This window comes from Arcicella gelida (assembly GCF_034931025.1).
GTDB classification, from domain to species: domain Bacteria; phylum Bacteroidota; class Bacteroidia; order Cytophagales; family Spirosomataceae; genus Arcicella; species Arcicella gelida.
The window spans coordinates 1-57,671 of sequence record NZ_JAYGIL010000003.1; the positions used below are offsets into that span (position 1 = coordinate 1).

Genomic DNA, 57,671 nt, shown 5'->3' on the forward strand with positions numbered 1-57,671 from the left:
TTTTTTAGCAGAAACAAAATACAGAAAAACCCCGAAAATTGCCAGTATTGACACTTTCCCGGGGTTATTTTATTGGTAATATATTGATTATTAAATATTTACAAGATTAAAGGGAAGCCAAAAAAGAGGGATTCAAAAACTAATTTTGAATCCCTCTTTTAAAACTAATTTGAAAATTACTTCGCATAATTCACAGCTCTCATTTCACGAATTACCGTTACTTTGATTTGCCCTGGATACTGCATTTCTTTTTCTATTTTCTGAGAAATATCATAAGATAGCATACTTGCTTTTTCATCAGAAACATTTTCAGAATCTACCAATACTCTCAGCTCTCTACCCGCTTGAATAGCATAACATTTCTGAACTCCACTGAAGCTTACTGCTAATTCTTCTAATTCTTTCAAACGACGCATATAAGATTCCATCATCTCACGTCTAGCTCCCGGACGAGAACCCGAAATGGCATCACAAACCTGAATGATTGGCGAAATCATAGAAGTCATTTCAATTTCATCATGGTGAGCACCAATTGCATTACAAACTTCTACATTTTCCTTGTACTTTTCAGCCAATTGCATTCCCAAAATAGCGTGAGGTAATTCAGCTTCTTCATGCCAAACTTTACCAATATCGTGTAATAAACCAGCACGTTTGGCTAATTTCGCATTCAAGCCTAATTCAGCCGCCATAGTTGCACAAAGTTTTGCTACTTCACGAGAGTGTTGTAAAAGGTTTTGTCCATAAGATGAACGGAAACGCATTCTACCAACCATTTTAATTAACTCAGGATGTAATCCGTGAATACCTAAGTCAATCACAGTACGTTCGCCAATTTCGATGATTTCTTCATCAATATTTTTCTTCGTTTTTGCTACTACTTCTTCAATACGAGCTGGGTGAATACGACCATCTTGTACCAAACGGTGTAATGACAAACGAGCAATTTCACGACGAACTGGATCGAAACCAGAAATAATAATCGCTTCTGGCGTATCGTCAACGATAAATTCTACACCCGTTGCAGCTTCTAAAGCACGAATGTTTCTACCTTCACGACCAATGATTTTACCTTTTACATCGTCTGATTCAATGTTGAAAACAGATACACAGTTTTCAATTGCATTTTCAGCAGCCGTTCTTTGAATGGTTTCAATAACTACTTTTTTTGCTTCTTTTGTTGCCGTTAGTTTCGCTTCTTCAATCGTATTTTTAATGATAGACGAAGCCTTGGTTTCAGCCTCAGCACGCAAAGCATCAATCAATTGTTGACGAGCTTCTTCAGCCGTTAAGCTTGCAATTTTCTCTAATTGCGTTACTTGCGAAGCTAACATTTCTTCAGCTTGTATTCTTTTTCTATCAGCCTCTTCAGTCTTTTTTCTAAGGTTTTCTTCTTTAGAAGTCAACGATTGTTTTTGTGAATTTAAATCAGATTCCAGCTTCTTGGTTTGTTCCATAGAAATCTGAATATTACGCTCACGCTCCTTTAATTTTTGCTCATTTTGAACTAAAATCTGTTTTTTCTTATTTGAATCATCTTCAAATTCTGAACGAAGTTTTAGAAACTTTTCTTTGGCTTCTAGGATTCTATCTTTCTTGATGTTTTCTGCTTGTAATTCAGCATTTTTGACAATATCTGCAGCTTTGGAAGTTGCTTCTTCTTCAATTCTCTGGGTATTCTTTGCAAAAGCAAGTTTACCGACAAATATTCCCGCTATCAGCGAAGCAACTGCGGCAATGATGGGAGTTAGCATTATTTATATCGTTTTAGTTAATAGTTTTCGTGCATTTTGTAATGCAATCCGACCAACTATTGAGTGAAAAAAAGGAACTAAAACAGACAGATGCCTTGAATGTGAAAAGAAAAATAAACGTTGGTATTATCTTATTTAAAATTGAGAATGTTATTTCAAAAAATAAATCAAACAAGTAAACTAGAAATTTGTATGGCGTTGTTTTTGGGAACGAATCCAGTCAAAATCATGTCGTTAGAATGTATAAGGTTTAATTTATGGTATTCTGTTACTTGTAATAATTTTATAAAGGATGATTTAATTCGCTCAATTTTATACAAAAACGTTTAAACAAATAATAAAGAAATATATTAACTCATTCCGTAACAGAACTTAATAATTTGTCCAATTCAGAAACCTTCCCCATCACTGATTTTTGAAGATCACTGTGTTTGGTACCAAATTTAAGGTTACTCATTACAAAGTCTAAAGCAACAATTGCTAACAAACGTTGGTGAGATTCAACCTTTTTCGTTTCTCGATAAGAATCCATTTTTTCATTAATCAACTTAGCAGCCTTGCGAACGAATTCCTCTTCTTCTCTACCAACAGATAGATTGAAGGGTTCATGGGCAACGACTATATTACAAGGGACTTTCTCGGCCATTATATTCAAGTTTTAAATTAAAAGTTTTCAGTTATTTAGTTAATGAGACTATGAACTATTAAACGATTGATTTTTGAAACTTTGTTATTTACTAAGTTGACTAATACACTTGTCTATTTCTAAGATATATTGGTCAAGTTTTTCTTTCAATTCGGCATTATTGCCTGTACTATTTAGATTGTTTACTGCAATCTTACTGATTTTATCTGATTTTTTAAAGTTTTTTATTCTTTGGTTTAATTTTTTATTTAATTCTTGGTTTTCTTTTAATGTTTCTGCTAAGGTATTTTTCAGCGATTCGTTTTCTTTATTGGCTTGTTCAAGTTTATTCTTCAGTTCTTTATATCTCAACACGACATTCCTTAGTTTTACTTCTAAGGCCTCAAATTGATTTCGAATTTGATTGTCAGTTATCATGCCGTTTGTTTGTGATTTTTCCTGTAAACTCTTTAGATATTAAAAATCTAAATAAAAAAACAATACATTATTGAAAAGCCTAAAATTAATATTGGCTTTAATTCTATATAAATACAAAGTTCTATAATTTACTCGAAAAGTTTATGTTTTTATCTTAAAAAAGCATACTTATCTCTGACTTTCAGTGGAATAATTGTCTTGCGCTCAATCAAAACAACACTTGCAGTGTATAAACACAATAACAAGAAATGATAGGGGATAGAAATCCACAAGTTTTCGATGTGAATTTGCATCGTACAATAAATTAACACGCCCGCCGAAATGATATATCCCAATGCAGAGAAAATTTTATAAGGCACTGGATAATACTTTTGACCGAAGTAATAACACAGGGCTGTCATCGAAAAGCATGAAATTAAAAAAGCGACCGCACAGCCCATATAACCCATTTTGGGTATCAGAATAAAGTTGAAAAGAATGGTAATGGCTAAACCCGCAAAAGTGATTCTTGTACCAAAATAGGTTTTTTTGTTCAGTTTGAACCAAACAGAAATATTGTAATAAACACCTAAGAAAAGATTTGCCAAAAGTAAAATTGGTACTACTTTCATTCCTTCCCAATAAATTGGTTTTCTAAGAAAAAGAACTTTCAGAATATCAAGATTCAAACACACGCCAAGCCAAATAAATACACAAGTAATTAGAAACCATTTTGTAACATCAGCCAATGTTTCTGGCGAATTTTTATCTTCTGCTTTTGCCAAGAAAAATGGTTCGGCAGCGTAACGAAAAGCTTGTGTAGCCAAAGCCATAAAAATGGAAAGTTTATAAACGTTGCCATAAATGCCAAGTGCTTCTTGAGAAGTACGATTTGGGTAAAAACCTTCGGGAAGTAATCTTTCTAATAAAATTCTATCAAACATTAAATTAAATGTACTTGCCAAGCCCATCACCATGATTGGATAAGCGTAAATCAATAAGTTTTTAAAAACGGCTTTATCAAACTGAAATTTGAAGTCTTTGAATTCTGCTCTTAAAAAGTAAAAAAAGCAGGCATTAGCAAGTAGGTTTGCTAAGAAAATATAGCCAGCCCCAACACTTGGTAAATATAGTTTCTGAGCCAATGGTTGTAAGAAAAGTAAATAATCTCCTTCGGCAATTTTTTTGAATCCTAACAAGAAAATAACGTTTAGCAAAACGTTTACCAGAATATTGAATATTTTGGCTTTGACAAACTTTTTGGTTTGTTTTTCTAATCTTAAACGAGCAAATGGGATGGCAGTAATGGCATCAATTGCTACAATGAGTGAAATCCAAATCAAGAAAATTTCTTTGCCCGGAAACCCTAATGCAGTAATAATGGGTGTTGAAAAAATAATGAGTATTCCAGAAAAAATACAGCTACTAACAATAATGGCAGATTGAATGATATTGTAATACTTGGCTTTATCGTCAGCGGCAAAACGGAAAAAGGCTGTTTCCATGCCATAAGTATAAATAATATTGGCAATGGCTACGTAGGCATAAAGCTTTACATTAACGTTAAGCTCTTTTGGCAAAAAAGCCGCTGTATGAACAATCACCAATAGAAAATTTAGTGATCTACCCAAAATAGTACTTATGCCATAAGAAGCTGTTTCGCTCGCTAATTTTTTTAAAACACTCATGTTAATTATAATTGTTTGTCAAACAATCATTTAGCTTTTTGTTTGAATTCAATGCGAATGCAATTTACAAGTACTTATGTGTTATTACAATTTAACGATGAAATCATGGGTCAAAATTATTTTTAAAAATAAGTACAAATACTTATTGTGTTATGAGTATTTATACTAATTTTGTGACATAATAATCAATTCGTGGTTGAATTGTGCTTTTAACAGAGCTGAGTGATTAAACGCCCCAAATACGTTTAATCACTTTTTTTTGCCATAAAACGAAAAACGAGCATTTTTTGGATGCTCGCTTCTTGAAAATGCTATATGTGGCTTAATGATTAAGCTTCAAGTTGATAATGTTTTAATTCAATTAAGTTTTCAGGTAAAGCTTTGTTAGTCCAATACTTATGAATTGAAAGTGCAGCTCCCAATGAAGTGGCTTGTGCTACCGATGCCGCATAAACTTCTAAAGTAGGAAATGCCATTGCCAAAAGTTTCATAAAAATTTCGTTCTTCCCAAAACCTCCATCTACAAACAGTTTTTTCACAGGCGAATTATTCAAGACCAATTCCGTAGCAATTAATTGTTGAGCAACTATGTCGATAATTAATTGGTGATAAGCTTCTTCGTAATTGTTGAAAACTGTTAAATCTCTACTTCCAAAAAGTGATTCTTGCAATGGTGGACGTTTTGCTTCTCGCAAATGGTCGTCATCACCATGTAATTGACTTTCTCTTAATACTTGTAAAAGTCCATCATCACATTTTACTGTTTTGTAATAATCGTTTGCTAAATTAAAATGCGAAGCCAAACGTTTGGTTTGTTGCTCGTGTTCGTATCCTGCAAATAATCTTGACGCTTTTACGGGCTTACCTTCATAGTGCATGTACGATAGACAATCGTATTGCAATTCTTCAGCACTCAGTGGAATATGATTGAAAGGATTCAGACTTATACACCAAGTACCCGTTGAAAGTAAAATAAAAGGTTCTGTAAAACTTGCCAAGTAAGGAATCAAAGCTGCCGAACTGTCGTGTAAACCTATGCCTACTTGTAATTCATGTTCGCCAATACTTTTCTGCTGAACTTGGTTAGAAGGAAAAATTGGTGCTAATTTTTCGTCCACGCCTTCTTCATGTACCCATCTGTGGTAAGTATTTTGGGTAAAATCCCAAAGGTTTGTGTGACAACCAATACTTGTAATATCTGAATAATAATTTCCTGTAAATAAGAAATTTAAGTACTGTGGCAAATGAAGCGAATACTTGATTTTAGCGAATAATTCAGGCTTTTCGTATTTCAAACGATACAAAACCATTCCAGAATTCAAATTCCCTAATACTGGTGAAGCCGAAATTTGTGAAAATTTCTGTTCGCCATCATAAGTATCGTAAAACTGCTTTTTTAGATTTTCTGGATACGTTTTTAAATAATTATACAAAGGTGCAATAGCTTCGCCATCAGCATTAAGATGAACAAAACTTGCTCCATAAGTAGAGAAGTTTAATGCTTTTATAGTAAAATCAGGAAGGCTTAGTACCTCCTCAAACGTTTTGGTTACCCATGAGTTGAGGAGGTCTAAATCTTCACAATTATCTCCATCTTCGTCTTTGGTTTCGTCGAATTGGGTTGATTTTTCTAAAACAATTTTATACTGTTCATCAAAGAGAAACAGTTTTTTATTGGTTTTGCCAATGTCAAAAATCGCAATGACAGAAGTTTTATTTGCCATATAACATTAAAGCCCAGTAGAAACGGCTTTCAAGCCTCTTTCTTGAATCAAATTTTCTCTAACTTTCAAGTTGCGGTACAAGGCAATCGGATTCAATGCACCACCAGCACGAAGGCGAGCCTCTGCTACCAACGCACGAACGTCAGTACGGAAAGCATTTTGCAAAATTTCCTGACAACGTACTACATCGTTTTCTTCTTGAGCAATTTCTAAAGCTTTTTTATCCACCGACAATGCCTGAGCGTAAGCAGTCATAATAGCTTCAACTGATTGCAATAAATCTTCTAATGGGTCTTTTACGTTGTGCGAAGCATCAATCATCCAACCTAAATCTGTGGCATGATTCATTCCTCTTGCATCCATTCCTTCTACTAATTCATTGAAGATTAAGAACAATTGGTATGGTTTTAAAGCACCTGCCGTTAAATCGTCATCACCATATTTCGAATCGTTGAAGTGGAAACCACCCAATTTGCCTTCCATTAATAGTAATGAAACAATTTGTTCGATATTAGCATTTGGCAAATGGTGACCTAAATCAACCAAAGTAAAGGCTTTATCACCTAATTTTTTAACGTAAGAATATGACTGTCCCCAATCACCAACCGTAGTTGAATAAAAATTAGGTTCAGCACATTTATATTCTAAGAACAACTTCCAGTTATCAGGCAAAGCTGCGTAGATTTCCTCTAAACTTTCCAAAGTATTTTGGTAAGCTTTACGGAAATTTAATTGACCTGGAAAACAAGAACCATCAGACAACCAAACCGTTAGCGATTCAGAACCCAATTCAATTCCTTGTTTGATTACTTCAATGTTATGGTCAATCGCTTGTTTACGAATGGCTTTGTTAACATTTTGAAGCGAACCGAATTTATAAGAATATTCTTGATTTGCTTGGTCTTGAAAAGTATTCGAATTTACTGCATCGAATTTCAAACCATGTTGTGCCGCCAATACTTTAATTGCCTGAGCATTCTGAGGAATGTCCCAAGGAATGTGTAAAGAAATAGCACCACTTGCTTGGTTTAATGAATGAAGTAAACCTACATCTTCAATTTTTTCTTCCAAACTTCTTGGCTCTCCGCCGCCTGAAAAACGACCGAAACGAGTTCCGCCTGTACCTAAAGCCCAAGAAGGAATTGCGATTTGGAAATCAACTAATTTTTGGATGATATTCTCAGCATTTTCTACTTCCGAAAGTGTGTATGCTAATTTACGTTGATGTCCCGCAAGTACATCTTCGTTATGTGATTGGATTTTATATTTTTCGAGTTGCATTGGAGAGAAAAGAAAAAGTTGAATTATGAGTTATGAATTATTAATTATGAAATGTTTCAAGTTTCCTTTTTCATTCGCATAATTCATAATTAATAACTCATATCTATATAAATTTTAACGATAAAAGCCCATTGCTACACCGCCATCTACGTTCAAGGCATTTCCAGTTGATTTACTCAATAAACCACCTACAAATGCAAAGCAAGCATTAGCAATATCGTCTGGAAGAATGATTTCGTTCAATAAAGTACGTTTTGCATAGTAAGCTGGTAATTCAGCAACTGTGATTCCGTAAGCTTTCGCACGACCCTCAGCCCATCCGCCTGCCCAGATGTTTGAATCTGAAATTACTGCATCTGGATTTACGGTGTTTACTCTGATTTTATCTCCGCCTAATTCAGCCGCCATCAAACGAGTTAAATGTGCTTGAGCTGCTTTGGCAGAACCATAACCCGGATTGTTCGGACCAGCAACTACGGCATTTTTAGAAACAATATTTACGATGTCGCCACCTAAATTTTGTTTACGCATCATCGCCACACCTACTTGTGAAACCAAGAATTGTCCTTTTACTAAAATATCATATAATCTATCCCATTCTTCGATAGAATGTTCAGCGATAGATTTTGAAATACTGATACCTGCATTGTTTACTACGATGTCAACACCACCGAAAGCTAAAGCGGCGTCATCAAAAGCCAAAGCGATTGAAGCGGCATCTGTAACATTCAATAAAGTAGAAGAAACAGCGTCTTTACCGAATTTACTTACGAACTCAGCTTTTGCTCCGTCTAAACGTTCTTGATTGATGTCGTTGATTACTACGCAAGCCCCTTCTTCTGCAAATTTCTTAGCGATTGCCTTACCAATACCACCAGCCGAACCAGTGATTAAAGCGATTCTACCAGAAAGTGCTTTAGGTTTTGGCATACGTTGCAATTTCGCTTCTTCCAACAACCAATATTCAATATCAAATGCTTCCTGACGTGGTAATGAAGTATATTCAGAAACTGCTTCAGCACCTTTCATTACATTCACTGCATTTACATAATATTCAGAAGCTAAACGTGCTGTTGTTTTATCTTTCGAGAAAGTAAACATTCCTACGCCTGGATAAAGAATTACAACAGGGTTAGGGTCACGCATAGCTGGCGAATTATCTCTTTTGCAAGTATTGTAGTACTCTGTGTACATTGCACGGTAAGCTTCAAAAGCAGGTTCTAATTTTGCTTTGATTGCTGCAACGTCTGTCAAATCTTCATTTGGCTCTAATTCAAGAACTAAAGGAGAGATTTTAGTACGTAAGAAGTGGTCGGGACAAGAAGTACCAAGTGGTGCTAATTTTGCTAAATCGTTTGAATTGGTAAATTCCAACACACGAGCATCATCCGTGAAATGCCCAATCATATTACGATACGAAGAACAGAAACCACGCAAGATTGGAGCAATTGAAGCTGCTTGTTTTTTACGGTCAGCTTCTGGAAGACTTTCAATTTTTTGTCCGCCGAAAACTGGAGCTTTTTTACCATAATTTGCTTCTAAATATTCAGCACATTTTTCGATTACTTCTAAAGTATTAATATAAGAATCGAAAGAAGTATCGCCCCAAGTAAACAAACCATGAGAACCTAACATGATACCTTTTAATTTGATACCACGAGAAGCCGCTTCTTCTAAACATTCACGTAATTGAAGACCCAAGTCGAAACCCGGACGTTGCCAGCCTACCCAGCCAATTTCACCGTTGAATAATTCTTCTGTAATTTGCTTACCGTCTTTTGCTGCTGCGATGGCAATGGCTGCATCTGGGTGCAAGTGGTCGATATGAGCAAACGGTAAAAATCCGTGAAGAGGAGTATCAATAGAAGGAGCTTTAGAAGCTAAATCGAAAATACAGTGGTTGAATAATTCTACCATTTCATCTTCAAATTCGATGCCACGGTACACGTTTTCTAAAGCACGAAGTCTGTCAACATATAAAGCTGCGCAACCTGATTTTTTCAAAGTACCGATGTCACCACCAGAACCCTTAATCCACATCACATCAGTTTGATTTCCCGTTAATGGGTCTTTATCTACGATTTTAACAGAAGTGTTTCCACCGCCATAATTTGTTAAACGGAGATCCGCTCCTAAGAGGTTTGAGCGATAAATGAATAAAGCTACTTCGTCGCCTGCTAGTTCAGCAGCTTTGGCTTCGTCCCAAAGATAGCTTACGTATTTGAATGTCTTGGTTGCCATTTTTTTATAAAAAATATAATAATTAATGTTTAGCAAAACTAGAATTCTCCGTATCTTAAACCGTCCTGTACTATCATGCGGAAAAATGCACTGTAAATGAAGCAATCCATTGTTGGGTCTTACAAGATTTACCAATAGTAACTTTTCGGGCTATTTTCGGGTATTATTGAGGGTAAATCACAAAATAAATAATAAGAAAATTAACCTTTTAATGATGATTGATTGGCTTTATTTAAGTATAATTACTCTAAAAGTTGCATTTTAAGCTATTTAGCAAGGCTATTATGATAAAGGTTTGGGTGTTTTTTTTAAATTTGGAGGTATTATTGCATACAAGTGCATCTCTTGAATAAAATATTGCAATACTTTGCATTGTTTGGTATTTTATTTATTAAAAATGTAAATAAAATAGTAAAATATTATTAGAAATATTGATAACCATTTATATAAAAAGGTATGAGTAAAAGTATAAGTGCGGAGAAGTTGCGATTGAATACTCGCAAAGATAACAAGGGATGGAAAAAGTGGGGGCCTTATCTCTCAGAGCGGCAATGGGGTACAGTTAGAGAAGATTACTCAGCCAATCAGGATGCTTGGAATTCGGTGACACATGATATGGCTCGCTCAATTGCTTATCGTTGGGGCGAAGAAGGGATTGCTGGTATTTCAGACAACAAGTCTCATATTTGTTTTGCTTTGGCTTTTTGGAATCATAACGATCATATTCTAAAAGAACGCCTTTTTGGTTTAACTGGTAGTGAGTCTAATCACGGAGAAGATGTAAAGGAATTATATTATTACCTTGACTCTACCCCGACGCACTCCTACATGAAAATGCTCTATAAGTATCCAATTAATTCATATCCTTATGATCAATTGGTTTCAGAAAGTAGAAAGCGTTCTCGTTTAGAGCCTGAATATGAAATCCTTGATACAGGCGTTTTTGATAATAATGAGTACTTCGATATTTTTATAGAGTATTCTAAAGCAGACGAGCAGGATATTTTAATTAAAATAACGGCTCATAACAGAAGTAAAAAGGCAGCACCACTTACTATTTTACCAACAGTTTGGTTTAGAAATACTTGGAGTTGGGGTTACGAAAACTATAAGTACAAACCAATGATGACTGGGGTGGCGAAGAAAGCCATCGACATTGACAATAAAAATATTGGTCATTATAAGTTGTACTGTGAAAATGCTCAAGAATTACTCTTTTGTGAAAACGAAACTAATTTTGAGCGTCTTTATAAAGTAGGAAATGCTTCGCCATATTGCAAAGATGGTATCAATGACTATATCGTCAACGATAAAAAGACGGCTGTAAACCCGAATAATATTGGTACAAAAGCTGCTGCACGTTATACGAAAACGATTAAAGGAGGAGATAGCTATACCGTTAGACTTCGTTTAGTTGACCATTCTATCCTTGAACCATTTGGTGGTTTTGAAGATACGATGGATAAACGTATTCGTGAAGGAAATCAGTTTTATGAAGAAGTACAACAAGGAGTAGAAAATCCTGAATTGTTAAAAATTCAGCGACAAGCTTATGCAGGAATGCTCTGGACGAAACAATGGTATTATTACAATATCAACGAATGGATAAAAGGCGATCCTGCCATGCCTAAGCCTTCGGAATATAGAAAATATGGACGAAATGCAGGCTGGCGACACATGTATTCTGCCAATATTTTGTCGATGCCTGATAAATGGGAATATCCTTGGTTTGCAGCTTGGGATTTAGCTTTTCATACTTTGCCATTGGCTAGGGTTGACCCTGATTTTGCAAAACGTCAATTAGCTGTAGTACTTCGTGAATATTATATGCACCCGAACGGACAAATTCCTGCTTATGAATGGTCGTTTTCGGATGTGAACCCGCCAGTGCATGCTTGGGCAACTTGGAAGGTGTATGAGATTGACAAAGAAATGAATGGCAAAGGAGATATTGCCTTTCTTGAAAAAATCTTCCATAAATTATTACTAAACTTTACTTGGTGGGTAAACCTAAAAGATGAAGGAGGAAATAATATTTTTGGTGGAGGTTTCCTTGGTATGGATAATATCGGAGTATTCGACCGTTCGGCTACTTTACCTACAGGTGGACGTTTGGAACAAGCAGACGGTACTGGTTGGATGGCGATGTACAGCTTGAATATGTTACGAATTGCCGTAGAAATTGCTTTGGAACGCCCTGTTTATCAAGATATGGCGTCAAAATTCTTCGAACACTTTTTGCATATTGCAGGAGCGATGCAATCGCTTGGAGGAGATGAAATTAGTCTTTGGGATGAAGAAGATCAGTTTTACTATGATATGCTTCATTTACCGAACAATAATAGTATGTTATTGAAAATCAGGTCGATGGTTGGTTTGATTCCTCTTTTTGCGGTGGAAGTCTTGAATCCTGAAATGCTTGAAAAGTTACCAGATTTCCGTCGTAGAGTAGAATGGGTTTTAGCAAATAGACCCGACTTAGCAAGTTTGATTTCCCGTTGGTATGAATCTGGAAAAGGTGAAAGTAGATTATTAGCAATCCTGAGAGGGCACCGTATGAAAATGATTATGAAAAGAATGTTTGACGAAACAGAATTTCTTTCTGATTTTGGTATTCGTTCCCTTTCAAAATATCATTTAGAAAATCCTTATCAGTTTAGAGTAAATGGTGATGTACTCAGAGTAGATTATACGCCAGCAGAATCAACGGGTAGTATGTTTGGAGGAAATTCAAACTGGCGTGGACCAATTTGGTTCCCAATGAATTTCTTATTGATTGATTCGCTAATGAAGTTCCAAGAATATTATGGAAATGATTACGAAGTAGAATATCCTACTAATTCGGGCAATATGGTGAGTATCAAAGAAGCAGCAATAAGTATTTCTGAGCGTTTGATAAACCTATTTACTGAAAACAGTGAAGGAAGGCGCCCAATGTATGAGAAATACGAAAAAATGCAGAGTGACCCACACTTTAAAGATTTGATTCTTTTTAATGAATACTTTGACGGTGATACTGGGAAAGGGCTAGGAGCTGCCCACCAAACTGGTTGGACTGGTCTTGTTGCTGAATTGATATTAAGTGTTTCTAAAGCAGAGAAAAGTAGGTTTAAAGAAGTTAAGGTTTAAAAGTTTGTGAATTAAAATAAAAGGTATCAGTGTTGGCTGATACCTTTTTGTTTTATACCAACACCGAAAATAAATCGGGCTGTTCATTCAATTTTTGATAGACGATATTTTGTTCGACCATTCTTTCTAGTAATGGTTCATAGTCTTCTTTATGTTTCAGTTCGATTCCTAACAATACTGGACCAGATTCTCGGTTTGTTTTTTTCTGATATTCAAATAAAGTAATGTCATCTTCTTCGCCCAGTACATTATTTAAAAAATTCTTCAAGGCACCTGCTCTTTGTGGGAAACGAATGATAAAGTAATGTTTTAGTCCTTCATAAAGGAGTGAGCGTTCTTTGATTTCTTCGGTACGAGTAATGTCATTATTTCCACCAGAAACCAAACAAACTACATTTTTTCCTTTGATTTCCTCTTTCATAAAATCCAAAGCTGCAATGGTTAAAGCTCCTGCAGGTTCGGCTACAATCGCAGATTCGTTATACAATTCTAAAATAGTTGTACATACTTTACCTTCTGGAACGAGAATAATATTATCCAGTGTTTCTTTACAAATATTGAAAGTTTTTTCACCAACACGTTTAACGGCTGCACCATCTACAAATTTATCAATGGTTTCTAATTCAATTACATGACCAGCCTCAAGACTTGCTTTCATTGAAGCTGCACCAGCAGGTTCAACACCGATGATTTTTGTATGTGGGGAAAGTTGCTTGAAAACCGTAGAAACACCAGCCGAAACGCCACCACCACCAATCGCCAAAATGATATAATCTATCTTAACATCCGAATCTTTAAAGATTTCTAGCCCAACAGTCGCCTGACCAGTAATCACGTCCATATCATCAAAAGGATGAACGTAAGTAGCATTATGTTCTTCGCAATATTGCTTGGCAGCATTTGACGCATCATCGTAAGTATCGCCAACTAGCATTACTTCAATATCATCTTTCCCAAACATTTTTACTTGTTTGATTTTCTGATTTGGTGTAGTTGTAGGCATAAAAATCGTGCCTTTTACTTTCATTTTATGGCAAGCATAAGCCATGCCTTGTGCATGATTTCCCGCAGAAGCACAAACTACTCCTTTCGCCAATTCTTCCGTAGAAAGTCTAGTCATTTTATTATAAGCTCCCCTAATTTTATAAGAGCGAACAATTTGTAAATCTTCTCTCTTTAGAAAAATATTAGCATCATAACGTTCAGAAAGAACAATGTTTTCGGTAAGTGGAGTATGAACAGCTACGCCACGAAGGCGTTCAGCAGCTTCGTAGATACTTTCAAGCGTAGGGAAAATAGCATTTTGTTTATGATCTGTTTTATTAGCCATGTTGATGAATAAAGCCTTTAATTTTTATTTTACAAATATAAGATAGTTTGTAAGGAATAAATGACTTTCCTTATTTTGAAAGTGAATTTCTAAACTCCAAAGGTGATTGATTCGTCAATTTCTTGAAATACTTCGAAAAATACGATTGGTCAGAGAAATTTAGTTGATAAGCAATTTCAGAAATCCCTAAATCGGTATGCGTCAGTAAACGCTTGATTTCCAGAATCATTCTATCATTAATCAAATCAGTAGAAGTTCTTCCTGTTACGCTTTTTACCGTTTCGCTGAGATAGTTTGGCGTAATGGCTAATAAACTGGCATAGTCTTTTACCGATAAATTTTCTTGACTTTTTTCTTCAATCAATTGTTTGAAACGTTTTACTAAAATTTTGCCTTTGTTGGCTTTTTCTTCAATCTTACTGAGTGGATAAATTCTTTTGCATTGAATCAAAATCAAATCTAATAAAGCTCGAATGGCTTCTTCTGAATCTGTTAAATTCTGTTGATTTTCATAAATCGCATTTTTGAACAACTCGGTAATTACTTGTTTTTCTGTTTCATTTTCCAAATAAATCGGTGGCGTTTCTTGATTCAAATGATAGAAAAAAGGAAGTTCAAAAAGCTTGTACGGGTCAGTTTTATTAAAATGATAAAAAGAAGAAGTAAACAGAAAAATATACCCTTTTACATCTTCAGAAAGATTTAATTCATGAATTTGTCCGGGAGAAAGAAAGAAAATGGTGTTGGGTTTGATGGTATAATTCTGAAAATCAATCGTATGAATGCCTTCTCCTTGTGTAAGAAAAAGTATTTCATAAAAATCATCGTGACGATGCGGATAAGTTACTTTAAAATTTCGATTAATATCATAATGTTCAATCTGAAACTGAATTGTTTTTTCAGATTTATTATTAAACCTATCAATGCTATAAACGGGAATGTCAAGCTGTTTCATTTGATAAAATTACACAATTGCTTTTTTCTGTAAAAGTTTTAAAATCATCTATTTAAAATGAAAAATATTTGTGTGAATATAAATTAGCCATAAAAAGTACCTAAATAAAACACGAATTTACCATTCATTAATTAATGATTTTTATCAACTTTGTGCATATTTCAGCAATGTCGTGAATTTTAAGTATCGACAGCGTTCTTCAAAATCAAAAACATTCAAAAAATGGCAAATTATTTCAATACTCTTTCTTTAAGAGAAAAATTAAATCAGTTAGGTGTTTGCGAATTCATGGATAACACTGAATTCACTGACGGAGTAAGTGCATTAATCGGAAAGAAAATCGTAGTAGTAGGTTGTGGAGCACAAGGTTTGAACCAAGGTTTGAACTTAAGAGATTCAGGTTTAGATGTTTCTTATGCTTTACGTCAGGAAGCAATTGATGGAAAGAGACAATCTTGGAAAAGTGCTACTGAAAACAATTTCACAGTAGGAACTTATGAGCAATTGATTCCTTCGGCTGATTTAGTAATCAACCTTACGCCAGATAAACAACATACTTCAGTTGTAAACGCTGTAATGCCTTTGATGAAACAAGGTGCTACGCTTTCTTATTCACACGGTTTCAACATCGTTGAAGAAGGAATGCAAATTCGTAAAGATATTACTGTAATCATGGTTGCTCCAAAATGTCCAGGTTCAGAAGTACGTGCTGAATATGTTCGTGGTTTTGGTGTGCCTACTTTGATTGCCGTTCACCCTGAAAATGACCCAGAAGGAAAAGGTTGGGCTTATGCAAAAGCTTATTGTGTAGGTACTGGTGGACACCGTGCGGGTGTGTTGAAATCATCTTTCGTAGCAGAAGTAAAATCTGACTTAATGGGAGAACAAACTATCCTTTGTGGTTTATTGCAAACTGGTTCTATTCTTTGTTTCGACAAAATGGTTGAAAAAGGCATCGACGCTGGTTATGCTTCTAAATTAATCCAATACGGATGGGAAGTAATCACGGAAGCTTTGAAACAAGGCGGAATTACAGCAATGTTTGACAGACTTTCAAATCCTGCGAAAATCAAAGCATTTGAAATTTCTGAAGAATTGAAAGAAATTATGCGTCCGTTGTTCCAAAAGCACCAAGACGACATCATGAGCGGAGAATTCTCTTCAACAATGATGGCTGACTGGGCTAACAACGACAAAAACTTGTTGACTTGGAGAGCTGCTACTGGCGAAACTGCTTTTGAAAAAACTCCTGCTGGAGATGTTAAAATTGCAGAACAAGAGTACTTCGACAACGGTTTATTGATGGTTGCGATGGTTCGTGCAGGTGTTGAATTAGCATTTGAAACAATGGTAGAAGCAGGAATCAAAGAAGAATCTGCTTACTACGAATCATTACACGAAACGCCACTAATCGCTAACACGATTGCTCGTAGAAAATTATTCGAAATGAACTCTGTAATCTCAGATACAGCTGAGTACGGTTGTTATTTATTCGACCACGCTTGTAAGCCTTTATTAGCTGATTTCATGAAAACTGTTGAAACAGATATTATCGGTACAAACTTCAATGCTGGCAAAGATAACGGTGTTGATAACAGAACAATTATTGCAGTAAACGAAGCACTTCGTTCACACGATATTGAATATGTAGGTGCTGAATTACGCCAAGCAATGACAGATATGAAAGCGATTTCTACTGTTGCTTAGTTTCTGTTTTTTGTAGCATCTCATTAAAACAAAAAGTCTCTCAAGAGTAATTTGGGGGACTTTTTGTTTTAGTGAAATGTAGAAATACTTATCCATTTATAAAGTATCTATCTGAAGGCATTTTTGTGGCACAATATTTTAAAATACAAAATTCTTTGTATTTTTATTTTTCCTAGCTCGTTGTAAAATATAATTAGAATGAACTTCCATCAGATGTACATAAAAAATGTTTATATAATACTGCTTACTTCTTGCTTATCTTTCAAAGTGTTTTCACAGAAAAAACTCTTTGAAAAACATTCAGATATTGCCTTTGGTATTGGAACAGCGAACTACTACGGGGATGTTGTTCCCATTAACCGACCAATTCAATCAACTTTAAGAAATATTCGTTGGAATGTTTCTGTTGACTTAACCAGACATTTCACTCCAAGATTCTCAGGAAATGTAGCCTTGACTTGGGTGAGAATTGCTGGAGATGACAATGAATTAGAAGGAATCCCACTACAAGAAACTACATTCATGAGGAATACTCATTTTAGGAATGATATTCAAGAACTATCAATAAAAGGTATTTTTCATATTATTCCAGAAAATAGAAATTATCATAAAAGAAGTATCTTGAGTCCTTATATTTTTGCAGGGCTTGCAGTGATTCACCATAATCCTATTGCAAAAGTACCACTAGATTTTGTTGGTTCTGAAGCCATAGCTGGTGAGTGGGTTAGCCTACAGCCCCTTCGAACCGAAGGACAAGGTTTAGTAGGATATTCAGAGACACCATATAATTTGTTTGCGGTGAATATTCCTTTTGGAGCTGGGGTAAAGTATAAGATAAATCGAAAATTTGATTTAGGTTTTGAAGTTGGACTTCGATACAGTTTTACAGATTATTTGGATGACATTGGAGGGAATTACGCAAATTATAACGATTTAATAGCCGTAAGCCCACTTGCAGCTGCTATGGGGCATCGAGAATACGAATTGATTGCTGCTAATTCAGGTAAAAATAGAGAAGCAGCTATTCGCCAGTATTTGGCTACAAATGTAAATCCAGCTTATGCAAACCCTGCATTGACACCAACAAGTACTTTTCCTGAAATTTTTGGAAAAGGCTCTACCAGAAATGGAGCAAGTAGATTAGATGATATTTATCTATTAACTACTTTTAAATTAATTTACCATATAGCTCCCCAAATCAAATGTCCAGTGATTCAATAAAATAATTGCGACTAATTATCAATCAGGACTTTAATCTAATTTCTAAAAAAAGCATCAGAAAATCTATGAAATTAAATAGATTTCAATTTGTCGTTTCCCTTAAAATTCGCTAATTTAGATTAAACACTAATATTCAGTCTTTCAAAAAATACTCATTTGTCCTTGAATAACACCGTGGAAGTAAAAGAAATAGATTTAGAGCAAGAACGAAAAGAGATTCTTAAGCGATACCGAAAATTACTCAATATTGCCCGTCCATACTTGCAAGATGATGATGCTAAACTGATTAAAAAAGCTTTCATGTTATCTGCCGAAGCTCATAAAGAGATGAGGAGGAAATCTGGTGAGCCTTATATTTATCATCCAATTGCGGTAGCTCAGATTTGTGTTGAGGAAATTGGTTTAGGTGCTACTTCTATCATGTGTGCTTTACTACATGATGTGGTAGAAGATACAGAAATTGAGTTATCAGAAATCGAGGCCATTTTTGGGAAAAATGTGGCTAAAATCATTGATGGACTTACTAAAATTTCAGGTGTTTTTGATTATGGAAGTTCGCAACAAGCGGAAAACTTCCGTAAAATGTTATTGACACTTTCAGATGATATTCGTGTAATCCTGATAAAACTTGCCGATCGTTTGCATAATATGCGAACTTTAGGAAGTATGCCTCGTGATAAACAATTGAAAATCAGTTCTGAAACTTTTTACTTGTATGCACCACTGGCACATCGCTTGGGGCTTCATGCCATTAAGTCTGAATTAGAAGATTTATGTTTGAAATACACTGAGCCAGAAGCCTATAAGGATATTGCCAAAAAGTTAAAAGAAACCAAAACTTCAAGAGAGAGTTTTATCCAAAACTTTATTCGACCGATTGAGAAAGACTTAAACCTGATGGGTTACAAACACATTGTGAAAGGTCGCCCGAAATCAATTTATTCTATCTATCATAAACTCAAAAAGAATAATACTCCTTTTGAAGAAATCTATGATCTTTTTGCGGTTCGAGTAATTTTAGATGTGCCAACAGAGCTGGAAAAATCTGCTTGTTGGGCTGTTTATTCGATGGTGACCGACCATTACAAACCTAACCCAGAACGTTTGAAAGATTGGATTTCTAACCCAAAATCAAATGGCTATGAATCATTACATACCACAGTAATGAGTTCAGGGCGACGAGGACGTTGGGTAGAAGTACAAATTCGTACGACTCGGATGGATGAAATCGCCGAAAAAGGTTTTGCCGCTCACTGGAAATACAAAGGAAATGATACTCGTACTAATAAAGCTTTTGAATCTTGGTTAAGTCAAATACGTGAAGCCTTAGATACTTCTGATAAAACGCAATCGGCGGTTGACTTAGTTGATGATATTCGAAGTAGTTTATATAACGATGAGATTTTTGTTTATACGCCCAAAGGTAAACTGATTGTGCTAAAAGATGGTGCAACTGCACTGGATTTTGCGTTTGAAATTCACTCAGAAGTAGGAGCGAGGTGCATTGGAGCAAAAGTAAATAATAAGCTAGTCCCTTTGAGTCATAAACTCAAAACGGGTGATATTATTGAATGTATGACTTCGCCCAAACAAAAACCTTCTGAAGATTGGTTGGCTTTTGTAGCGACGACTAAGGCGAAAGCCCGTATCAAAGATTATATAAAAGAAGCCAACAAACAGCACGTCATCATGGGACGTGATATGATTGAACATCGTTTAAAAGTACTTGGCGTAAATACTTTGACGCTCGAAATTACGAATCAACTTCGAGCATATTTTAATGCGAAAGATTCTAATGACCTATTTTATCGTTTCGGAAAAGCTTACATTAGCTTAGATGAAATCAAAAAGTGGAAGTCTGACCGAGAAGCACATGAACGAAAACAGGCCACGAAAACCATTCAAGAGCCATTAACTAATACCAAAAATGTCATTAAAGAACTCAAAAAATTACACGGCGATGTAAAAAATGCCGATGCTATTTTGATTGGTGAAGACATGGATAGAGTAGATTACACGCTTGCAAAATGCTGTAATCCTATTGCTGGAGATGCTGTTTTTGGCTTTGTTACGATTAATGAAGGAATAAAAATTCATAGAACGTCTTGTCCGAATGCAACCGAATTATTGTCTCGTCATGGTGATAGAGTGATTAAAGCCTTGTGGACTAGCCAAGTGAAGATGTCATTTGTAGCTCATTTAATTATCAGAGGAACTGATAGAATGGGGTTAATGAACGATGTGACAAGAGTAATTTCGCAAGAATTAAAAGTAAATATCCAAAATCTATCTATTGGAGTAAAAGAAGGAATTTTCGAAGGAAAAATCGCATTAATGGTTCAAGATACACAACATCTTGAAACACTTGTTCACTCTTTAGAACAAGTTGATGGCGTTATTCAGATTGAAAGAGGAGAGTAGAATTTCTTTTTCTCTTAAAAATTGATTTATTTTACTTTCCAAAATTGATTTAGTCTAAATACTGAATCAATGAATTTTATTTTTTGTTTTTCTGAAAACAGTCAGTAATGCCATCAAACGCCACATTAGAGGCAGTAAAGAAGATTTTTACTGCTTATCTTGAAAATAAAAGTCTTCGAAAAACTCCAGAACGTTTTGCCATTTTGGAGGAGATTTACACAAGAGATGACCATTTCGACGTGGAGGAATTGTATATTTCGATGAAAAATAAGAAATATCAGGTCTCACGTGCTACCGTATATAATACTCTTGACGTTCTTGTAGAATGTGATTTGGTTTCAAAGCACCAATTTGGTCGAAATCAAGCTCAATATGAGAAATCTTATGGACGTCGTCAACATGATCATTTGATTTGTACGGAATGTCATCATGTTACCGAATTTTGTGATCCAAGAGTACAAACGATACAATCGATGGTAGGTGAAATGCTACAGTTTAATGTAATGCACCATTCTTTGATTTTTTATGGTGCTTGTACAAAAACAGATTGTGAACACAAAAAAGCGATGTTAGCTGAAAGAGAAATTTCTGGAAGAGAACATAACTAGTTTTCAACAAGATTAAAATCTGCAATATTATTCAACAGCGAATGATATTGCAGATTTTTGTTTTTCAAAGATTTTTTATGGATACTCTGCACTAAAACTACAGCATTATTGAAATTCTTGTGAGGTTTTATTTTTGTTTGTTTATCTTTGCGACTTTGATTAGGTGGTTTATTCTTTTTTGATTTTTCTGTTTCCTGTCATCTTGACGTCAGGAGGGAACTGGTCTGCCACCGCCAGATGCTTCCTTCGTGAGAATGACAACCAAAAAACAAAAAAATGGCAGTAGATGTATTGTTGGGTTTGCAGTGGGGTGATGAAGGAAAGGGTAAAATAGTAGATGTTTTAGCCCCTAAATATCAAGTAGTTGCACGTTTTCAAGGTGGCCCAAATGCTGGACATACCCTTGAATTCGATGGTTTTAAACATGTTTTGCACCAAATCCCTTCTGGAATTTTTCGCCAAGATGTTCAAAACATTATTGGTAATGGTGTTGTACTCGATCCAATTATTTTCAAAAAAGAAATTGATGGACTTGCTAAGTATAATTTGAATGTATTGGAAAACTTAGAAGTTTCTAAAAAAGCTTCTATTATTCTTCCAACACACCGTTTATTAGATGCTGCCTACGAAAAAGCGAAAGGTGATGCCAAAATTGGTTCAACTTTAAAAGGAATTGGACCAACTTATACCGACAAAATTTCTCGTCAAGGTTTAAGAGTTGGAGATATGATTTCACCGAACTTCAAAGCAAAATACGATGCTTTGGTGGCTCGTCACAAAGCGGTTTTAGATGTTTATCATTTTGAATACGACCTTACTGCTGCTGAAGCTGATTTCTTTGAAGCTGTAGAATTTATGAAACAATTCCGTTTGGTTGACTCTGAGTATTCAGTAAATCATGCACTTACAGCAGGAAAAACAATCTTGGCAGAAGGTGCTCAAGGAAGTTTATTAGACGTTGACTTTGGTTCATATCCATTTGTTACTTCTTCAAACACCATTACAGCAGGTGCTTGCACAGGTTTGGGTGTTGCTCCAAAAAATATCGGCGAAGTTTACGGTATCTTCAAAGCTTATGCTACACGTGTAGGTTCTGGACCTTTTCCAACAGAATTGATGGATGAAGTTGGCGAAAGAATGCGTCAAGAAGGTCGTGAATTTGGTTCAACTACTGGTCGTCCTCGTCGTTGTGGTTGGATTGATTTACCAGCCTTGAAATATGCCATGATGATTAATGGTGTTACGCAATTGGTAATGATGAAAGCAGACGTATTGAATATTTTTGAAGACATCGAAGTGTGCGTTGCTTATAAATTACCAGACGGAACAATTACTGAGCAATTGCCTTACGACATGACTGATACAATTGTAGAGCCAGTATATGAAACCTTGAAAGGTTGGAACTGTTCATTAGAAGGATTAAGAACCTTTGAAAGTCTTCCAGCTGAATTAACAGGCTACATTAATTTCTTAGAAGAAAAATTAGGTTTACCAATCAATTTCATTTCAACTGGTCCAGACCGTGACGAATGTGTATTGAAAGGTGCATTGGCTTAATAAGCAATATAATATTTCCAAAAGGTTCGACAGTTTTTTGTAAATTGTCGAACCTTTTTATTTGCGATTTAGTAAATCAGAAGTAATCGATTTACATTTTACTTACCCCATGATATACACAGAAGAAAATATAGAAGCTTTCAACGAGCAAGCTCGCTTGAAGTTTCCTGAAAATAAAAAGTTTTTTGATAGACTTAAAAATAAAAAAATCAAGAAATTGGACGAAGCTTTTCATCCTGTTCATGATGAAGTATTTGATGAAGTAGATTGTTTGAAATGCGGGAATTGCTGTAAAACAACGAGTCCGATTTTTACGGATATTGATATAGATCGCATCGCAAAACATTTGCGTATTCGTCCTGCACAATTGGTAAAAGAGCATTTACATTTGGATAGTGACCATGATTATGTACTCAATGTTACGCCTTGTACTTTCTTAGGTTCGGACAATTATTGCTCTATTTATGATGTCAGACCAAAGGCTTGTAGAGAATATCCACATACCGATCGTAAAAATATTGCAGGAATTTTACCACTTACTTTAGAGAATACAAAAGTTTGTCCAGCAGTTTTTGAAATTGTGGAACAGCTCAAAAAAGCGGGTTTAGGAAATAAAGGAGGAATTGTAGAATAACTTTGGCAACATAAAATGCTAAAAAAGTACAAATAGTTCCTCTCAATAATACAGGATAGTACATAAAAAGACTTAATTCGTTTTTAGTTTGTATTATGCACTGATAAAAATTCCGTATTTTTGAGACCACAAACTTTTACTATCACTATAGCAATACAAAATAATGGCGGCAGTCGAGTACTTAGGCATAGACATTGGCGGAACGAATGTCAAAATGGGCATCGTAAATTCAGAAACGGGTCAGATTTCTAATTTTTATAGTCACGATACTGTGAGCTGGAGAAAATCAGGACATTTTGAAGATCGTCTTGGAGAAGCAATCGGTTTACAATTAATCGACAATAAAAATATTACAAAAGTAGGAATCGGTTTACCGGGAATGATTAATTCGGCTAAAATAACGCCACTTGAAATTACAGCAATTCCAGAGTTAAATAATGTACCTTTAGTTGAAATACTTAAAAAGCGTTTTCCTGCTGTTGATTTTTTTCTTGAAAATGATGCTAATGCAGCAGCTTTAGGAGAATTCTATTTTGGTGAAGAACGTATCGACGAAAGCTATATTTTCATTACTTTGGGTACAGGTGTTGGCGGTGCAGCAATTATTGGTAAAAAAGTATTTTCTGGCGGTAGAGGAAATGCAATGGAACCAGGACATACTCCTTCAGTGAATGGTAAAGTATTAGAGAGAAATATTGGTAAAAATGAGCTATTAGACCTTGCAAATTCGATGAGAAAAGAGTTCAGAGGAATTACTCAATTGCCAGATGATGGTACAATTTCTACGACAGGTTTAGTAGCTTCTGCTTCTGAAGGGGATGTGTTGGCATTACAAGTATTTGCTAGAGTAGGAGAGTTGCTAGGTGAAAATTTGTGCCACTTAGTGGCTATTCTTGATATTAATTTAATCCTAATTGGAGGAGGTTTATCAGCTTCATTTGATTACATTTTACCATCAATGACAGCTAAGATGGAGCACTGGTTAACGAAATACCATGCTGATGGTTTGACCATAAAACGTGCTACTTTAGGCAACGATGCAGGTCTTTTAGGGGCTGCTTCATTATGTTTTTAATAATATTCTTTAAATAATTATAGTAAATCTTTTCATAGTAATGCGGTATTAAAAAAATGTTTGATAATCTAATTTTTATCATCATCTTTGCACCGTTTTTCTAACCAAAATTCGTTCTAAAAATGGCAGACATTGCAGAAAAAGTAAAAGGCATTATCGTCGAGAAGTTGGGCGTTGACGCAGCAGAAGTTACTCCGGAGGCTTCATTCACAAATGATTTGGGTGCAGACTCATTGGATACAGTAGAATTAATCATGGAATTTGAAAAGGAATTCAACGTTTCTATTCCTGATGATCAAGCTGAAAATATCCAAACAGTTGGTCAGGCAATCACATATCTTGAAGAAAACGCCAAGTAATCTGAACTTCTTTATGTGCTAATTTGAAAGTAAAATTATTGATTCTTCCTGAACCATAGTTTTATAGACAGATTAGCACATTTTTATTGATTTTCAGGTTAATTATGCTCAAATTTGAGTATTAATTATATGCTTAGATAAAAGCCCAAGAAGGTAGAATCAAGAAAATTAAAATATCAAGATGAGTTTGCTAACAAATTATTCAAATATCATCTTTTGTCTTTCGTCTTTTATCTAATATAAAATTAGTTAAATTTTATTTTCCTCATGAAGAGTTTTAAAAGAGTAGTTGTAACGGGAATAGGTGCATTGACTCCTATCGGAAATACTGTGCCAGAATTTTGGGATGGATTAAAAAACGGCGTCAGTGGTTGTGATCATATCACAAAATTTGATGCTTCAAAATTCCGTACTCGCTTCGCTTGTGAATTGAAGAATTTTGACGTAACAAAATTTATTCCCCGCCAAGATGCTCGTCGGATGGATCAATTTACGCAATATGCTGTTGTTGCTGCTGATGAAGCCATTGTGGATTCAGGTCTTGATCTTGAAAATATAGATAAAAATAAAGTGGGTGTAATTTGGGGTTCTGGTATCGGAGGCTTAAAAACTTTTGAAGATGAAATGATTTACTTCGGAAAGGGCGATGGTACTCCTAAAATCAATCCTTTCTTTATCCCGAAAATGATTGCCGATTCAGCTTCTGGCAATATTTCAATTCGCCACGGTTTTCGTGGACCAAACTATGTAACAGTGTCGGCTTGTTCTTCTGCCAATAACGCTATTATTGATGCTTTTAATTATATTAGATTAGGACGTATCAATATTTGTGTAACGGGTGGTTCGGAAGCGGCTGTAACGATTGCCAGTGTAGGTGGTTTTACTGCTATGCGTGCAATGTCTGAGCGTAACGATGACCCTAAAACGGCTTCTCGTCCTTATGATAAAGACCGTGATGGTTTTGTTGTAGGCGAAGGTGCTGGTGCATTAATCCTTGAAGATTATGACCATGCGATTGCTCGTGGTGCAAAAATCTACGCAGAGTTAATTGGTGGAGGTTTTTCTTCGGATGCTTATCACATCACAGCACCGCATCCAGAAGGTTATGGTGCATTACTTTCAATGAAAGATGCCCTTGACGACGCTGGAATTCAACCAGAAGAGGTAGATTACATCAATACTCATGGTACTTCAACACCACTTGGTGACCCTCAAGAATTAAAAGCTATTGTAGATTTATTTGGTGAGCATGCTTACAAAATGAACATTAGCTCAACAAAATCTATGACGGGACACTTATTAGGTGGGGCTGGAGCTATCGAAGCTGTTGCTTCAATTTTAGCAATGCAACATCAAATTGTTCCACCAACGATTAACCACTTCACGGAAGATCCAGAAGTTGATAATCGTTTGAACTTGACTTTAAACAAAGCACAAGAAAGAAAAATTGATGTTGTTTTAAGTAATGGTTTTGGCTTCGGAGGTCATAATGCTACAGTTATTTTCAAAAAAATATAGCTTTATCGTTGATAGTGCATTAGAGGATAATTGATAGTAGTTAAGGCGAAGTCAAATTTTTTTATTAATGTTGTAATCTCCTTTAATCAGCTTTGGCTATCAAGGTTTAACTATCAATTATCATTTTAAAAATATGCTATCACCAATTATTGATTTTTTTTCAAGCGATCCTAAAGACAAAAAGCTAAAAAATGCAGTAGAACATATTATCGGAGAGAATCCCTCGAATTTAATGTTGTACCGATTAGCTTTTATGCACTCTTCAGTATCTAAAGAAACAATAGCTAAAGGTTACAAGGATTCTAATGAACGTCTTGAATTTTTAGGAGACTCAGTATTAGGGATGATTACAGCTGAATATTTGTTTAAGAAATTTCCATTTAAAGATGAAGGTTTCCTAACAGAAATTCGTTCAAGAATGGTTAGCCGAGAGTCTTTGAATGTTGTTGCTAGAAAAATTGGTTTGGACAGGCTCGTCGAATATGATGGAAATCGTAAAACAGTATTGACCAGAACTTCTATGTATGGCGATGCACTCGAAGCTTTGATTGGTGCGATTTACTTAGACAAAGGGTTTCGATTTACACGGTCGTTTATCATCAAGAAAATACTTACTCAGCATTTTGATATTGAAACAGTTGTACAAAACAATCCTAATTTTAAATCAATTGTCATAGAATGGGCTCAAAGAGAAGGCAAACCGATTAGGTTTGAAATCATCGAAGAAGGCTCAAAACATAATAAAGAATTTACAGCAACGATTTTTGTGAATGAAGAAGCCTTTTCGATAGGACAAGGCTATTCCAAGAAGAAAGCTGAGCAAACAGCGGCCATGAAAGCCTGCGAAAAACTAGAAATTAGTTAATATAAAAAACCTGTGAATCTCACAGGTTTTTTTATGGTATTTTTGCTTTACTCTTTGGTTCAAAAAAGCTAAAAGAGGACTTCTTTCTCTCGGATTTATTGTTTCGTGTTTTTTATTGAATAATCTTTGGTTCAATTTTTGCGTTTAATCTATTACTTGCTGCTTGGTTATTCTATTGATTGATAAACTCTCTTCTTTCAGACTGATTAAAGCATTAACTTTGTTAATAAGTACTAATCATTACGTTATTTCAAATAGTTTAAAAAGACCCTCTAAGTAATCATGAAGTTAGATTTTTCTGCAATCGAGCATTACGGACAAAAATATGCCGCACAAGTTTGTGATGAATTCTTTAATAGAACTCCTACCATTAATGGTCAACAAATCTTGAAGCTGAGTAACGTTGCACAAGTAAATATGTTTGTGGTGAGCGATTTGTTCGAGAAATGGAAAGCAGATACAGAAGCGTTTAAAAGCCCTTACTTTAATTTTGATAATGACGACGTAAAAGCCGCTTTAAAAGCTTTTATGAATATGGCTTCACAACATATTATGGTAAAACGAGAGCATTTTGAACCAATGCTATCTAAAGCAGTTGTTAAAACCATTATTCTTTTACTTGACCCAAGTAAATATTTCGATGATTTTGTCAGAGATTCTCCAGAGTTTACACTCACAAAAGAGCGTTTGGCACAACTTGTAAAATATACAAAAATCAACAACCATATTGCAAAGTCGATGGCGGAGAAAATGGCAGGCGATGATAAAGTATATGTAACTGTTGCCTTGAGTTGGCTAAAAGAAATCAGCGATAAAGTAGAATTTGAAAATGCAGACAAGTTTTTTGAAATATTATCAGCAAAAGTGCCTTTCAGAAAAGAGGATTTTATCAAAGCTACTCCTAAGCCAGTTGAAGAAATTCCAGTAAAGAAAGCTGCTCAATCTTTTTTTGACATCGAACCAGAAGAGGATTTAGATGATGAAAATGTTCCCTTACCAACTGTTGATAAAATTCAAGCCGAAATTGATAGAAAAGGAACGCCAGCAGAAATTAAATTGCCTGGAATCGACCGCCTCAATGATACTTTTACAGGGGATTTACCAACGGTAAACGATTTATTGAAAAGAGACTCCATTGTTGGAGGGACGGCACTGTCAGATTTAGCTTTCAATCGCCCCATCAAGAGTATTGCCGATGGTGTGAGCTTAAACCAGAAGTTTGTGTTTATTGGTAAATTATTTGATGGTGACATCAACGCCTACAGCAACGCCATTGATAAAATTGATGCCTGCGGTAATTTATCGGATGCAAAAAATTTCATGAATAAGTTTTTAGCACCAAAATATAACTGGATTTCGGTGGCAGAAGAGGCCAACGATTTTTTAGAAGTAGTTGCTAGAAAATTTCAGTAAAAATATTTAACTTGTTAGTACAAAGCGATTTAAGTGATGCTTTGAGTTTGAATACTCTAAGCATCATTTTTTTTGTACTACATTTTAATATTTCTACTATGCAAAAAATACTACTCCTTACAATGAGTATCCTGATTGTTACTCATGTAAAAGCTCAAGAACTTTCTACACAAGAAAGTAATATCCGAAACCTCATTCAAGAAATCTTGGGAAATCCTGTCGATGGTGTTTCCGAAGAATTGTTTGAGTCGCTCTACCAAAACTATTTGAATCCTTTAGATTTGAATAAAGTCTCTCGTCAAGAATTAGCTTCTCTGTACTTGCTTTCCGAAAAACAATTGAATGCCTTTTTTACTTATCGTGAAAATGTGGGAAAACTATTATCAATCTATGAATTGCAAGCCATTCCAGATTTTGATTTACCGACCATTTATAAATTCATTCCCTTTGTGCGGGTAAATGCGGATGGGTTTTCTATCCAGACTTTTCAAAACAGCCTACAGAAAGCCAATCAATACTTCTTACTTAGATACACACAGTATTTAGAAACCAAAAAGGGTTTTACCGAGCCAGATGCTCGTAGTAAAGTACGTTATGAAGGTTCGCCGATGAAATTATATGCACGCTATAAAATTGCTTTGCCCAAAGATTTTAGTGCAGGTTTCACCATCGAAAAAGATGAAGGCGAAAGCCAGCTTACTGATTTTACTTCTTTTCATTTCCAAGTACAAAACAAAGGACATTGGAAAAACATCACCTTGGGCGATTATCAACTCCAATTCGGACAAGGATTGGTTGCTGCGGCTGGATTCTATTTGGGGAAAGGTGCTGAAACTGTTTTGACAACTCGCCGAAATCACCTTGGCATTCGTCCTTATTCTTCGGTGATGGAAAGTAATTTCTTTCGTGGTGGCACTGCTACTTATCAAATCCATGCTTTTGATTTTACTGCTTTCTATTCTCGTATCAATCGTGATGCTAATTTGGCTCAGGATAAAAACACTAATGTAGATTACGTAACGTCGCTTCAAACTTCTGGTTTACACAGAACGCCTTCTGAAATCTCTGATAAAGCTTCTTTAACAGAAGAAAACTTCGGTGGAAATATTACTTACAACAACAAAAACAATACTTTTCAGGCTGGAATTACTTTGTTGCAAACCAATTTTAGTTTGCCATTGATTAAAGCCGAAAAAAATTATAATCAATTTGAGTTTTCAGGCAGGGAAAACTTCTTGGCAGGCTTGCATTGGACTTATCATTTCCAGAATTATAATTTTTTTGGAGAAGTTGCACGTTCCGAAAGCGGTGGAGTAGGGGCAGTAACGGGTATTTTAGCGAGTTTAAGTAAACAAACCGATATTTCGGTAATGCTTCGGAATTATGATAAAAATTTCCATAGTTTTTATGCTAATGGTTTTTCTGAAAGCTCCCGAAATATCAACGAACGGGGAGTTTATACGGGCATCAAACACGCTATCAATAGAAAATGGTTGGCTTCGGCTTATGTTGATTATTTTTACTTTCCTTGGTATCGTTACTTGGTGGAAAAACAGCCAACCAAAGGCTTTGATTATTTGGGGCGATTGACTTTCCAACCGTCTAAAAAGCTACAGGCTTATCTACAAATCAGGCAGGAGAATAAGGAAGAGAATACTAAAATTACCGAAACGTATTTGGATAAAGGCAAGGAGAAAACCAGAGAAATCACGGTGGTAAGGGAAAGAACTAAAAAGGCTTTGTTGGTGAATGTAAATTATAAACTCTCTAAAACTTGGGAATTTCAAACAAGGGCTTCGGCAAGTACTTTTCAGTTTGATGGACAAGCCCTTAGCAAAGGTTTTGCCATTGCCCAAGATGTTAATGCTGATTTTGGTCGGATTGCTTTGTCGAGTAGAATTGCCTTTTTCAAGACGGATGATTATGATAACCGACAATATTTCTATGAACAAGACGTACTTTATGCCTTTTCCTTTCCTGCTTATTACGAACACGGTTTTCGGCATTATCTCTTGGCAAAATACACAATCAATCGAAATGTGGATGCTTGGATTCGTTGGGCAAGAACAGATTTATTGGGGGATGCCCTTACTTTTGGTTCTGGTTTAGATGAAATCTCCGCTCCGCATCGTTCAGAAGTGAAAGTACAGTTGAGGTTGCATTTTTAGCAAAGCAATGAGGTTTTTAAAGCCTCATTAGTTTAAAACAAATCCATTGATTTCTTTCAGTAATTTATCATAATCTCCGTTGGGATTGATGGTGTTAAAGGCTTTCAATACATCAATCAATCTTCTATAATTCTCCGTTGCAGCATTTCTAACATCCTTCACATTCTGGTCGGGTTGGCTAGTTAGCTCCTTATTACGGAGTTGAAATACTTCCTCAAATTCCACGTTAGCCGTTTTTAATTCCTGTCCCCATGCTGTTAGGTGCAGTTTGCTCAAAGCAGTACTGACGATAACATCATTCTCAAAATAATAGAGTAATCCTGTAAATAATATTTGAATATAGTAAATAATAGAATCCTAAGTGCTGATTGTTAAAGAATTAACAAAATATTTTTTTCCTGCACGTTGCAGGAGGGTATCATTGCTTGATATTTTGCTCCTGCACGTTGCAGGAAGGTTTCATCGTCTGATGTTTCGTTCCTGCACATTGCAGGAAGGTTTCATCGTCTGATGTTTCGCTCCTGCACGTTGCAGGAAGGTTTCATCATCTGATGTTTCGCTTATAAATACTCATGACATGAATTATATTTCATTTGGAGAAGGGACAAACCTCTGTCATTCATGCCATGAGTGGTACAGCCATCAGAATAAAATTAAAGCCATAAAATACCGAATAATAAATACTTAGCAAAAAGCTATTTGCGGAGTTTTTTATTGAGAATTAATGTGATACTTTAGGGGGATGAAAGTTAGGTCTTGAATAGTATAAAAAGTAAGACAAAACTTTTCAATGATGCTAGTGACAAGTTAGTCTAAAGTCAATTGTTTACTTACTATTAAAAGTTAATTTTAATACAAGGGAAAGATTTATTAATTCACAAATTAACAATAATAAGGAATTAAAAAATGGGAATATTACTAAAACAGATAAGAGTTCACGGATTTCGAGGGTTAGATAATGTTGAAGTAGATTTTGAACCAACAACAGTCCTTGTAGGTACAAATAATGCAGGAAAAACAACTCTTTTAAAGGCATTACAACTAGCATTATCAAATTCATTTCAAATTACAGATGATGATTTTTATTTCTCAGATTCTATTATTAGAGATAAAATCGTTGTTGATTTACTTTTTATAAGTATAGATGAACAGGGTAATCAACAGTCTGAATTTGAAGATACATGGGCTACAGTTTTTACTGAAAATAGAATATCATTTGATGCTAATGGAAATCAGATACTTGCATTTCGAACAATAATTGAAGAAAATCTAATCAGAAAAACGTTTACAAAAAAACAATTTGTAATTGATGATTGGGGCGATTTTCGTAATGAAGTTGATGGATGTTGGTATCAAAAAAATTATGATAATGCTCTGAGCTTTTACTTTGATGAAATACCTTTTTTTTACTTAGATGCAAATAGAGATATATTGGAAGACTTGAAATCCAAAACATCTTTTTTAGGTAAAATTCTTTCATCAATTGATTATGAAGATGGTGACAAAGAGTTAATAGAGAACCTTATCAAAGATTTAAACAAAGAGACGATTGAGAGAAGTGAAATTTTAACAAACTTACACAGTACGTTAGAGGAATTAGACACAGCAATGGATAATCCTAATAACACGGTAGATATAACACCATTCACTAAAAAGTTGAGAGATTTAAATAAAGGAGTAAAAATCAATTATTCTCAGTTTTCAATGGAATATCACGGAATGGGAACAAGAAGCTGGTCTTCATTATTGATACTAAAGGCATTTATCTTACAGAATATGAAATTGGCAAATCAAAGTCAAGTTGCATATTATCCTATAATTGCAATAGAAGAACCTGAATCACATTTGCATCCCAATGCTCAAAAAAAACTGTATTCTCAAATTAACAATATAATAGGACAAAAAATAGTTGCTACTCATTCGAGCTATATTGCTGGAAGTGCTAAACTAAAGGAAATTAGAAGCTTAATTAAAAGTAATGGTGATTCAATAATTGGTAAGATTGAAGAGAGTGAATTACATCTTGAAGATATAAGAAAAATAAATCGCCAAGTAATTAACACGAGAGGTGAGTTATATTTTTCTAAGGTGGTTATTTTGTGTGAAGGAGAAACTGAAGAACAAGCACTTCCTCTTTTACTGAAAAAACATTTTAATAAAAGTACTATTGAACTTGGAATTGATGTAGTAGGAATAGATGGTGGAGGGAATTATTTTCCATTTATTTATTTTGCAGAAAAACTAAATATAGCATGGTTCATTTTAAGTGATGGCGAATCCAGTATTATAAAAAAAATAAAGAAAGACTACAAAAAACTAACGAATTCATCCGCAAACATAAATAATATAATTTTACCTGAAAATATTGTTCATTTTGATAATGATGATGATTTTGAATCATACATTCTAAGAAATGGTTTTTTAGAAGAGATTGAGACTTGTCTTAAAACTATCCTAGGTATAGAAGATATAGATGAATTTATCGCTAATAAAAATGGCACATCAAAAGGAAGGGTTAAAACTAGTGATATCTGCGAAAATTGTAATCAAAATATTTTCATTGAAGACTTAAGAGATTATAGTGGCGAAGTTGGTCGGATTATAGCGTTAAACGACTTATTATCTCAGAATAAAACAAAATATTCAGGTATCTTATCTGAATTAATTTACCATTCAAATAAACCATTACCCCTAAAAATCACTGAGTTATTTGAAAAAGTAAGTTCAATTATAAATCCTACAAGTAGCAATGTCGAAAATTAATTTATCCCCAAAGCAAGAAAGTATTGTAGATTTAGATCAGGGAGCTTATCTAATTTTAGCAAGTGCAGGCAGCGGTAAAACGAGAGTTTTAACTGAAAGAATAAAACGACTTTCAGATTCAAATAATGGTAAGATATTAGCAATTACTTTCACAAATAAAGCTGCTACAGAGATAAAGGAAAGATTAGGAACTTCTGAAAAAATTAATAAAAACGTATTTGTAGGAACGTTTCATAGTTTTTGTCAATCCATTCTTGAATTGCGATTTAAGTTACTCGGTTATAATAGGATGCCTCATATTTTTGAAGATGATTCAGATAGATTAGATTTAATTAAACAGGCAATTAAATCTGTGCCATTTTTTGAGAAAATCTACGAAAACTTAGACCCAAAGAAAAAGAATGAATATACTTACAATGCTTTGCAATTTATTTCAACTGTAAAAAGAGAAATTGTTTTACCTGAAGAATTAGCTAAAAATTCTGAAAATAAAGAATACCAGAATTTATACGAAACGTATCAAGACATATTGAAATCAAATAATGCTATTGATTTTGATGATATTATTAGATTGGTTTATGAGCTATTTACAAATAATGATTCTGTCGCTAATTTATATCGTAAGGCATATTCCTTTGTATGTATTGATGAATGTCAGGACTTAAATAAACTTCAATATTTTCTCTTAAAATCATTATGTGGAAATTTTATCAAAAACGTAATGATGGTTGGTGACCCGAATCAATCAATTTATGGTTTCAATGGTTCTGCTTCATCATTTATGCAAAAAGATTTTGTTATGGATTTTCAAGCTATTGAAATTTCGCTTGATGAAAATTATCGATGTTCAAAATCTGTAATTGAAGCGTCAAACACTCTGATGAACTTAGACGTTGAAGCAATAAACTATGTGATTGAAGGAATCTTTCAAATTCACCATGCTGACAATGAGATTGAAGAGGCTAAATATATAGTAAACAAAATTAAAGAACTAACAAGTCTGAAGTTGCATAATGATATTGAAGGTGAAATCACTTACGAAAAGATGTCAATTTTGGCTAGAAATAAATTTGTATTTAAGTATGTTGAAGAGTTTCTAGATAAAGAAGGGATACCCTATTATTTTAAGTCAGGTAATGTTGGGATTAAATTTAGTTCAAATTCAATGAAGATATTTGACTTGTTTTTTAGAATAAAAATTAACCCGCTTGATAAGCTACATCAAAAAAAATTAGAAGATATGTTAAAGATTAAAGATACTTTTAATTCGAGTGAACTTTTAAATTCTAAATTCCCAATTTCTGTAAAAATTAAAGAAATAATAACCAATTGTACTATTGATAACCTTCATCTGCAAATTGATTTATTAAAAAAACTTTTCAATGAATCAATTTTTGAAGATGATGAGAAGAAATTGACGTTAGATGAGTTAGACGATTTTTCCAATCAATTGATTCAGTATAAAAAACAAAACTTAAAGCCTACATTAGATGGTTTCAAATCTGCAATTGCTTTAGGTTTAACAAATAATTCTAATCGCAAAGACATTGGTATTTGTTTAAGTACAGTTCATACAATGAAAGGGCAAGAAAGTGAAATTGTTTTTTTAATAGGGATGGATGATGGTACATTTCCAGATTTTAGGGCGATAAATAAAGGAGGTGAGGAATTGCAACAAGAGAAGAATAATACATATGTAGCTTTTACAAGAGCTAAAAGATTTTTATATGTTACATATCCTAAAAAACGATTAATGCCTTGGGGAGATTATAAACCAAGAACAATTTCAAGGTATTTAAAACTCTTATTGTTCCAAGTTCCCAACTAGTCTTACGCTCTTCTAATCCCTAAAACATAAAAAAAACTCCCTTGCTGTTCCAAGTCTTTTTTGACTTGGAACGATAAATAAAATGCAGTCTGAGACTGCAAGCGTATTTGTGATTCAAAGTTTTTAAACTTTGAATAGCAGTAGGTAAAAATCTATTACCAACAATTATTCTTTTAGTATTAAACAATTAACAATATGCTTACAGCCATCAATCCAAAACTTCCCATGCGTAATAAGGCGATTACAAGGGAGTTTTATATAAAGCAATTGGGTTTTCAAGAATTTGGCGTTGCCGATTTTGAGGGTTACTTAATGGTGCAAAAAGATGCAATTGAAATTCACTTTTTTGAATTTCCAACCATAGATCCCAACGAAAACTATGGTCAGGTTTATATCCGAACAGATGACATTGACCAATTGTACCAAGCGTTTTTAGCCAACAAAACCATTCTCCATCCAGCAGGACATTTACAGCTAAAACCGTGGGGACAAAAAGAATTCTCAATCCTAGACCCCGACAATAATCTGCTGACTTTTGGGCAGAGTGTTTAGGCTGATAAAATATCAATTAGCATTTGTAGTTCTTTGGCAGAAATATTAGCTTGTTCAGATTTATCGTAAATGTCCATTAAGAATACTGTTTCATTTACAACACGGACGTAAGTAATTAATCTTCCTCCTCCGCTTTTACCTTTTCCTTTACTGGAAATGGCGACTCTTACTTTATAACAATCCTTACCAATGGCAGTACCCATTGTAGGATTTTCGGAGAGTTCATCAATAATAGATGCTAAATCTTTAGCCAGTGATTTATATTTTTTAGCAAGCCTTTTTAATTTACGTTCAAAAGGCTCGGTAGCAATAACATCATAATTCATCTAACAACGCTTTGGCTGATTTTAACTTTTTCTGTCCTTTCTCGTACAATTTTACATCATTAAATGCTTCAGCCAAATCCTTAATGAATTGACTTTTATCTTCATCTTTTACTTCTTTTAAGATGTTGACATAATCAAGCCCCTTCAAATGTTCCATAAAAGCAGGTACTTGACTATTTTCTTTGATGTCTAATATGATAGTCATGATAATTAGATTTTTATTGAACGATTAACCAGAGTAAATATAAGCAAATATACCTTACTCTTTGCAAATCAAAGCCACGCATTGAGCAGCGATGCCTTCTCCACGTCCTACAAAACCAATGTGTTCGGAAGTGGTCGCTTTGATAGAAAGGTCTTCTTCTGGAATGTTCATTACTTCTGCCAAACAGGTTTTCATGGCTGGAATGTGCGGATTGAGTTTGGGTTCTTGTAGAATCACCGTTACATCCAGATTGTTTACTTCCCAACCTGCTTCTCGAATCATTTCTAACACTCGCTTTACCAAAATCTTGGAGTCAACGCCCTTATATTTTGGGTCTTTGTCAGAGAAATGATAACCAATATTCCGCATATTGGCAGCACCCAAAAGGGCATCACAAATTACATGACAAACGATGTCAGCATCCGAATGTCCAACAGCTCCATGTGTGTGGGGAACGATGATGCCACCCAACCAAAATGTTCTTCCTTCTTCCAGACGATGTACGTCGTAACCTTGTCCTATTCTTAGTTTCATGTTTTTTAGCTTTTAGCTATGAGTTTCTTGTTTTCCAAAAACTCAAAGCTCACGGCTCAAAGCTCATCGCTTATCGCCTTCTTTATTAAAAACGGATGCGACCACGGTACAAAATGATTCATGGTATCTACCCGCACGATTTCTACTTTAGCTGAATTGACCAGCATTTTTTCAGCAAAATCAGCATTCTTTGGACTTACGAGCATATCTTTTCCTCCTTGAATCACGATAACGGGTTGCCGAATATTTTTCCACAAAGGTAACATCTTTTCTAATTCTGGTTTCAAAGATAGGATTTCATCATTAGAAGCCCGAAAAGATGCAGGAATTAATACTCGAATAGGCGTAAATGCCATTGGAATTCTAAACCATTTTTCGTTGGGTTCTAAATCTGGAGCGATAGAACCTGCTACGATAATCAGTTTATCAATCAATTCTGGATACTCCATCGCCATTTTCGCAATAACTGGTCCGCCTAAAGAATGTCCGATAAAGATAATTTTTTTACCAAAACGCTTTTCGTGTGCTACGATAGGTTTCAGTAAATCTACTTGGGTTTGTAATGATTTTTCGCCGTCACCGAGTTCAGATGCTCCAAAACCGATTCTATCAACCGAAACCATTTTTACTTTTTTCAACAGAACAGTATCTTTCATAAAATCAATAAAAGCCGTCCACGAACCGGGTGAGCCATGTACGAAGAAAGCAACAGGGAGTGAATCATTCCCGATTTCGGCAAAATTCATTTTTGTGCCTTGTACTTCTATTTGGTGTTGAATTGGCTTTTGTTTAAAGCCAGCAAAAGCTTTATCAATTTCCTGTTGACTCATTCTGAAACTAAAACAAGAAGATAGAATTTGCGAGATGACAAAGAGAATGATATATGCAATAAGAATCTTTTTCCCGATTTTTAACATGAGAGTTTGATTTATTTTAAACATAAAATTCCATCTTTAATACTTGCTGAAAGGTCGGGAAAATGACAAAGAAAACCCCACATAATAACAAGTATTTGTGGGGTTTCGTTTGAATAAGTATAATGAAATACCTTATGCGTGAGCAGTACTATTTTTACGCTTGTACAAGTACAAACCAATGAATGCTACAACTAAGATAATGGGGAAAATTGCCATATTTTGTAGGGTTGCTTGTCCTGCTGCTAATTCAGCGGCATCGCCAGTTAAGCCAGCTTCAGCAGCCTTGGCTGTTTCGGCATCTAACCATCCACCGATAATTGGTTGGAAAATTGAAGTAGAGAACATACCCATCCCACCCATGATAGAAAGACCAAAAGCACCAGTACGAGGTAAGTTTTCAGCAACGAAACCAATCATCGTTGGCCAGAAGTAACATACACCAATTGCGAAAATTACTGCTGAAACATACACCATTGGACCAGTCGCTTGGCTCATTAATACAACACCAATTGTAGCAAAAATAGCTGATGCCAATAATACGCCAGTAGGGTTGATAGAGTGAACGATAGGCCCAGCAAAATAACGACCTACTGCCATTAAACCAGTTACCAAAGCCAAAATAATCATTGGACTTGCACCAGCTTTACCAAGAATTGGACCAATCCATTGTTCTGGACCGAATTCTGAAATCGCTGTTAAAGCCATACAAGCCAACATGAAAATATATAAAGGTGAAAGCATTGCTTTGAAGTTCTCGCCAGTAGAAACCGCTCCTTCGTCTTGACTAGCTGGGAATGCTTGTCCAAAGAATAAGAAAGCATAAATAACGGCAGGAACTAAAATCGCACCGATTTGTAACTGCCAGCCCATATTTGCCGAAGTCATGAATTGAGAAAGCAAACTACCAATTACGATACCACCTGGAAACCACATGTGGAAACGGTTTAACATTTTGGTTTTCTCATTTCCTTCGTACATATCCGAAATCATCGGATTACAAGCCGCTTCAACAGTACCATTACCAAAACCAACGAAGAAAGTTGAGATTAATAAAGTCCAGAATCCGCCAGAAAAGATAGTCATTACCAAGCCTAAAACGTGTGTAACAAAAGCTACCCAGATAATTTTTTTAGGGCCAAGTGCATTATAAAGAGGACCACCGATAATCATTGCGATAGGAAAGCCCAAGAAAGCCATTTGATTTACGTAACCAAGTTCTTGTGACGAAAGGTTGAATTCTACACCGAGTTGAGTAAGGACACCTGCACGGATACCGAAAGCCATCGCCGTAGTAATTAAGGCAAAACAACTTCCTAAGAAAAGTTTGTCACGGTTAACGATTTGAGACATAGTTGATTAGGGATTTAAAATGTGTTTGAATAATTAGGAATCTTAGATATGTGAAAAATCATCAAAGAAAAATCTATCAAAAAAACGAATTTTTTTCCAGATTGTCTGTAAGTTCTTATCAGTATTTTTATGAAATTTTGTACTTAGTTTATCACAAGAAAGGATTTAATTAGAATACTATGCGGTAAATTTGTGGTAATAAAATACATAAAACAATTACTTACCGACTGATTGATACGAAAAATGGCAAGAAAAGTTAGAATGGGTATGATTGGTGGAAGCTTGGAAGCTTTCATCGGAGCTGTTCACCGTCGTGGAGCGGCATTGGATGGCGAAATTGAATTAGTTTGTGGAGCATTTAGTTCTGACCCTGCAAAGTCAAAAGCTACTGGCGAAGCATTGTATATTTCTCCAGACCGTGTTTATGGTTCATTTGAGGAAATGATTTTGGCAGAAAAAGCATTGCCAGAAGGAGAAAGAATGGATTTTGTTTCTATTGTTACTCCAAACCATGTTCATTTTCCTGCTGCTAAAATGGCTTTAGAAAATGGCTTTCATGTGGTATCAGATAAGCCTGCTACCTTGAATTCAAAAGAAGCCTATTTATTAAAAGATATTATTGAAGAATCAGGATTGATTTATGCTTTGACGCACAATTATTCTGGTTATCCGATGGTGAAAGAAGCCAGAGCTTTGATTAAAGCGGGTGCAATTGGGAAAATCCGTAAAGTAATTGTTGAATATCCACAAGGATGGTTGGCGCAATTGGTTGAAGCAACTGGACAAAAACAAGCTGCTTGGAGAACCGACCCAGCAAGAAGTGGAGCAGCAGGTGGTGTTGGCGACATCGGTACTCATGCTGAAAACTTGGCTGAATATATTACTGGTTTGAAAATTACTGAGATTTGTGCGGATTTAACGATTTTCGTAGAAGGTCGTCAATTAGATGATGATGCCAATATGCTTTTACGTTTTGACAATGGAGCGAAAGGTATTTTGCATAATTCACAAATCTGTAATGGGGAGGAAAATGATTTGAATATCAGAGTATATGGAGAATTTGGTGGTTTGAAATGGAAACAAATGGAGCCTAATACTTTGATTTTGACTAATCAAGAAAATGGTTCAAGAATCATCCGTACAGGCGTGGGTAATTTATCTAAAGCGGCTCAGGCACATACTCGCCAACCAGCGGGTCATCCAGAAGGATACATTGAAACTTTTGCGAATATTTATAGAAACTTTACTTATGCGCTTCGTGCAAGATGGGGTGAAGAAGCACAGAAAAATGCTACTGGGGGATTGAATGGTGAATCTGCAAATCCGTCTGGATATGACCCTGAGATTCACGATTTCATGGGAATTGAAGAAGGTTTACGTGGAATGGTATTTATTGATACTGTTTTGAAATCAAACGCTGCTGGTGCCGTTTGGACTAAAATGGAGGTTTAACCTGAAATAAAAAACACCCTCCTGAAAACTTGTTGTTTACTTTGGAGGGTGTTTTTCATGAATTGCAAAACAGATTTATTGAATCACATTTACCTCAAATTCAGGGCTTATTGATTTTATTTTTTGATTCAATAAATTAGCCCGTTCTAGCAAGAAACCAGCAATTCCTTCAATTGGTCTTTCATGCGTTTCATTTAACAACATATTTACTTCAATACTCAAAGCTTCGATTTCAGAAATACTTTGAGCGTTATCTATTTTCAGGAAAATATCTTTCAGTTTTTCAAGGGTTTTCATCACGAATATTCTTTTTGAGTTCTACTAATTGTTTGTTAATTACTATAATTAAATCAAGTAATTCGTCTATTTCGCTGGTATTCAGAAAGTTTTGCTGGTTATTCAATACTTGCTCATAGATTTTTTTCTCAGCCTCAAGCATTATTATTTTTAATTGTTGATTCATATATTGAGGTGAGGTTAGAAGCTACTAAAATGATGCTTAACAAATATAACGAAAAAGCTATAAATACAATTACTTTAAATCAAAATGAACATTAACGTTTCTAATGCTTCACAGCCGCTTTTACAGCATATTTTTCAGGATTTTTATCAAACATTTCTTTGCAAACAATACTACAGAAATTTACTTTTTTACCTTGATAAGTAGAAGTGTTTTTAGCATCTTTTTCTACGTGCATTTTACAAATTGGATCTTTCCCTTCTTCCAGAATTACTTCTTTCTTTACTTTACTAATGGTGGCTTTTGTCACTTTATTGGGTTTTTCTTGTGAATATGCTACGTTTCCGATGGCTGTAAATACAGCGAAACTTAATATTAATTGTTTCATTTTTTGATTGAATGGATTGTGTTGAGAAAATTAGATTTGATATTCAATGGTCGCTTTTATAAGCTTAATGGTCTGCACAAATTTACGGAATATACTATTATGTTTTTTAACAGCTTATCTTTAATTAAATTTGTCTGACTGCCTTTTTATCAATAAGGCATTTAATGAGTAACTGCTTTAAAATGGGATGTCTCAAATGACTAAAACTAATTTAACAAAATATCAAGTTATATTTCTTCATATTGCATTTTGGGCTTTTATGATTGCTTTACCATTTTTACTACAACCTCAAAATACTGAACCTGTTAAAGCAATTATTCGTCGTCCTCCTCCAGTACCTAAAGTATCAATTACTACTTTTTTTGCCATTTTTACTTTATTGAACATTCCTTTTTTTTACTTGAATAGCAATTTTCTAATTCCTAAGATTTTAAAAGCTAAAGGTATTTGGTGGTATTTACTTTCTATTGTTGTACTTATTGCCTCAGTTTTTTTGCTGACAACCATTGTGAAAAGTGTTTTTTTACATGCAAAATTTATTCCTAAAACAGGGTTTACTTTTCAGATACTTTTCTTTTTAGCCATCAGTACTTCTTATCGCATTGTTTCTGATAGTTTGGAATATGAAAAATCGAAAAAAGAACAAGAAAACGAAAGATTAAAATCTGAATTATCCTTTTTACGCTCGCAGATTAGTCCACATTTTATTTTTAATGTATTAAATAGTATTGTTTCACTCTCAAGAAGAAAACCAGAAAAAGTAGAACCTGTAGTGGTAAAGCTCTCTGATTTGATGCGCTACATGCTTTATGAGTCTGATGATGCAATGGTAAGTTTAGGACGTGAAGCACAATATCTTAGAGCTTATATTGAACTTCAACAATTACGTTTTGGGGATGATATTGCAATCAATTTTGAAGTAGGAAATTTAGATAAAAATCAAACAATAGAACCTATGTTGTTAATTCCTTTTGTGGAAAACTCTTTTAAACATGGCGTTGGAATGATTCTGAACCCAAGCATTGATATTACTTTGACAACTCAGAAAAATAGTTTGACATTTGAAGTAAGTAATAAAGTAAACAGACAATTTAAAGAAAAAAAAGATGAAGCTTCGGGTATTGGGCTTACTAATGTAAAACGAAGGCTGGAATTACTCTATCCGGAAAATCATCAATTGATTATTAAAGATGAAGAAGATTATTACAAAATAAAGCTTGTCATCATCCGTAAAGATGAATTGGCTTAATTTGATTTTGTAATATTCCAATAGTGCAAAAAGAGTATCTTTGAAGAGATAAAACATAATTACTCTTTCGGAGTGTTAATTGTGATAAATAAGATTGCTTATGCTGAATTGTATTGCTGTAGATGATGAAAGTCTAGCCCTTGATTTACTTGAGGACAATATTAATAAAATACCATTTTTAAAACTTATAAAACGCTGTAAAAATGCTTTTGATGCGATTGAAGTTTTACAAAATGAACAAATAGATTTGATATTTCTGGACATTCAAATGCCTGGAATCACTGGCGTTCAGTTTTTACATAGTCTGAAAACTAAGCCAATGGTAATTTTTGTTACGGCTTATAAACAATATGCGCTTGAAGGTTTTGAATTAGATGTAGTAGATTATCTTTTGAAACCTATCGACTTTGAAAGATTTTTAAAAGCGGTCAACAAAGCTTCTGAATTATATACTTTAAGAAAAAATAAACCACAAGTAAGCGAAGAGCCAGCAGTAGATAAAATATCGGCCATTTTTGTAAATGCTGATTATTCATTAGTGAAAATTAAGGTTTCGGAAATTACTTATATTGAAGGGTTGAAAGACTATATCAAAATCTATACTTCTACTTCTTCAAAACCTATCGTTACCAGAATGACGATGAAAGCCATTGAAGAGAAACTCCCAATACCCGATTGCTACAGAGTACACAAGTCTTTTATTGTTTCCTTAGATAAAATTGAATCTATCAGAAACCTAAAGATTAAAATTGGTAATGCACAAATTCCCATCAGCGAAAGTTATTCAGAAGGCTTTTTTAAAACCATAGGTCAATAAGTATATACTGCTCGTTTTTATAATATATCAAAACATTTAACATTTTTTAACGCAACTATCGCACAATAATAGCGGTCTATTTGATGTATTCTAAAGTAAGTGGCAATTTATGAGAAGATTGCCCTAACTTTGTACTCGGATTAACCAACTGTATTTCATGAAAAAACTTTTTCTCTTAACCACTTTAGTACTATTCTCAGTGAAGGTATTTTCGCAGGTTACAACAACTACTGGGATTACTATCAAAGATGAATTCTATAATAATCGCCCTCTAGCCGAAATTTTAGCTGATTTAGAAACAAAAGTAGGTGCTAAATTTATATATGACCCTACTAAAATTAAAGGCTTATATGCAAGTTACTGGTTTGATAATATGTCATTGGAAACAGGAATGAGAGGGCTTTTGAAAGGTTCTGGTCTGAAGTTTTATGTAGATGATAATCAAATAGTTCATATTGTTCCTAAATCACAAAAAGTCTATGTGAAAAGTAGTTATAACAGTGGTACTTATTATGGTGGAAACTCTGCCGTACCTGCGCCAACAATAGCAGATGCTGGAATTACTGCTCCAACGCCACAAGGAACAACGCCACAAATTACTGTAAATCGCCCTGCAATGGAAGCGATTCCTCAAACTACTCGTCGTCAAGTTGGTTTAAAACCTGCTACGAAATTCGATTTTACTTTTACAGGAAAAATTCTTGATGCTCGTTCATCAGAGCCACTCCCATTTGTTAATATCATGATTAAGAGTAAAAAAACGGGTACACAAACAAATGTGGACGGTTATTTTACGCTCTTGAAAGTACCAACAGATACAACGACCTTAATTTTAAGTTACATTGGTTATGTAACTACGACGATAAAATTAGTACCTGATGCGCCCATTTCAGGCATTACTATTGAAATGGAACCAGACAATACTGAATTGGATGAAGTAGTAGTAAAAGGCGAGAAAACAGAAGTATTGAAAGCTGCCGAAACGATCGGTATGTTTAAAATGACTCCTCGGAATATTGCAAAATTGCCAAACGTTGGTGAAAAAGATATTTTCCGTTCTTTTCAATTAATGCCAGGGATTAGTGCTGCCAATCAATCTTCTTCTGGTTTGTATGTTCGTGGTGGTACGCCAGACCAAAACCTTGTACTTTATGATGGTTTTACGGTTTATTATGTTGATCACCTTTACGGTTTCTTCTCGGCTTTCAACTCAAATCCAATCAAAGATGTTCAGCTTTACAAAGGTGGATTTGATGCAAAATTTGGAGGAAGAATTTCATCAGTAGTTGAAATTACAAGTAAGGATGGTAACAAAAGAGAATTTAATTTTGGTGGTGATTTAAGCTTAATCAGTGCCAATATTTGGGCAGAAGGACCTGTTACCAAAGACAAAAAAGTTACTTTTTCAGTGGCGGGTCGTCGTTCATGGGCTGGTCCACTTTATAATAAAGTCTTCAATACTTTTAATTCAAGTAGTACAACAACACAAGGTGCAGGATTTGGTGGTGGAGGTTTCCGTCAAGCACAGAGTGCTCAAACGGCGACGTCATATTTTTATGATTTGAATGGAAAAATTACTTTTAAACCATCTGAAAATGAAAACGTAAGTTTGAGTATTTATAATGGAGAAGATTATCTTGATAATTCGCAGAATTTAGGTTTGCCATTTGGTGGTGGCGGAGGCGGCTTTAATAATACTGACCTTTCTAAATGGGGAAATACAGGTACAAGTTTGAAATGGTCGAAAAAATGGAGTGATAAATTCTATACAAATACCTTGATTAGTTATTCAAACTTTTTTAGTGGAAGAGATAATACGAGCGAAAACTCATTTGTAAGAAATAACGAAACGACTACCGTTAAGTTTGGTTCAATTGAAAGCAACGATTTAAAAGACTTTTCTGCTAAAACAGATATTGAATACAATACTTCAAAAAGTAATCAGTTAGCTTTTGGTATTCAAGCGACAAGACTTAACATTCAATACTCTAACAGTCAAAATGATACAACTGTCATTATCGCTAAAAACGATAAAGGAAGTTTGTTGACAGCTTATTTACAAGACCAAATAAAATTATTTGATAGTAAATTGGTGTTGAAAGCTGGTATCAGAGCAAATTATTTTGATGTAACGAGCAAAAACTATTTTGAACCAAGGCTTTCAGGTACTTACTCTGTAAACGATCGTTTGAAGTTTAAAGGAGCTTGGGGAATTTATTATCAGTTTGCAAAACAAGTTGAAAGAGAAGATATTTCAAATGGAGCTCGTAATTTCTGGGTTTTGGCTAATGATTCTTACTTGCCAGTTACTTCTTCAACACACTATATTTTCGGACTGAGTTATGAATTGAACGATTATCTTTTTGATGTGGAAGGATATTATAAAGATATTCAAAACGATACTCGTTATACATTACGTTTTGCCCCACAAATTGGTCGTGGTTTAATTGCTGACGAAACGTTTTTCAATGGTACTGGTAAAGTAAAAGGAATAGACTTTTTAGTGCAGAAGAAATTCGGTAATTATACTGGTTGGGTTGGTTATACTTTTGCTCATTCTGATAAATATATCGCTCAATTCTCAGCCAATTCTTTCCCTTCAAACTTTGATGTGAGACATGAATTCAAATCGGTGAACATTTACAAATTAGGTCGTTGGGATTTAGCTGCTACTTGGATTTACGCTTCAGGAAAACCATATACTTCAATTGTGGGCGGTTATACCGTAAAACTATTGGACGGAACTGAAATCGACTTTACAGATCCATCAATTACGAACGGAAATCGTTTGCCAGCTTCGCATCGTTTAGATGTTTCAGCTACTTACAATTTCTCACGTGGAAGTATCGGATTCTCTGTATTTAATGCTTACGGAAGAACAAATGTTTGGTACAAAAAATATCAAACAATTACCGATGAAACTACAGGAGATAAGTATCTTTCAATTACGGATGTCAATTATTTAGGTTTTACGCCTAACATCACATTTAGTTATAAGTTCAAGTAAGTTGAAATGTTTTTTGTTTGTCGAATAATCAAATCAAACAAAAAATCAAATTAAAGACGAAAAAATGAAATCATATATCAATTTTATATCATCAAAAAAGAACCTCTTTGTTTTTGTAATGGCTACTGCATTACTTGGGTTTCTAATTGCTTGTGAAGAGGATTCTAATTTTATTCAAGGAGGAGCCAAGCCTATTGTTGAAGCTTATTTAGTTGCTGGGAAACCAATTTCTTTGATTGTGAAAAAAGAAATTGCCTACAATGAAGATACCTCAAATACGCAAACGCCTATCAATGGATTAGACATCAAAATTTCAGATGGCACTAATACTTATGCGTTAACGTCAGTAGGAGAGGGTTTATATAAATCGGATACAAATGTGAAATTGAAGGTTGGTGTTACTTATAATTTATCATTTGTTTACAATGGTAATCCTGTAACAGCAAGTACTATTATCCCAACTAAACCAGTTGGTTTTACTACGGATATTACTTCGATTGCACGTACTAAATTGAATCTATCATCTGGTGGAGGTTTTGGCGGTGGTTTTGTGGATGAAAATGTAAATGTTAATTTAACTTGGAGTAATCCAACCAGCGATTATCATTTTGTAGTTGTTGATAACCTTGAAGTAAGTCCTGTACTAATCATTACTTTGCCAACATCGACTAATTTTAGCGATTTAACAAGACGTTTTAGAAGTCAACCAGTACAAGGAACTACTACGATATTACGTTCTCAGCAATTTCAATATTTTGGAAAGCATAACATTGTATTGTTAAAAGTAAACCCTGATTATGCAGCTTTGTATAATAGCACAGGAAGTACTTCGCAAAACATCAGTACGCCACCTAGTACAATTACTAATGGATTAGGTATCTTTACGGGTGTAAATGCAGATACTTTAGCGTTTACGGTTAAACAAAAATAAGCTCTTCATGGCTGAATTTAGAACGACGTTTACGATTCCAAAAGCTCAAAATAAGATTTCTCTTGATTCTCAACTCATTACGCTTGGCTCTTGCTTTGCGGATGTAGTTGGGAATCAATTGAAAAATAATAAGTTAAAAATTGAAGTAAATCCTTTAGGAACTTTATTTAATCCGCTTTCAATTTTTAAGGTTTTATCTCCAGATTATCAATTCGCTGATGAACGCCTCTTCATCGAAAACCAAAGTACTTGGTTTCATTATGATTTTCACTCGCAGTTTTTCGCCAGTTCGAAAGCAGCATTAGCTGAGAGAATAAATGAGAATATCAAAGACTTATCAACCAAACTTCAATCAGCCAATTTCGTTTTAATTACTTTTGGAACGGCTTTTATTTACAAACTTTTATCAAATCCTGTTTATGTGGCAAATTGCCATAAAATGCCCAATAAGTTTTTTGAGAAAGACTTATTGAGTGTAAAAGACATTTGTAAAAGCTTTGCGATGCTACATAAGCAGTTGAAAGCCATAAATCCAGATTTGCGAATAATTCTTACCCTTTCGCCAGTAAGACATACTAAAGAAGGTATTCCAGAGAATCAGATTTCTAAATCAATACTTCGTGCGGCTTGTCATTATTTAACGGCAGATTATACCGATGTAGAATACTTTCCCGCTTATGAATTAATGATGGATGATTTGCGTGATTATCGCTTTTATAAAGCAGATTTAATTCACCCAAATGAAGTAGCCGAAACCTACATTTATGAAAAATTTGCGGATACTTATTTCGATGATGAATTGAAATCTTTTATTGTAGATTGGAATCAAATAAAGAAAAGATTAACTCATCGTCCTTTTAATGAACATTCAGAGGCACATCAACAATTCTTATCAACGCTGTTAGCTGATTTGGAGAAAATTAGTGCTAGAATTGACGTTTCTGAGGAAATTAAGGAAGTGATGAATAAACTCCTATAAAAATAAAAAACCTCGATTATATCGAGGTTTTCAGAGCTTCATTGTTAAATGGTATTGTATAAGAGGAGTTGTTAATTGTTTTGTGCCAAATAACTATTGGCGGTTACTCTATAATTATCAAAAATTGCTCTGGTAATATTTTTTAAATCTCTATTCGCTAAAGATTTGTTGAATTTCAAAATTTTAGAAGCGTAACCTGTCCAAAATACTTTGTTAGAATTTTTGTCAATCATCGAAATGATTAAAGTACCATTCTTTAAGCTTTTTCGATACACCTCAAACTCATCATTTTGTGTGTTTCCGTACACTTTCTTTACTTGTTGTAAATTGAGATTCTTACTGTAAATAGCATAAGAAATCAATACATCGGCGTTTTCATTGCCTTCAGTGTATCCTCTTATTTCCATTTGTTTCTCAATTTCCTCTTTAATCACCATTTCGTTTAACGATGATATTGATTCTTGTGGGCGACTCACTTCCTGAACTATCGTGAAAGAACGATTCTCGGTATTTATAGTATGAAAGTCGTTGTTGGCTTTCACAAGTATTGTTTCCCGAGTGCATGAAGTAGCAAGAAGTCCAACAATGAATGTTGCAACCACTATGCGTTTCATTTATTTTTAAGATTGTTTTTGGATATTGGCGTTTAAGCCTGTACAAAGGTAGAATAAATTTTTATATAAAATATAACTTTATTGACTTTTTTTTTCACTTAATGTATTTTTCTGACAAGTTTTAGTTTTAATAATTCTATATTTTATTAGGAGACTTACTGTAAGTGTTTCATTTTGAATTGCTTATAAAAAAATAAATCCCTTCCCCAAAGGAGAAAGGATTTACGGAAATATCCAAAAACAATCTCAAAAAATTAAATATTTTTATTTCTTTAAAACTACAACTGAGTTTACCAGATAACTATTTTTTTCTGTAATCAAATTATAAACTTTGTTTACTTTTCTAGCGCCAGCTTTTGTAAGAAATACATTGAACTTTTTAAATTTATTTGTTTCGCTATCGTAAACAAACACATTTTGTCCAACTTTTAAATCTCCCATTGTTATTTTACCATTTTCAGTATAAATCGGGTGATTAGCGGTTGCCTCAAGCTCTTTTAATTTGTATTTAACAGATACAGAAGCAGTAATCATTTCACTTGGATCTACTAAAAATACTTTCACGATGTCAAATTCACTATTTTCATGAATATCAACTTTTTCTACAATTGTTGACTCAGCTGTTTTCTTGATAGCATTATAAGAAACCACATATTCGCCAACTTTTACATCACTAATGTTTTTAGTTTCACCATTTGCCATTGTGATTTTAGCTTCAGCAGGAAAACAATATTCGTATTTGTCTTCTTCTTTACTTTTATCGCCAGCAACACCTGAGAATTCTTTTGCCAAAACAAAAGCTACGCAAGATGAAAACCCAGAAACTGCTTTTTCTCCATCTTTCAAATCGTCAATGTATTTACCCCAAGTTTCTTTTTCTGCTAAAGGATTTGGAATTACTAAACTGATTCTCTTGCCATCTTTGGGTGTGGTGAAAATCATTAGGTTAGCAATTTCTTTCATTCCTGCCGATTCAAGTACTTTGTATAAGTAAATTCTTCGTTCTAAACCGTCAGAAAACTTGAAAACATAAGGAGAAGTACTATTATCTAATACAAAATTTCCATCTTTTACATAGGTATCTTTATCTAAGTTTTTGATAGCGATTTTCTTTACGGCTTCAAATTCGCTTAGTTTGATACCCATTTTTTCACCTTCTTGGGCGAAAATACTAGTTGATAAAAAAAGTAAGGTTATAAAGTATATAAATTTCTTCATGCTAAAATCTTGTTTTGCGAGTCGAATGCTAAGCAGCGTTTACTCGTTTGTGAATTTGTGTCACTACTGAATTTGCTGATTCTAAAGCTCCAGCCATCCAAGCTGTTAGATGAGAAGTATGTTCTCCAGCTAAATAAATTTCATCATCAGGTTTAATTAAAGCAGGATAGAAGCGTTTTCTTGCTGATTCGCTGTATTCTGCCCAACCGCCTTTTGAATAATTAATTTTTTGCCAAGCTAATGAAAAAGAACTTTCAAATTCAGTTTTGTATTGAGGATGAATTTTTCCACCTTGTTCCAACGCTACTTTTTCTCGTTCAGCTAAGCTAAGGTTTCCTAATCTTAAAGCTCTATCGTGAAAATTGTAATAGCCTTTCAACACGCCTTTTTTACCCATAAAGTTGTAAGAAGGATAAAAAATTTGTGTAATGTCCATATTGGTTTTAGAGATTCCACCAAATATGTTGTCATCTTCTTCCCAAAACCTTCTTTTAAATTGTAATCCGATTTTTCCTGTATTCATATAAGGCACAAAATCTGCCGCTCTACGAATATCTGAAGACAAATCAGAAGTAATACCTTTTAAAACAGGTAATGGAATTGTGCAAATACAATAATCACCTAGAATTTCCTTTACAGTACCTGTTTTGTCTTTATAAACAATTTTTACACCCGGTGAGGTTTTTCTGATTTCTTGTACTTCTGCCTGAAATTGAATTTTACCTTCTAATCTCTGTGCAAAAGCATAAGGAAGTGCGTCCATTCCACCAACAGGTTGTAACATTACAGGTTGTTGATTAAAAGTATATTCACCAACATTGGAAAAAGCTGGGTGAAAAAGCCCTGATTCAATAATATCATGCAATAAATGCGGTGAGGCTAATTCAGGAGTTTGTTCTCCGTATCCACCTTGACGTTTATAACCATGACGTTCTGAACCTTTGTACTTTTTCATGATGTCCAAATCGCCCTCTTCTTTCAAGTATGCACTTAATTTTTCAAGGTCTTCTTTGGTAACTTCTTCGTCTAATGCTTTTTTGTCAATCGCTTTTGTTAAAAGCTCATTTGTGTATCCACGCACATCTGCATGAATCTCTCTAATTTTAACAGGTTTGTTCGATAATTTACTAGTTCCTTCTGAATAATAGTAAGCTCCTTCATTTACGTTCATAAATATCTCTAAAGGGATATTAAATTCACGGCAATAGTGTAAAGAAAGCTTGTGATTATGAGGGATTCTAGCTGCCCCACCGTTATAATAAAGACCTTTATCGAACTTACAAGTTTGTGTGATACCACCAATTTCGGTTTCTGTAGTTCCGCCTCTTACCGTCCAAACTCTACCACCTGGACGACTTCTTGCTTCTAAAATGGTTACTTCGTATCCTAATTTTATTAATTCATAAGCACTTGACATTCCAGCTAAACCAGCTCCTAAAATGATAATCTTTTTATTGGCTTTGTTTCGTTGTAAGTTAAGTGGCTCGGCTTTGGCTTCAGGTATTAAACCGAAACCTAGCATGGTCAGGTAACTGGCAGAACCAGTTTTTTCGATAAAATCTCTTCTTGTCATCTGTCGCAAATTAGTAATTCCTTGTGAAAGATAAAGTATGAAAAGTTTTCACAAGGAATTACAGAACTAAGAAATAACCTTTGTAAAGGCTTCGGCGAATGCCTTCATTTCGTCCATTGTTCCGATTGAAACTCGACACCAATGTTGACGATCAAATTCCCATTTTCTAAGCATGACACCTTCAGCAGCCATTTTGGTTAGCATATCAGAACCTTTCATTTTTAGTGGGAAAATAACGAAGTTAGCAGATGATGGAATGTATGTATATCCAGCTTTGGTTAAGAATGAATACAAGTATTGTTTTGATTCCTCAGTGTTTTTTAATGTCAATTGTTGGAATTCAACATCTTTAAAGGCAGCGATAGCAGCAGCAAAAGATGGAACAGACATATCAAAACCACCAGAGCAATATGGTTGAATTATTTTTAAAATCTCTGGTTTTGCGATAGCATAACCACAACGTAAGCCTGCAAAAGCATACAATTTAGACATTGTACGAAGCACCAAAACATTTTTTCCTGCTTTAACGGCTGGAATCATTGAGGCTGTTTTAGGGTCTTTTGCATAGTCGATATAAGCTTCATCTGAAAGAACAGTGATTTTATCTGAAACTTTATCAATGAAAGCACTAAATGATTCTGATGGTAATACTGCACCAATCGGATTGTTTGGATTAGTAACATATACTAAACTTTGCGAACCGTTAATTCTTCCAGCAATGGCATCTAAATCATATTGGTAATCTTTCGTCAAAGCAACTTTTTCCATTGGTACTCTTTCTTCGTTACCAGAAATGTAACAAGGGTCGCCAACAATGATTTTGCCTTTTTGTCCGTAAGCTACTAAAGAAGCTGTTAATAATTCAGAAGAACCAGCACCTAATAAAATATAATTTTCAGGTACTCCTTCTTTTTCAGCGATAGCTTTTACCAATTCGCCACGAAGTTTGAAGGCATAACGATTAGCATCTCCAATTGCACCAATTAATGCTTGTTTAGTTTTTTCTGATGGTCCCCAAGGATTTTCGTTAGCACTTAATCTAACGAGTGTTTTGGCTGCAACAGGGATATTTGAGTATTCTTTTTCAAGTAGAAATTCTGGGAGAAGGCTATATTGTAATTCTTGTCTAAGGACAGGATTTGCAGCAGCTTTTTGAATGAAAGCAGACGCTGTAGTTAAACCAGCGGTTGCAAAAAGACTTTTTTTGAGCCAATTACGGCGATTCAGATTTGATGACATTTCACACAACGTTTAAGAGTGAATGAATTAAATTTATGATGAAGATAATAAAGCTTTTATTTATTTCAATGAAAGTCTGCCAACATAATTCTCTGAACTCCTACGGGGTTTGAACCCCGTAGAATTCGGAAATTGATTTTATAGATTGATGAAGTATGATTGTTGTACTATTTTTATTTAAAGGTAATTTAAAGTTTTTAAAATCAAAATTGATTTCGATAATTTTTTCGTTTAAAAATGTGTTGATAAATGATAATATATTTAAAAGTACACGTTTTTTCTGTTGTAAAATTATCTATTATTTAAATTACTTTGCAAAAGTACATAAAATATGTTTTTTTTTAAATAGAGGAAAACACTCATTTTATGCTAAAAATATTGTACAAAAATAATATTAAGGAATCGAATCTATAGACTTTATTGATTGAATCTAAGCTATTTTACAGAAACCCTAGACAAACGAGTAAAGGCTTGACTTTTATAAGTACCACTCCAATTAAGAGGAATACTATTCCCTGAAACGGGGCTTGTAAGTCCTAAAGATTGCCAAGTTTTTTCTACACTAATTTTACCTTTTGCATCAGTTGTTAGTTCTGCTACAATTGCACCGCTATTTCGTAAGGTAATCGTGATTTTAGTATTTGCTACTGGAAGAGAATCAATGCCTTTAGTGTAATCTAAAAGGTTTGTTTTGTCTAGTTCAAGTATTCTAGCCGATAAAACTACATTACCTGTTTTGGTATAACTAATGGTTGGTTCAGTTGCGAAATCACCCGGAGCTGTGCCATCAATAGCTACTAAAACTGGAGATACTACTCTTGGAACGAATGGGTCATCAACATTTTTACAAGAAGCCATCGTTAATAATGCGAAAAGAGCAATAAGAATAATTGGAGGTAATTTATCTATGTGTTTCATGATTGTTCTAATTTAATGTTAAGTAATTCTGCTTCTGGTTTATTTTTCTGCCCACCAAAGCTTGGTTTTCATGTCGTTCGGGCCACCATTTAGTTTTTCACCTTCAGCCACATTTTTAGCATTTAATGAATACTCTGAACCTGGATAAGGCAATCTTGTTGGAATAATCGCTCCGTTTTCGAAAACTGCTCTTGGGTCGGCTGCTGGCATTACTGGATAACCTGTTCTACGATATTCTGTCCAAGCCTCAATACCTTGCCCAAATAAAGCAACCCATTTTTGATCAAGAATTTTTTCACGAGTAGCCGTTCCTAGTTGTGCAATCAAATCGCTTGCTCCAGTAATACTAAATTGTGCAAAAGAAGCAGTGATACCTTTTTCGAAATAAGCTTGTGCATCACCAGTGATGTCTCCATCAATACTTGCTTCAGCTAGAATAAATTGAAGTTCAGCATAAGTCATCACTACTTCTGGTGCAGCAGCGGCAGTAAAGAAACTACCAATGGTTGAACTGCTTTCTAAGTAAGTTGTAGCGATAGCATCTGGTAAACCATTGGCATGACCTTCATATTTACCTACCTTGTTTGGATTTCCAAAAATTTTGATTCTAGCATCGCTTACTCCATTCATTTTATCAACCAATGTTTTACTTAAATTCCAGTCGGTTCTGCCATCTTGGATAAGTACTTGATTCCATTCGTTATTACTTGGTAAAATCGTAGTACATTTTAGGGAAGCATTGTCATCATTACTTGTGAAGATTGGGTACTTTACTGGATCAGCTAAAATTTCACGCATGATTGCTCTTGATTCTGTAGGTTTTTTGGCAGCCTGACGGTTTGCAAGACGTAAACGTAGTGAATTAGCAAATTTTTTCCATTTTAAAATATTACCACTGTAAAGAATATCTCCTGAAATACTTGGTCCAGAAACACTCAATTTTTCATTGGCAATTTTCAAATCTTCAAGCATTCCAGCATATACTTTTTCCATAGAATCATAAGCTGGGGTATAAATTGGCTCTGCCGCTGTTCCTTTTAAGGCTTCAGTGTATGGAATTGCTCCCCACATGTCTGTCAAGATTGAAAAATTCCAAGTACGCATTACCAAAGCAACACCTTCATAGTTTGCATTTGGTATTGTTCCTTTTTCACCAGAAATAACGATGATTCTATTAAAGTTTGATTGTGCATCGTTGAAAAAGCCTTTCCAGTTATTTAGTGGCAAAGCTTGTGAAATACCGTAATTATCGCCTTCGTTTGAGTAAATATTTCTGGTTAAATGTTGAATCCAAAGTTCAGCACCGTCAAGATTGATTCTTTCAAAACGGGTACGATGTCCCCAGTAGCGGTCGATGGAACTTTCGATACCTGTAGGTAAAAGGAATTGTGGAGTAATCGACGACGGATTGTTGGGGTCAACGTTCATTTTGTCGAAAGTACTGGTACAAGACCCTGCGGCTAAAATAATACTGGTAGCCAAGAGGTATATTTTGCTATATTTTCTCATGTTATAAAAATCTTTTTAAATGAATGTGATGAGTTAATGTTTTGCTAAATCATGAGCATTACAAACCCGCACAATGATTGAGTTTATCGACTTTTTTGTTTAGAAGCTGAATGATAAATTGGCTCCTATGCTTCTAGTTGAAGGTAACTCTCCATAACCAAAGCCTTGTCTGTTACCACCATTCGCATCAATTTCTGGATCTTGGTGAGGATGATTTTTGAATATCATCAATACATTACGACCAACTGCTGAAATTTTTGCCGATTGAAAACCTAATTTTTTCACTAAAGCTGTTGGTAACTTATAACCGAATGATACTTCACGTAGTTTTACGTAACTACCATCAAAAATAGCTGCTTCATGATAACGGCGTGGGTTGTTATAACCATAGTATTGGTTGGCACTTACGATGATGTCATTTGGAGCATATACTTTCGTACCATCAGAGTTTGTCGATACAACTTTTACTCCTGAACCAATTACTCCTTCTTCACGACCAACTGCTGTTTCTGCATATTGTCCTGTCCAACGAGCATTAGCTGTTCCTTCGTCAAAAATTGAACCGCCCATACGTACATCAATCAAAGTAGATAAAGAGAAGTTTTTGTAAGAAAACGAGTTAGTGAAACCACCAATCCAGTCTGGTTGAATATTACCTAAGATTTTTTGAGTGGTTGAAAGTTGAGGTAAACCATTAACCATGATTAATTGTCCGTCTGGAGCTCTTTCAAATCCATAGCCATAAAGTGTTCCGTAAGGTTGACCAACTCTTGCTTCCGAAGTTAAACCTCTACGTTCGTTCAACACATAAGTAGTTAAGCCTTCAGCCAATTCAACTACTTTGTTTCTGTTACGAGAGAAGTTGAAGCTAACATCCCAAGAAAAACCGTTTGACAGCTTTAATGGAGTGCCAGAAAGTGTTACTTCAATACCTGAGTTAGAGATTTGACCTGCATTTAAAATACGAGTATTGTAACCTGTTGCTTTCGAAATTTCAACACCTAAGATTTGGTTCTTGGTTTTTTGCTCATAATAAGTAAGGTCTAAATTTACTTTTCCTTTGAATAAGCGAAGGTCTAAACCTGCTTCTAAACCTGTTGTGATTTCTGGTTTAAGCGTTGAGTTTGAAATTGTAGTATTTTCTGCAAATTCAGGAGTTGCTCCATTCCAAGAAGTACCAGCACGGTAAGTTTGTGCCAATTGATATGGGTCGGCATCATTACCTACTTGTGCCAAACTGAAACGTGCTTTTCCGAATGATAAAACATCTCCTTTGATACCATCAATTAAATCAGTGAAAACGGCACTCAATGATGCTGAAGGATAAAAATAAGACCTGTTGTTTGATGGTAAAGTTGATGACCAGTCGTTACGAGCAGTTAAATCTAAGAAAATGGCATTTTTGAAACCTAAGTTTACAGAACCAAAAGCACTTTGTACTTCACTCTTAGTAATGGTCGAAGCAATTGTGTTTTGGCTTGGTACTGCATTTCCTGCATTGTATAATCCGTCGATTACTAATTCACCAACGTAGATATAATTTCTTTTGTAATAATTACTTCTTACAATTCCACCAGCTTGTGCAGTAATTGAAATGTCTTTATTAACGTTTCCATTATACGTTAATATCGCATCTGTGTTTGTTTCTTGACGACGAAGTACTTCTTCTGAGAAACGACCTGGAGTACGGTTTCCATTTCTTACTCTTTCAAAATTTACAATGTTGATACGAGTATCCGACCAAACGTCAGTCCCAGTTCTCAACATTACACTCAATGATGGTAAGATTTTATAGTTCAAAGCAATGTTTCCAACTAAGCGATCTTTATCATTTGAAGAAGGTAATTTTTGTTGAATATAGTAAGGGTTGGTAAAGAAAGTATGTTGCCAGTTGGGTGGGTCGTTGTCTGGTAATCTGCCTGCAACAGCTCTTTGAATGTGTGTTGAAGTATATGATTCCCAATCACGTAATTGAGCCCAAGAAACACTACGATGTGCCCAGATAAATTCTTGTCCAGAAGCATAACTGCGGTTATCTGCCCAAGATTTTACGTATTCAGCTGATAATGTAATATTGAATTTGTTTGTAAAGTTGTACCCAGAGTTAAATTTGAAGTTATTACGGTGAAAATCATTGTAATACATAATTCCT

47 protein-coding genes (1 of these 47 running past the window's edge) are annotated in these 57,671 nt (G+C 34.6%); 22 read left to right on the plus strand and 25 right to left on the minus strand.

Annotated features, from left to right (window positions below; genetic code table 11):
• Nucleotides 1–176: 176 nt before the first annotated feature.
• The 7 genes from rny to VB776_RS01870 form a co-directional block, all read right to left on the minus strand.
• The gene (gene rny, locus VB776_RS01840) at nucleotides 177–1,754 is read right to left on the minus strand and encodes a ribonuclease Y (protein ID WP_323256563.1); all 1,578 of its coding nucleotides are present in this window, start codon (nucleotides 1,752–1,754) and stop codon (nucleotides 177–179) included.
• A 355-nt stretch (nucleotides 1,755–2,109) separates the two neighbouring features.
• On the minus strand, nucleotides 2,110–2,400 hold the full coding sequence (locus VB776_RS01845; RefSeq protein ID WP_323325464.1) for a cell division protein ZapA: 291 nt from the start codon (nucleotides 2,398–2,400) through the stop codon (nucleotides 2,110–2,112).
• An 84-nt stretch (nucleotides 2,401–2,484) separates the two neighbouring features.
• Entirely contained in the window at nucleotides 2,485–2,817 is a 333-nt protein-coding gene (locus VB776_RS01850; RefSeq protein WP_323256559.1) for a hypothetical protein, read from the minus strand.
• Nucleotides 2,818–2,966: 149 nt separating this feature from the next.
• Nucleotides 2,967–4,484 carry a lipopolysaccharide biosynthesis protein gene (locus tag VB776_RS01855; RefSeq protein ID WP_323325467.1) on the minus strand — a complete coding sequence of 506 codons (1,518 nt, stop codon included), beginning with the start codon at nucleotides 4,482–4,484 and terminating at the stop codon, nucleotides 2,967–2,969.
• A gap of 329 nt (nucleotides 4,485–4,813) precedes the next feature.
• The gene (locus tag VB776_RS01860) at nucleotides 4,814–6,208 is read right to left on the minus strand and encodes an FGGY-family carbohydrate kinase (protein WP_323325469.1); all 1,395 of its coding nucleotides are present in this window, start codon (nucleotides 6,206–6,208) and stop codon (nucleotides 4,814–4,816) included.
• Nucleotides 6,209–6,214: 6 nt separating this feature from the next.
• Nucleotides 6,215–7,489, minus strand: a complete 1,275-nt coding sequence (locus VB776_RS01865) for a TIM barrel protein (protein WP_323325471.1) — start codon at nucleotides 7,487–7,489, stop codon at nucleotides 6,215–6,217.
• A 114-nt stretch (nucleotides 7,490–7,603) separates the two neighbouring features.
• Nucleotides 7,604–9,730, minus strand: a complete 2,127-nt coding sequence (locus VB776_RS01870) for a bifunctional aldolase/short-chain dehydrogenase (RefSeq protein ID WP_323325473.1) — start codon at nucleotides 9,728–9,730, stop codon at nucleotides 7,604–7,606.
• Between the two features lie 456 nt (nucleotides 9,731–10,186).
• Between VB776_RS01870 and VB776_RS01875 the strand changes: the two genes are divergently transcribed.
• Complete coding sequence (locus VB776_RS01875; RefSeq protein ID WP_323325475.1) at nucleotides 10,187–12,859, plus strand: MGH1-like glycoside hydrolase domain-containing protein; 2,673 nt, start codon at nucleotides 10,187–10,189, stop codon at nucleotides 12,857–12,859.
• A gap of 52 nt (nucleotides 12,860–12,911) precedes the next feature.
• Here VB776_RS01875 and ilvA read toward each other — a convergent pair whose 3' ends face one another.
• Nucleotides 12,912–14,189, minus strand: coding sequence for a threonine ammonia-lyase (ilvA, locus tag VB776_RS01880; protein WP_323325477.1), 1,278 nt, complete (start codon nucleotides 14,187–14,189; stop codon nucleotides 12,912–12,914).
• A 70-nt stretch (nucleotides 14,190–14,259) separates the two neighbouring features.
• Complete coding sequence (locus VB776_RS01885) at nucleotides 14,260–15,144, minus strand: helix-turn-helix domain-containing protein (RefSeq protein ID WP_323325479.1); 885 nt, start codon at nucleotides 15,142–15,144, stop codon at nucleotides 14,260–14,262.
• Between the two features lie 222 nt (nucleotides 15,145–15,366).
• Here VB776_RS01885 and ilvC point away from each other — a divergent pair, with 222 nt between their 5' ends.
• The 12 genes from ilvC (at nucleotide 15,367) to VB776_RS01945 (ending at nucleotide 30,690) form a co-directional block, all read left to right on the plus strand.
• Nucleotides 15,367–16,851: a ketol-acid reductoisomerase gene (gene ilvC, locus VB776_RS01890; protein WP_323325481.1), complete on the plus strand. Its 1,485-nt coding sequence runs from the start codon at nucleotides 15,367–15,369 to the stop codon at nucleotides 16,849–16,851.
• Nucleotides 16,852–17,049: 198 nt separating this feature from the next.
• Complete coding sequence (locus VB776_RS01895; protein WP_323325483.1) at nucleotides 17,050–18,072, plus strand: DUF6089 family protein; 1,023 nt, start codon at nucleotides 17,050–17,052, stop codon at nucleotides 18,070–18,072.
• Nucleotides 18,073–18,234: 162 nt separating this feature from the next.
• Nucleotides 18,235–20,493, plus strand: a complete 2,259-nt coding sequence (locus tag VB776_RS01900) for a RelA/SpoT family protein (protein WP_323325485.1) — start codon at nucleotides 18,235–18,237, stop codon at nucleotides 20,491–20,493.
• A gap of 107 nt (nucleotides 20,494–20,600) precedes the next feature.
• A complete protein-coding gene (locus VB776_RS01905) occupies nucleotides 20,601–21,101 on the plus strand; it encodes a Fur family transcriptional regulator (RefSeq protein WP_323325487.1) in 501 nt (166 codons plus the stop codon).
• A 276-nt stretch (nucleotides 21,102–21,377) separates the two neighbouring features.
• Complete coding sequence (locus VB776_RS01910; RefSeq protein WP_323325489.1) at nucleotides 21,378–22,658, plus strand: adenylosuccinate synthase; 1,281 nt, start codon at nucleotides 21,378–21,380, stop codon at nucleotides 22,656–22,658.
• Nucleotides 22,659–22,767: 109 nt separating this feature from the next.
• Nucleotides 22,768–23,292: a YkgJ family cysteine cluster protein gene (locus VB776_RS01915; protein ID WP_323256530.1), complete on the plus strand. Its 525-nt coding sequence runs from the start codon at nucleotides 22,768–22,770 to the stop codon at nucleotides 23,290–23,292.
• A gap of 163 nt (nucleotides 23,293–23,455) precedes the next feature.
• The gene (locus VB776_RS01920; RefSeq protein WP_323325491.1) at nucleotides 23,456–24,367 is read left to right on the plus strand and encodes an ROK family protein; all 912 of its coding nucleotides are present in this window, start codon (nucleotides 23,456–23,458) and stop codon (nucleotides 24,365–24,367) included.
• A gap of 122 nt (nucleotides 24,368–24,489) precedes the next feature.
• Nucleotides 24,490–24,726 carry an acyl carrier protein gene (locus VB776_RS01925; RefSeq protein WP_184128888.1) on the plus strand — a complete coding sequence of 79 codons (237 nt, stop codon included), beginning with the start codon at nucleotides 24,490–24,492 and terminating at the stop codon, nucleotides 24,724–24,726.
• A gap of 267 nt (nucleotides 24,727–24,993) precedes the next feature.
• The gene (fabF, locus tag VB776_RS01930) at nucleotides 24,994–26,244 is read left to right on the plus strand and encodes a beta-ketoacyl-ACP synthase II (RefSeq protein WP_323325493.1); all 1,251 of its coding nucleotides are present in this window, start codon (nucleotides 24,994–24,996) and stop codon (nucleotides 26,242–26,244) included.
• 133 nt (nucleotides 26,245–26,377) lie between these two features.
• The gene (gene rnc / locus VB776_RS01935) at nucleotides 26,378–27,109 is read left to right on the plus strand and encodes a ribonuclease III (protein ID WP_184128894.1); all 732 of its coding nucleotides are present in this window, start codon (nucleotides 26,378–26,380) and stop codon (nucleotides 27,107–27,109) included.
• Between the two features lie 282 nt (nucleotides 27,110–27,391).
• A complete protein-coding gene (locus VB776_RS01940; protein ID WP_323325495.1) occupies nucleotides 27,392–28,522 on the plus strand; it encodes a hypothetical protein in 1,131 nt (376 codons plus the stop codon).
• Nucleotides 28,523–28,620: 98 nt separating this feature from the next.
• The gene (locus VB776_RS01945; RefSeq protein ID WP_323325497.1) at nucleotides 28,621–30,690 is read left to right on the plus strand and encodes a ComEA family DNA-binding protein; all 2,070 of its coding nucleotides are present in this window, start codon (nucleotides 28,621–28,623) and stop codon (nucleotides 30,688–30,690) included.
• A gap of 27 nt (nucleotides 30,691–30,717) precedes the next feature.
• Here VB776_RS01945 and VB776_RS01950 read toward each other — a convergent pair whose 3' ends face one another.
• Nucleotides 30,718–31,041, minus strand: coding sequence for a DUF6261 family protein (locus VB776_RS01950; protein WP_323326101.1), 324 nt, complete (start codon nucleotides 31,039–31,041; stop codon nucleotides 30,718–30,720).
• A 555-nt stretch (nucleotides 31,042–31,596) separates the two neighbouring features.
• Here VB776_RS01950 and VB776_RS01955 point away from each other — a divergent pair.
• The 3 genes from VB776_RS01955 (at nucleotide 31,597) to VB776_RS01965 (ending at nucleotide 35,833) form a co-directional block, all read left to right on the plus strand.
• Nucleotides 31,597–33,453, plus strand: coding sequence for an AAA family ATPase (locus VB776_RS01955; RefSeq protein ID WP_323325499.1), 1,857 nt, complete (start codon nucleotides 31,597–31,599; stop codon nucleotides 33,451–33,453).
• On the plus strand, nucleotides 33,440–35,281 hold the full coding sequence (locus VB776_RS01960) for an ATP-dependent helicase (protein ID WP_323325501.1): 1,842 nt from the start codon (nucleotides 33,440–33,442) through the stop codon (nucleotides 35,279–35,281). Before VB776_RS01955 ends, VB776_RS01960 begins: the two co-directional genes overlap by 14 nt.
• Before the next feature lie 195 nt (nucleotides 35,282–35,476).
• The gene (locus VB776_RS01965; RefSeq protein ID WP_323325503.1) at nucleotides 35,477–35,833 is read left to right on the plus strand and encodes a bleomycin resistance protein; all 357 of its coding nucleotides are present in this window, start codon (nucleotides 35,477–35,479) and stop codon (nucleotides 35,831–35,833) included.
• Here VB776_RS01965 and VB776_RS01970 read toward each other — a convergent pair.
• From VB776_RS01970 to VB776_RS01990, 5 genes are all read right to left on the minus strand, one after another.
• Nucleotides 35,830–36,159 (minus strand): type II toxin-antitoxin system RelE family toxin, encoded by a 330-nt coding sequence (locus VB776_RS01970; RefSeq protein WP_323325505.1) that lies wholly within the window; start codon nucleotides 36,157–36,159, stop codon nucleotides 35,830–35,832. The genes VB776_RS01965 and VB776_RS01970 overlap by 4 nt on opposite strands.
• On the minus strand, nucleotides 36,149–36,364 hold the full coding sequence (locus VB776_RS01975; protein ID WP_323325507.1) for a hypothetical protein: 216 nt from the start codon (nucleotides 36,362–36,364) through the stop codon (nucleotides 36,149–36,151). The genes VB776_RS01970 and VB776_RS01975 overlap by 11 nt, the downstream gene beginning before the upstream one ends.
• A 54-nt stretch (nucleotides 36,365–36,418) precedes the next feature.
• Complete coding sequence (gene ispF / locus VB776_RS01980) at nucleotides 36,419–36,898, minus strand: 2-C-methyl-D-erythritol 2,4-cyclodiphosphate synthase (RefSeq protein WP_323325509.1); 480 nt, start codon at nucleotides 36,896–36,898, stop codon at nucleotides 36,419–36,421.
• Nucleotides 36,899–36,954: 56 nt separating this feature from the next.
• Nucleotides 36,955–37,815 carry an alpha/beta fold hydrolase gene (locus VB776_RS01985; protein ID WP_323325511.1) on the minus strand — a complete coding sequence of 287 codons (861 nt, stop codon included), beginning with the start codon at nucleotides 37,813–37,815 and terminating at the stop codon, nucleotides 36,955–36,957.
• A gap of 132 nt (nucleotides 37,816–37,947) precedes the next feature.
• On the minus strand, nucleotides 37,948–39,165 hold the full coding sequence (locus VB776_RS01990) for an MFS transporter (protein WP_323325513.1): 1,218 nt from the start codon (nucleotides 39,163–39,165) through the stop codon (nucleotides 37,948–37,950).
• Nucleotides 39,166–39,426: 261 nt separating this feature from the next.
• On the opposite strand from VB776_RS01990, the gene VB776_RS01995 reads away from it, so the two are divergent.
• A complete protein-coding gene (locus VB776_RS01995) occupies nucleotides 39,427–40,617 on the plus strand; it encodes a Gfo/Idh/MocA family protein (protein WP_323326103.1) in 1,191 nt (396 codons plus the stop codon).
• A gap of 75 nt (nucleotides 40,618–40,692) precedes the next feature.
• Here VB776_RS01995 and VB776_RS02000 read toward each other — a convergent pair whose 3' ends face one another.
• From VB776_RS02000 to VB776_RS02010, 3 genes are all read right to left on the minus strand, one after another.
• Nucleotides 40,693–40,914: a hypothetical protein gene (locus VB776_RS02000; protein WP_323325515.1), complete on the minus strand. Its 222-nt coding sequence runs from the start codon at nucleotides 40,912–40,914 to the stop codon at nucleotides 40,693–40,695.
• The gene (locus VB776_RS02005; RefSeq protein WP_323325517.1) at nucleotides 40,901–41,080 is read right to left on the minus strand and encodes a hypothetical protein; all 180 of its coding nucleotides are present in this window, start codon (nucleotides 41,078–41,080) and stop codon (nucleotides 40,901–40,903) included. The genes VB776_RS02000 and VB776_RS02005 overlap by 14 nt, the downstream gene beginning before the upstream one ends.
• Nucleotides 41,081–41,180: 100 nt before the next feature.
• Nucleotides 41,181–41,465, minus strand: a complete 285-nt coding sequence (locus tag VB776_RS02010) for a YHS domain-containing protein (protein ID WP_323325519.1) — start codon at nucleotides 41,463–41,465, stop codon at nucleotides 41,181–41,183.
• A gap of 196 nt (nucleotides 41,466–41,661) precedes the next feature.
• Between VB776_RS02010 and VB776_RS02015 the strand changes: the two genes are divergently transcribed.
• The 5 genes from VB776_RS02015 to VB776_RS02035 all read left to right on the plus strand — a co-directional run bounded on the left by VB776_RS02015 (nucleotide 41,662) and on the right by VB776_RS02035 (nucleotide 48,448).
• Entirely contained in the window at nucleotides 41,662–42,714 is a 1,053-nt protein-coding gene (locus tag VB776_RS02015; RefSeq protein ID WP_323325521.1) for a sensor histidine kinase, read from the plus strand.
• Nucleotides 42,715–42,814: 100 nt separating this feature from the next.
• Nucleotides 42,815–43,531: a LytR/AlgR family response regulator transcription factor gene (locus VB776_RS02020; RefSeq protein ID WP_323325523.1), complete on the plus strand. Its 717-nt coding sequence runs from the start codon at nucleotides 42,815–42,817 to the stop codon at nucleotides 43,529–43,531.
• A gap of 157 nt (nucleotides 43,532–43,688) precedes the next feature.
• A complete protein-coding gene (locus VB776_RS02025; protein ID WP_323325525.1) occupies nucleotides 43,689–46,538 on the plus strand; it encodes a TonB-dependent receptor in 2,850 nt (949 codons plus the stop codon).
• A gap of 64 nt (nucleotides 46,539–46,602) precedes the next feature.
• On the plus strand, nucleotides 46,603–47,469 hold the full coding sequence (locus VB776_RS02030; RefSeq protein ID WP_323325527.1) for a DUF4249 family protein: 867 nt from the start codon (nucleotides 46,603–46,605) through the stop codon (nucleotides 47,467–47,469).
• 7 nt (nucleotides 47,470–47,476) lie between these two features.
• Complete coding sequence (locus tag VB776_RS02035; RefSeq protein ID WP_323325529.1) at nucleotides 47,477–48,448, plus strand: GSCFA domain-containing protein; 972 nt, start codon at nucleotides 47,477–47,479, stop codon at nucleotides 48,446–48,448.
• A gap of 71 nt (nucleotides 48,449–48,519) precedes the next feature.
• Here the strand turns inward: VB776_RS02035 and VB776_RS02040 are convergent, their stop codons facing one another.
• From VB776_RS02040 to VB776_RS02070, 7 genes are all read right to left on the minus strand, one after another.
• Complete coding sequence (locus VB776_RS02040; RefSeq protein ID WP_323325531.1) at nucleotides 48,520–49,062, minus strand: DUF4136 domain-containing protein; 543 nt, start codon at nucleotides 49,060–49,062, stop codon at nucleotides 48,520–48,522.
• Between the two features lie 264 nt (nucleotides 49,063–49,326).
• Entirely contained in the window at nucleotides 49,327–50,280 is a 954-nt protein-coding gene (locus VB776_RS02045) for a Hint domain-containing protein (protein ID WP_323325533.1), read from the minus strand.
• 28 nt (nucleotides 50,281–50,308) lie between these two features.
• Nucleotides 50,309–51,853 carry a flavin monoamine oxidase family protein gene (locus VB776_RS02050; RefSeq protein ID WP_323325535.1) on the minus strand — a complete coding sequence of 515 codons (1,545 nt, stop codon included), beginning with the start codon at nucleotides 51,851–51,853 and terminating at the stop codon, nucleotides 50,309–50,311.
• 66 nt (nucleotides 51,854–51,919) lie between these two features.
• Nucleotides 51,920–53,092, minus strand: coding sequence for a pyridoxal phosphate-dependent aminotransferase (locus tag VB776_RS02055; protein WP_323325537.1), 1,173 nt, complete (start codon nucleotides 53,090–53,092; stop codon nucleotides 51,920–51,922).
• Between the two features lie 435 nt (nucleotides 53,093–53,527).
• On the minus strand, nucleotides 53,528–54,010 hold the full coding sequence (locus tag VB776_RS02060; RefSeq protein WP_323325538.1) for a hypothetical protein: 483 nt from the start codon (nucleotides 54,008–54,010) through the stop codon (nucleotides 53,528–53,530).
• Between the two features lie 39 nt (nucleotides 54,011–54,049).
• Nucleotides 54,050–55,519 (minus strand): SusD/RagB family nutrient-binding outer membrane lipoprotein, encoded by a 1,470-nt coding sequence (locus tag VB776_RS02065; protein WP_323325540.1) that lies wholly within the window; start codon nucleotides 55,517–55,519, stop codon nucleotides 54,050–54,052.
• A 99-nt stretch (nucleotides 55,520–55,618) separates the two neighbouring features.
• Nucleotides 55,619–57,671: the 3' portion of a SusC/RagA family TonB-linked outer membrane protein gene (locus VB776_RS02070; RefSeq protein ID WP_323325542.1), read on the minus strand. 1,127 nt of this gene lie beyond the right edge of the window; the window shows 2,053 of its 3,180 coding nt (coding positions 1,128–3,180); its start codon lies beyond the right edge, outside the window; the stop codon is at nucleotides 55,619–55,621.

Coding starts and splice junctions, on each gene's coding strand:
- rny (WP_323256563.1), bottom strand. CDS start 1,754: ATGCTAACTCCCATCATTGCCGCAGTTGCTTCGCTGATAGCGGGAATA.
- VB776_RS01845 (WP_323325464.1), bottom strand. CDS start 2,400: ATGGCCGAGAAAGTCCCTTGTAATATAGTCGTTGCCCATGAACCCTTC.
- VB776_RS01850 (WP_323256559.1), bottom strand. CDS start 2,817: ATGATAACTGACAATCAAATTCGAAATCAATTTGAGGCCTTAGAAGTA.
- VB776_RS01855 (WP_323325467.1), bottom strand. CDS start 4,484: ATGAGTGTTTTAAAAAAATTAGCGAGCGAAACAGCTTCTTATGGCATA.
- VB776_RS01860 (WP_323325469.1), bottom strand. CDS start 6,208: ATGGCAAATAAAACTTCTGTCATTGCGATTTTTGACATTGGCAAAACC.
- VB776_RS01865 (WP_323325471.1), bottom strand. CDS start 7,489: ATGCAACTCGAAAAATATAAAATCCAATCACATAACGAAGATGTACTT.
- VB776_RS01870 (WP_323325473.1), bottom strand. CDS start 9,730: ATGGCAACCAAGACATTCAAATACGTAAGCTATCTTTGGGACGAAGCC.
- VB776_RS01875 (WP_323325475.1), top strand. CDS start 10,187: ATGAGTAAAAGTATAAGTGCGGAGAAGTTGCGATTGAATACTCGCAAA.
- ilvA (WP_323325477.1), bottom strand. CDS start 14,189: ATGGCTAATAAAACAGATCATAAACAAAATGCTATTTTCCCTACGCTT.
- VB776_RS01885 (WP_323325479.1), bottom strand. CDS start 15,144: ATGAAACAGCTTGACATTCCCGTTTATAGCATTGATAGGTTTAATAAT.
- ilvC (WP_323325481.1), top strand. CDS start 15,367: ATGGCAAATTATTTCAATACTCTTTCTTTAAGAGAAAAATTAAATCAG.
- VB776_RS01895 (WP_323325483.1), top strand. CDS start 17,050: ATGAACTTCCATCAGATGTACATAAAAAATGTTTATATAATACTGCTT.
- VB776_RS01905 (WP_323325487.1), top strand. CDS start 20,601: ATGCCATCAAACGCCACATTAGAGGCAGTAAAGAAGATTTTTACTGCT.
- VB776_RS01910 (WP_323325489.1), top strand. CDS start 21,378: ATGGCAGTAGATGTATTGTTGGGTTTGCAGTGGGGTGATGAAGGAAAG.
- VB776_RS01915 (WP_323256530.1), top strand. CDS start 22,768: ATGATATACACAGAAGAAAATATAGAAGCTTTCAACGAGCAAGCTCGC.
- VB776_RS01920 (WP_323325491.1), top strand. CDS start 23,456: ATGGCGGCAGTCGAGTACTTAGGCATAGACATTGGCGGAACGAATGTC.
- VB776_RS01925 (WP_184128888.1), top strand. CDS start 24,490: ATGGCAGACATTGCAGAAAAAGTAAAAGGCATTATCGTCGAGAAGTTG.
- fabF (WP_323325493.1), top strand. CDS start 24,994: ATGAAGAGTTTTAAAAGAGTAGTTGTAACGGGAATAGGTGCATTGACT.
- rnc (WP_184128894.1), top strand. CDS start 26,378: ATGCTATCACCAATTATTGATTTTTTTTCAAGCGATCCTAAAGACAAA.
- VB776_RS01940 (WP_323325495.1), top strand. CDS start 27,392: ATGAAGTTAGATTTTTCTGCAATCGAGCATTACGGACAAAAATATGCC.
- VB776_RS01945 (WP_323325497.1), top strand. CDS start 28,621: ATGCAAAAAATACTACTCCTTACAATGAGTATCCTGATTGTTACTCAT.
- VB776_RS01955 (WP_323325499.1), top strand. CDS start 31,597: ATGGGAATATTACTAAAACAGATAAGAGTTCACGGATTTCGAGGGTTA.
- VB776_RS01960 (WP_323325501.1), top strand. CDS start 33,440: ATGTCGAAAATTAATTTATCCCCAAAGCAAGAAAGTATTGTAGATTTA.
- VB776_RS01965 (WP_323325503.1), top strand. CDS start 35,477: ATGCTTACAGCCATCAATCCAAAACTTCCCATGCGTAATAAGGCGATT.
- VB776_RS01970 (WP_323325505.1), bottom strand. CDS start 36,159: ATGAATTATGATGTTATTGCTACCGAGCCTTTTGAACGTAAATTAAAA.
- VB776_RS01975 (WP_323325507.1), bottom strand. CDS start 36,364: ATGACTATCATATTAGACATCAAAGAAAATAGTCAAGTACCTGCTTTT.
- ispF (WP_323325509.1), bottom strand. CDS start 36,898: ATGAAACTAAGAATAGGACAAGGTTACGACGTACATCGTCTGGAAGAA.
- VB776_RS01985 (WP_323325511.1), bottom strand. CDS start 37,815: ATGTTAAAAATCGGGAAAAAGATTCTTATTGCATATATCATTCTCTTT.
- VB776_RS01990 (WP_323325513.1), bottom strand. CDS start 39,165: ATGTCTCAAATCGTTAACCGTGACAAACTTTTCTTAGGAAGTTGTTTT.
- VB776_RS01995 (WP_323326103.1), top strand. CDS start 39,427: ATGGGTATGATTGGTGGAAGCTTGGAAGCTTTCATCGGAGCTGTTCAC.
- VB776_RS02000 (WP_323325515.1), bottom strand. CDS start 40,914: ATGAAAACCCTTGAAAAACTGAAAGATATTTTCCTGAAAATAGATAAC.
- VB776_RS02005 (WP_323325517.1), bottom strand. CDS start 41,080: ATGAATCAACAATTAAAAATAATAATGCTTGAGGCTGAGAAAAAAATC.
- VB776_RS02010 (WP_323325519.1), bottom strand. CDS start 41,465: ATGAAACAATTAATATTAAGTTTCGCTGTATTTACAGCCATCGGAAAC.
- VB776_RS02015 (WP_323325521.1), top strand. CDS start 41,662: ATGACTAAAACTAATTTAACAAAATATCAAGTTATATTTCTTCATATT.
- VB776_RS02020 (WP_323325523.1), top strand. CDS start 42,815: ATGCTGAATTGTATTGCTGTAGATGATGAAAGTCTAGCCCTTGATTTA.
- VB776_RS02025 (WP_323325525.1), top strand. CDS start 43,689: ATGAAAAAACTTTTTCTCTTAACCACTTTAGTACTATTCTCAGTGAAG.
- VB776_RS02030 (WP_323325527.1), top strand. CDS start 46,603: ATGAAATCATATATCAATTTTATATCATCAAAAAAGAACCTCTTTGTT.
- VB776_RS02035 (WP_323325529.1), top strand. CDS start 47,477: ATGGCTGAATTTAGAACGACGTTTACGATTCCAAAAGCTCAAAATAAG.
- VB776_RS02040 (WP_323325531.1), bottom strand. CDS start 49,062: ATGAAACGCATAGTGGTTGCAACATTCATTGTTGGACTTCTTGCTACT.
- VB776_RS02045 (WP_323325533.1), bottom strand. CDS start 50,280: ATGAAGAAATTTATATACTTTATAACCTTACTTTTTTTATCAACTAGT.
- VB776_RS02050 (WP_323325535.1), bottom strand. CDS start 51,853: ATGACAAGAAGAGATTTTATCGAAAAAACTGGTTCTGCCAGTTACCTG.
- VB776_RS02055 (WP_323325537.1), bottom strand. CDS start 53,092: ATGTCATCAAATCTGAATCGCCGTAATTGGCTCAAAAAAAGTCTTTTT.
- VB776_RS02060 (WP_323325538.1), bottom strand. CDS start 54,010: ATGAAACACATAGATAAATTACCTCCAATTATTCTTATTGCTCTTTTC.
- VB776_RS02065 (WP_323325540.1), bottom strand. CDS start 55,519: ATGAGAAAATATAGCAAAATATACCTCTTGGCTACCAGTATTATTTTA.